Consider the following 54,619-nt stretch of genomic DNA (forward strand, 5'->3'; position numbering starts at 1 on the left):
TTTCTTGATTCTGAGATTCTGATCGGCAGCTAAACAAGAGTGCTAGACTGAGTAACAATACTACAAAACGCATGAGATTATTTTTATACTAATTTACAAATTATACCCCAGCAGATCAATAGTTTTCAAACCAGTCAAAGGTGTCATTGATTATACGGTCCTTGTTGGCATTGACGTAATCCAGATAGGCTTGAGCTACCGGAGAGAGTTTCTTAGCAGAGCGCCAAACCAGATTCCAATTGGTTTTTACGGGAAGTCCTTTGTAAGGAATGATCTGCAGATCGCCATTGCTCAGGTCATTTTTGATTCCTATTAGTGGCATTATGGAATAACCAATTCCCGAGATCACGGCTTGTTTAAGCGCCTCGTTGGATTGCAGACTGAATTTCTTGTAGGTGGGGAGTTTGTTTTTACTGATGAATTCTTCCATGGCAGCACGTGTAGCCGATCCCTTTTCTCTGTAGATCAGCGGCAGTTCAGTAAGTACTTTTTTACCACTAGGCCTGCCGTCGGATTCGTAGCGCCTTCCACCGACCAAGAACAATTTGTTTTGCATCAATTCTACCCGCTCTAGTTTGATCTGATCCGGAATCACAGAAACCATGGCAAAATCAACCTCATTGTTTTCCAAACTGTCTACTACTGTGGCCTTGTTGGTTACATTCATATTCAGATCTACCGCGGGGTTTTGCTGCATAAATTCAGAAAGAAAATAGGGCATCAAATACTTGGCCGTAGAAACAATAGAGATCTTCAACTTTCCTGAGATCTGTCCTTGAAAGGCTTGGCTTTTGTAGTTGATCTGCTCTACCTGTTCCAAAATGGTCTGTGCCGCTTCTGCGATTTCTTGGCCAAAATCGGTCACATAAAGTTGACGTCCTACGATTTCTGTAAGCGGAATTGAGAACTGATCTTGAAACTTTTTGAGCTGAATACTCACTGCAGGCTGGGTCAAATAGAGCGCCTCAGAAGCCTTGGTAATGCTCTTTAATTCAGCGATTTTCAAGAAAATCTGCAATTGATGCAAAGTGTAATTCATAAGATTGATTTATGTAAAGCATTATAAAGATAAATAAAAATATATAATTATTTCACAGGATATTTGCAGCAAAATAAAATGAAAAAGTCATGAACAACCTCTTAATGCCTTCTAATCAAAGTGTTAGTATAAGCACGCTAAAAGACAAGTCAAAAAGACTCTGGCTTATGCTTAAAAAGCAAATGCCCGTAGTTTTTGGATTGACAGCCTTTGGTTTGTTGCTCAATGCTTCTGCAGCAACTGGGGGACTATTCATGACAGAACTAGTCACCGTTGGCTTCATTTTAAGTTGTGTTATGATCATAGCACAAACAGAACGTCAAGCCTTTCGCGCAGAACTGCGCGCCATTAATAAAAATTCAAGAAAATAAATCAGAAACTATGGAAACTCTAACGCCAGTATTACAAAAATTCAGACTCATTGACGGAACATTCTCCGCACAAGAAGCACAAGATCTAATCAACGCTTTGCTCAATGAAAAGATCAACTTCCACAAATTGCAACGCCTGACAGCTTGTGAAGGTGATCTTTGTGCAGACACGCGTTTTCCTGACGGACGCATTCAAGAATTGGAAGCAGAAAAGCGCAACGCTCGTGAATTCATCAATCTTAAAGAGTCAACACAAAAACGTTTCCGCATCAACGGAACCATAGAACTAGAATTAATTGAGGATTAATCTTTAAGAGTTAGCCACACAGAGATTATGGACTTGCATCTGCTGATCGACAATCTAACCAATCCCGCGCTTTTATTTTTCTTTCTAGGGATCATTGCAGTACAACTTAAAAGCGATTTGGCCATACCGTCGAACTCTGCAAAATTCATATCGCTCTATTTGTTATTCTCAATAGGGTTTAAGGGTGGGCAAGAGCTCGCACACAGCGATTGGAGTGCCGAAATAGGCTACTCACTCTTGTTTGGTGTTGTTCTTGCCACCGTTATTCCACTAATCGCATTTTTCATATTAAGACAGCGTTTTGATGTTTCAAATTCAGGAGCAATCGCTGCCTCCTACGGCTCGGTAAGTGCCGTGACCTTTGTAACGGCCATTTCTTTTTTAGAGATGGAACACATTGCATTTGGTGGGCATATGGTGGCAGTGATGGCCCTGATGGAAGCACCATCTATTGTTGTGGGCGTCTTGTTGATCGCGCTTTTTAGTGCTACTCGAGGCAAGCCTAAAGTAGGGGAGCACGTCAAGCATGCGGTGACCAACGGTTCTGTGCTGCTCATTATGGGAAGTTTGGTCATCGGGCTTTTGGCCAGTGATGAACAAGCGCAGGGAATTAAACCTTTTACCACAGACATCTTTAAAGGATTTCTGGCGGTGTTCTTATTGGATATGGGGATCACCTCAGGTAAAAAACTCAAGAGCTTTTTAAAGAAAGGAAAGTTCGCAGTGCTGTTTTCAATCGTTGTACCTATTGTCAATGGTTTGACTGCGGCTTACATCAGTTCTTTCTTTACAGACAATATCGGGAACCAGTTCCTGTTCAGTATACTTGCCGGCAGTGCCTCTTATATTGCGGTACCGGCGGCAATGCAACTGGCAGCACCAAAGGCCAATCCAAGTTTGTACTTGCCCATGGCTTTGGGAGTGACCTTTCCGTTCAATATTACACTGGGGATGCCGCTGTATTTGATCTTCATTACTTGGATCAATTAAGGACATGCCTTAGGGTGATCATCACATGAGAAGAAAAACCGCAGCGTATAACTGCGGTTTTTTTTATATTAAATGGAAATGCTGACTGATTTTTACCATCCCGTATTAATTATGGCTCTGCTGTTTTGTGCATGCAGCTATTTGCCATTGATCCCATCGAGACATTGGTTCTTCAGGTTCTTCGATTTTATTCGGTTGCAGCTCTTAGCGCTTTTAGGGCTGATGGTTGTTTTGCTGATCATTTTAATGGCTCAAGAATGGAGTAGGGCGAGCTTGGCTTGTCTCGCTGTAGTTTTGACCACCATGAGTTATCAGCTTGGGATCGTAGCCCCATATTTTTCAAAGGGTTCAAAGCAGCAAGGTGATCCTTCTGTGAGCTTACTCAGCATCAATGTGATGCAAGAGAATACTTCCTATCAAAAGGTATTGGATTTGATCGCTCAAGAAGATCCGGATATTGTTTTGCTAATGGAGACTGACATGCGGTGGGAAACGGCCATGAACTCTTTAGAAGCAGCCTATCCCAACAACCTAAAGATCCCCAAGGATAATAAATACGGAATGCATTGTTATACGCGGCTTAAAATGAAACAGGGAGTGGCTAAGGCTCTGATCGCTGATGATCATCCTTCGGTACGATTGGAGTTAGAAGATACTCAGGGAACTGCTTTTTGCTTTTGGGGCATTCATCCGCCTCCGCCAAGTCCAACAGAGAAACCTACGGCAAAACAAAAGGATGCCGAACTGCTCAAGCTAGCGCGTATTGTGGCCGAATCAAGTTGCCCTACCGTTGTAGCTGGAGACTTTAATGTGGTGTGCTGGTCCCGAATCTCAAAACGATTTGCGGAGCTTTCCAAACTCAAAGATGCCCGTATTGGTCGAGGCTTTTTCAGCACGTTTCCCGCGCAATGGCCGCTATTGCGATTTCCTTTGGATTTGATCTTTCACTCCCAAACCATTCAAATTAAAACCTTAAAAGTGTTACCTTCAGTAGATTCCGATCATCTGCCCCTGTTTTCAAGTTTTTGTATTCAGCCTCAAGCTCAAGAATCGCGTGAGCAACTCGATCCGCAAGAAAAAGAAGAGGTTGCAGCGACTGTAACCGAAGGTAAAATCGCTGCCAGTAAAGAAAATTAGGCATTGAGCCGCCATAGAATTCACTATCTTTAAAATAAAAACTTGCTAGCCTATTGGTATTGCACCTCGTAAAATCTAGAAAGCTTCGCATCACACTCCTTTATTTGTGCAGCCTTGTGTTGTTTGTGGTCTTTTGGGTTTTTGATCGATACAAACCAATTATCGATCTCAAAATAGAGCAATTCGAACGCAAATATGCCTTTGTGCCTTATTCGCTTTATTATGAGTTTGCTGTATTGAAATACGGAATACTGGCCGTAGCCATTTTGATTCCGATTATATTATCAGCGATGCTATTGATACAACGCAAGTAGCCAAGACTATGCTTCTATGAAAAAGAAATTACTACTGTTTTTTGCCCTTGCATGCAGTATGAGTTTTGCACAGACTCAGCAAGATCATACCATCTATGGCACTGTCTCTTTAAATCTGGGGAATTATGTAGGTTTTGATGCAGAACTAGACTACATCTACAAAGAAAAGTATTCGTTTAGATTGGGATATTCTGGTAACATTCGTGAACCCAAATCAGCCCCTGATGACTACAGTACTGGCTTAGCCGGGGTGTTATTGTTAGGGTTAACTAGTCCTTTTGATCAGTTTGAAAATGTTTATGCCGGAGCCGGAAGGGTTTGGAATTTGAATCCTGCGGGCACAATAAGGATCAATGCTACGGTGGGTTTGGGATTTACCATTTTGCGTGAACCCGGGAATTGGCAACCTGTCTCCAACGGCTTCCTCTCGGAGAATTACACTTGGGAGTACAACCGATATAACACGGTGAGCGTAGTGATCAGTCCAAAAATTGAATTCCCCATAACAAGGGTTTTTGGTTTGGTGGTCGCTCCCACACTGCAGATCAATAAGGATCGTACTTTTATTGGCATAGGCATTGGAAACATGATCGGTCTGCTCAGAAAAAGAGATACTCCGGCATCAGATCAGGAACAATAAACCTAAGTTTTACTATTTTTAGATAGATAACTTTAGACATTGGGCTAATGCTCAAAGTTTGTCTGGATGATAGACTCTGTTTTAGTTATGGTTTGATTATAAAGAAAATAATCTAATGAATTTACAGCCCACACTTGCAGATGAGTTGGTTGAGATTCGGCCCTTACTGGCGAAGGATCGAGAGGCTTTATATTTCGTTGCAAAAGACCCGAATATCTGGGAGCAACATCCTGTTGATCGGTACAAACGCGAGTTGTTTGACATGTTTTTTGACGAATCTTTAAAGTCTGGAGGCTGTCTGGTTATCTTGGATAAAAAGACCCAACAAATCATAGGGAGTTCTCGTTATAAATTGCTTGCTGATTTTCCTCATGGTATTGAGATTGGTTGGTCTTTTTTGGCCCGAACTTATTGGGGTGGTCTTTATAACGGTGCGATTAAGAGACTCTTGATGGATTATGCCTTGCTCCATTTTGAACATGTGGTTTACTTCATAGATAGCAAAAATATACGCTCACAAAAAGCAGTTGAAAAAATAGGTGGTAAAAAAGCGAGTACTGCAAGCTTGGGTGCTTTGCCGTCTACAAGTAGTGAGAATATGATCTATGTAGCCTCCCGCTCTTAATTTTTCAAGAATGATAAAAAAAGTAGTTTTTATAATTAGCCTGATAAGTCTGCTTTTGGCCTGTGAGCAAAAAGATAAACAAACAGACCGCTTAGCTGTCGCTCAGGATTACTATGAAATGTTGAACACCAATGATCTCGCAGCTCTTCCCCGGCTTATGACAGACAGTATCACCACCCGTGAACCCAAGTATGATTATCAGCAGACCTTTGCCAGAAGCGGTTATGTAGATTGGATGAAATGGGATGCCATGTTTAAGCCCAATTATGAGGTGCTAAAAATGGAGGAGGTAGACAGTACTGTGGTGGTTGAGGTTGCCAAAAGCTGTAAGCGAATTGAGTTTCTACACGGAGAACCCATAATCACAAGACAAGTGTTGTACTTTGACGAGCAACGCATCAGCATAGTAGAAACGAAAGATGAAATTGTTTTTAAAGATTCCGTTTGGGTTGCTAATAGACAAAAGCTTTTAGACTTTATGCAAGACAGTTTTCCAGAATTTGAATCTTTTATTTTTGATCAAACCGAAGAAGGCGCCCAGCGCTACCTTCAGGCTATTGTTTGGTATGAAGATGTAAAAGGTGTAAATGCTAACTTTAAATAAAGATTCAACGAATAGTCTAGTGATGAATCCTATCTTTAAAACTGATACCTTTTTGCTTCGCGAGATCACTGCGGATGATCTCCCACATATTTACCACGGGCTTTCGCACCCCGAGGTCATTCCTTTTTACGGTGTGTCCTTTGACAGCCTAGAGGCTACCCGAGAACAGATGGATTGGTATGCCAAACCCGAGCAACAATGGTGGGCCATTTGCAGTTTGGATGGTGATGAATTTTACGGAGCTGCCGGACTCAATGATATTGATCTTCAAGTTGGAACTGCAGAGATCGGGCTTTGGTTACTGCCAGATTATTGGGGGCAAGGCATTTTGAAACAGGCGCTTCCGTTTGTTGCCGATTACGGACTCTCCAAACTGGGTCTGAATCGTATTGAAGGCTTTGTAGATGGCGGAAATACGAATTGCAAACGCGCCATGGCCAAGCTGGATTTCATCCACGAGAAAACCTTAGAAAATGCTGAAGAAAAGGACGGCCGTATGATAGATGTGGAGGTTTATGTAAAAACACGAAAATGATGCTGAAAAAAACCTGAGAAAGAGACGGTCCCGCGGTTGATCTGAGGTAAATACATAATTACGGTAATCATTCAATTCTTCTATCTTTAAGCCTAGATTAAAGTCAATTGATGAACATAATGAATTCAAGATTATTAGCGCTGTGTTGTAGCTGTACACTTCTTGTTTTAGGAGTTAGCTGCAAGTCTGAGAAGCAGCAACAAACTTTAACTGACACAGCGACAAATTCTGAGGTTCAGATTGTAGGAGCCATGCGCAATGTGATGTGGAAAGGCGAGCTGGGACCTGCGATAGTTTTAGATAGCCTTAATGACAAAGCCGGTTTATACGGGATAGGGCCACTGAGCTATTTACAAGGCGAATTATTGATCAACGATGGGAAGAGTTATATTTCTCGGGTCCTTACTGATTCTACCATGCAAGTGGTAAATACCTTTGATGCGTCAGCCCCATTTTTTGTTTATGGGCAGGTTCAGCAGTGGAATAAAATTGAGGTGCCTGATCAGGTCAAGGATTTAAAATCACTAGAAGCTTTTTTAGTTCAGCAAACACAGGAGCGAGAAACGCCATTTGTTTTTAAAATTAAAGGGCAGGCTGAAAGCGCAAGTATTCATATCCAAAATTTACCAGAGGGTACTAAAGTAAGTTCTCCGGCGGAGGCACATCAGGGACAGACTAATTATGAGCTCGCTGATACTGCCGTGGAGATCGTGGGCTTCTTCTCTAAAAAGCATCAAGGGGTATTCACCCACCACGATACTTTTATGCATCTGCACTTAATCACTTCAGATGAAACTCAAATGGGACATTTAGACGCCATAAGCTTAGGTGATTTTGAGCTTTATCTACCTCAATTTTAAAAGGGGATGTAACATTTTCAGATTTCTGCATCTAAAGCGCAAATCAAACTCAGAAATCATGAAAAGAATTGCACTTATAATCGCTTTAATCTTTAGTTCTATCAGCCTGGCACAACAAGAGGCCATCAAAATAGAAGTTCAAGGTTCGGGAGATCCTATCTTACTCATTCCAGGTTTTACCGTTCCCGGTAGCAGTTGGGAGAGCACCGTGGCCCATTTATCTCAAAATTTTGAATGCCATATTGTGACCTTAGCAGGTTTTGGCGGTCTGGAGCCCATAGACTTTCCTTGGTTGCCGCAGGTCAATGATTCCTTAGAGCACTATATTCAAACCAATGAGCTTAATGGGCTTACCATTATCGGTCATAGCTTGGGAGGAGCCGTTGGGACTTGGTTGGCGAGTAGACCTGATAATTCTGTCGAACAGCTGATTTTAGTGGATGCACTTCCTGCTGCAGGGGCCTTGATGATCCCGAATTACGATCCAGACGTATTGGTTTACGACAGTCCCTACAACAACCAACAGCTCGCTATGAGTGACACCGAGTTCGCGCAAATGGCGGCGATGATGGCTAGCGGAATGAGTCTTAATGCTGAGACTCAACAGCAGATCAAAAACTGGATCTTGGAGGCAGATAGAAAAACTTATGTTTACGGCTATACGGATTATCTCAAATTAGATCTGCGTGAAGATCTAAAGAACATTCGTGCAGAGGTTACTATAATTGCTGCAGATCAGCCTTACGGCAAACAGGTCATTACACAGACCTATGAAGGGCAATACGCCAATTTATCTGCCTATGATTTGCGGATTGCAGAAAATTCTGCTCACTTTGTGATGTTTGATCAACCCGAGTGGTTCCAAAACCAGCTCGAAGACTTACTCAGCCGCGGCGAATGAATCTAGAAAAAGACTTTGACCAGATCTTCCACAATTACTCAGATAAGGTGTACCGCCTTTGTTTGGGGTACGCCGCTGGTGATATTGCTCTTGCCCAAGACTGGCAGCAAGAGACCTTCATCAAGGTGTGGAAGCACAGAAAGTCTTTTAAAGGCGAATCCAATATCAGTACGTGGATCTATCGCATCGCTGCCAATACCTGTCTGGGTGATCTCAGAAGCCTTAAAAAGCAATTGCCTCTAAAGGAAGAAGCTCTAGCTCAGCTCCGCAGTGATGAAACAGAGACTCAAGAAGATCAAATTTGGCAGATGTATCAATGCATTGATCAACTCACGCCACAAAACAAAACCATGATACTCTTGGAGCTCGAGGCAGTTCCGCAAGCGGAAATAGGACAGACCATGGGCCTCAAACACGGCGCCGTGAGAACGCGCCTGAACCGTATCAGACAATCACTTTTAAAATGTCTTACCAATGGAAAAAGATAAACTCTCACAGCTTTGGGAAGCGCAGCACGAACAGACGCTTCAACTCAATCCAGACTCGCTTAAAAAACTGGCTTCCAGGCAGCGCAAAGGACAGTATCTAACCCTTTTAATTATTGGCATGACCTTTTTGATCGTCGGCGTATACGCGCTGATCTACGCCTTAGGCTCTTGGAATAATTTTAGTTTGGGTTTACTGCTGATGCTGGGTAGTCTGGGCGCTCGAATCGGTTTTGAACTCTTCTCCTTATATAAAAAAGAGGCGCAGCTCATCGCTATGGATCCATTGCGTTTCCAAGAATACTTAAAGCGGCATTACCGATTGAGGCTGCGCGTAAATTATTGGATCACGCCGCTCTGCTTTGGGATCTACTTGATTGGCTTTGTTCTGTTATTGCCTTATTTCAAGCAGGCGTTTTCATCTGGTTTTTACAACTACCTGCTGATCTCCGGATTTGGTTCTATTTTACTAGTTGGGATCATCATAGCGCGCTCGGTGATCAAGGAACAACGGTTTTTAAAAAGCCTTCTTTAGTCACAGGTTTGTGCGAAGTGTTCAGGTTTTCTAGGTGTTTTGGCGTATTTTCGTGCCACTACCTAGAATCTATCGGCCCTGTGAAGCCCGAACTAAACAATTAAAGCTGCTATGAAAAGCAATCTTACTGATTTGAGTACACTGGATCTTTTTCTATCCGGTCTTTCAACAGAAGAGTACACCCAACTAAAACCCAACCTACTTGAAGAGTCCCTTAAAGCCATGCCACTGTTGAGCTGGGACCTCTTTATGAGCGCTTACCAAAAGCAATTGACCCAAGCGCAAAAACGCGCTGAGGTTGATAAAGTGTTTGCCTTTGCCAAGAAATTCAAATGGCAAGCCGATCTTGACTTAGCCTTTGCGGAGAACGATTACGAGGCCTTGATCATTACAGACAAGGATCAGAATATTATTTGGGTCAATGATGGCTTTACGGTAATGACGGGATATGAAAAATCCTATGCTATAAGTAAGACTCCGCGCTTTTTGCAAGGAGCCAGCACTTCCGTAGCTACCAAGAATCGCATTCGTAAGAAACTAAAAGCGAACAAACCTTTCTCCGAGGTGATCGTAAACCACAGAAAGGATCGTTCCCCGTATAAATGCGAAGTGAAGATCATTCCGTTGGTCAGTGAAACCACCACGCACTATATCGCCTTTGAAAAGGCGGTTGTTTAAACAATGGAATGAAACCGCAAAAGACTTACTTAAAAGGTAAATCTGTATTTATTATTTCCTTGCTGGTGATTGTCATCACCGTGTTGACGGTATACTTTTCTGGGCTCCACTATCACAGAAGCCTAACGACCAACCTGTATATGTCTTTAGGCATCATAGCGACAGCTTTAGTGCTTTTTATGACCTACGGGCTTTATTTTGGGGTTGGACTCTTAGACAACTTTCCAAAGTTTAAGCATTTTCAAAGAGGAGATATCCTTGGCACGACCACTCCAGATATAGATTTACCAGACATTGAGGTGGGAGAGGGTATAGGCGGAATTATCGCCTCCATTGTCTTTTGGATCCTTATGACCATTGCCATTGTTGTTTTGCTTATTGTTTTGGAAGCGATCTTTTGGTTTTCGCTCTTTGTGTTGCTTGCCATGTTGTATTGGGTGTTCTTTAGAGCCTTGCGCTTGGTGTTTAGCAAGTCCAAAGAAACTCAAGGCGATCTCGGGATCTCCGCGGTCTACGCTTTAGGATATACAGTCTTGTATGTAGGTTGGATCTTTGCTGTAGTATATCTCGTAGAGCTATTTCGTTAGCGGAGCGCTTTGGATCAGTTTTTAGTTATCTTTAGTTGCCGATGCTTTTAAGATTCACACTTTTTAGGTGTATTCTTATTTAAATTCGATTCATAATTCCATGAAAAATACCTTAGAAGAATTAATCACCAAACTCGATCTTAAACCGCATCCGGAAGGTGGTTATTACAAAGAGACCTACCGTAGTACGGGAACTATTTCCGCCTCGAATCTCCCAGCTGAATATGCAGGAGAACGCAATTTTTCAACCAGTATCTACTTTCTCTTGACTTCAGAGAATTTTTCTTCCTTCCATCGAATCAATCAAGACGAGATCTGGCATTTTTATGATGGGTCGCCTTTGCTCTTGCACATCATAACTCCAGAAGGCGCTTACAGCAAGCATCGTATAGGGATTGATCTGAGTAAGGGAGAAGTTCCTCAATATGTGGTTCCTGGTGGTTGTTGGTTTGCCGCTGAGGTGATGGCCCCTGACAGTTTTTCCTTTATTGGTTGTACGGTTTCTCCCGGTTTTAGTTTTGCTGATTTTCAGCTGGCCAACCGCAGCGATTTAACCCATCAGTTTCCCCAGCATGCGGCTGCCGTTGAACGGCTGACGCGAGAGTAAGCCTGTGTCAAGTAGACTTCCGATTATTTGACTAGTTTTAAGGTATCAACTGCTAAACCATCTCAATGGATCGAATCCACAGTCAAAAACACAGCCTTGAATCTTTTTGGTATGTCTTATCAAGGATGCTTGAAAGATCATCTTTTTATGGCCTTAGAGCTATACTCGTACTTTATATGGTGGATGAAGCAACGCTGGCCTTAGATCAGTCAGAAGCTTTTTCTTTTTATGGCCTCTTCATTAGTGTATTTGTCTTTTCTCAGATCCTAGGAGCGCTCTTGGGAGATTTCGTTTTAGGAAATAAAAAGACTGTGATCGTTGGAGGGGTTTTACAAGCCTTAGGCGCATTCTGCCTCTGTTTTCCATCTATGGCAGGGCTTTATGCAGGAATGGTTTTGGTCGTGCTGGGAGGTGGTCTGTATACACCAAATCTTATCGCCAACTTCGGTAAATCATATCTGAATAGATTAAAATTGTTGGACTCGGGTTTTACGCTCCTATACTTGGCCGTAAATTTGGGATCATTCCTGGGAATTTTAGCTCTGGGAATTTTAGCAGATAGCCAAGGATATGCCATCGCCTTTGGACTTTCGGGCATGTTGGCGCTGATGGCGATCGTTCCAATTGTCCTCACTAAAGAACCCGATCTAAATGCATTGAAAAAGCCTAGTTTTTCGCTTAACAGACGGATACTAAACATCTTGATAGCCTTTATTGTTGTGGGTGCTTTCTGGGGGCTTTACGAGCTTTCAAGCCTTTGTTTCTATGATATTCAGGCGCAGTTTGGAGATATGGAAGGCTTAGGGCTTGGTCATAGTGAGTGGCAATCCATGAGTACCTATATTTTGTTACCACTAACATTTTTGGCCGTTTTAGCGTGGAGTTATTTTTATACAAGTCAACTCTTTAAAATGGCGCTTGGTTTCATTTTTGGAGTTCTGGCTTTTGTTGTTTTCTTGCAAATCCCGCAAGTGGCTACAGAGCAACACGGAATACTATTTATTGTGAGTTTGATCCTTTTAGGACTAGCGGAGGTGTTTACTGCTCCTGTGGTGCATTCCGTTTTAACTCAATACACCAATCCTAAATACCTAGCAATAATGATCAGCTTGTCGTTTCTGCCAACGCGAATGGTGTCATCAGCTTTTGCCTTGTTAAACGATTTGATCTACGATGAGCCTATCCTCGGAGTGCAATTAGCCTTGGGCGGGATGAGTCTAATGGCGCTGCTTTTAGTAGGAACGTTTGTAATCAAGCGCTTTGTGAAGATAAATTAGAGGAACTTGGTAGGAAACCTGCACCTTATGATAGGCCGATTAGGATGTGGAGTTTGAGTGAATAGTTGTGTTAAAATATATCGAGGCAATAAATTAGACAGTATGGAAATTGAGATAAAAACACTTCTTAATTTTTGGGAAAAGAGACGAGTGATATTTACAGTGGCTATTGCCGTTGTGCTTTGTTTTGGTTGGCTGATGCGTGGCGATGTTCCTAATGGTATTGGTCCTGAATCTCCGTGGATTCCCGCATTAATATGGTTAATCGGCGCCAATGTATTTTATTGTCTTGGTTGGGGATTTGAACTCCTCTTTGTTTATTACTTGCGTTCATCTCGTACTGCCAAGCGTGTTTATTTTACCGAGGACAGCAGAAACGTTATGTTTTGGCTGGGTCTTGTGTTCTCACTAATATGGACCTGGTTCAACGTGCCATATATTTATCAAGCATTCCTACCATAGTCTTAAAGCATTTAACCAAATTGCAATGAACCTCACCAACGATCAAATCTATAAGCTCATTGGCCTTGCAATATCCGTCGTGATTCTAATTGTTCTGTATCGCTATGGCAAAGGAGGTGGCGATGATGATACCCTAGATTGGGATATGGATGATTTTGATATTAACTGAGACCTTTACCCTAAGCAAGACTGCATGAAAAGAGCTATAATCATAGGAGCGACCTCTGGAATAGGTAACGAACTTGCTAAACTTCTTGTTCAGCACGATTATTTGGTTGGAATCACTGGTAGACGTGTAGCAGAACTCGAAAAGCTAAAGCGGGAAAACTCCGGAGCTTATTTTATAAGTTCTTTTGACTGTACCACAGCGAACAATGCTGAAAAATTAACGGAATTGACCAACCAAATGGGAGGGCTTGACCTTTTGATTTTGAGCTCCGGAACTGGAGATCTCAATGAAAACCTCGACTTTGAAATTGAGCATAACACAAACCTGCTCAATGTAAATGCCTTCACTCAAATAGTAGATTGGGCTTTCAATTATTTTCAAGCGCATGGCAAGGGCCATTTGGTCGCAATAAGTTCTATTGCGGGAATTCGCGGTAGCAGGCTAGCACCGGCATATAATGCGTCTAAGGCTTATCAGATAAACTACTTGGAAGGCTTAAGGCAAAAGGCTACTAAATCCAAGAAACCCATCTTCATCACTGATATAAGGCCAGGCTTTGTGGATACCGACATGGCCAAAGGGGACGGACAGTTTTGGGTTGCATCTAAAGAAAAAGCGGCTCGTCAAATCTTTGGGATAATAAAAAGGAAAAAGGGCATTGGCTATGTCACCAAACGGTGGTGGATTGTCGCTAAGATATTGCGATTGATTCCGAGTTGGGTTTATAGGAGGATGTGATTATTATTTTTGGCGCCTGCCGCCTTCGACGTCACCGCGCTATCCGTTATATCTTTCCGCTGCGCAGAAAGGATGCCACTGCTATCGCTGGCGCGGGGGATTTCCACACGAATCGTTCAACCTTGGCTTATCTTTTCGGTATCTTTAATTTGCTTTTTATAACCACATGAATAATACCAAAATATTAGCTAGAACCTTTTTCGTCTTGAGTCATCTCGGCTTGTTTTTCATGTTTTTATATGAGGACGAATTACAAGATAATGACTTTCCGTTTTTAGCTGTTTTTTGGGGTTTAGGTATTCTTAGTCTTGGTTTTAATGTCTATTTGGCAGATCAATTGAACATTAATAAATGGGTTTTGATTCTATTCACAATAAGCGGCCTGGTTTGGGCCTTTCCACCAGCGTTAGCCACCTATTTTGGAATTCCTTTTTTGATATGCTATTTTATTATAGGAATCTTTATTCATAGTAGAGGTAGTAGGAAGATCGAGAGTGATAGCTGAGGATTGATATATTAAAGAATGTGACTGTGGATAAACATAGAACTGAGTACATTATTTCTGGGAGTCACTCAGAAAAGCTTTTTGCTGCTGTAGATTGGTATATTCAAAACAAGCTTGGAGGAGATTTAGTTGAAAGTATTGAAGGTCTTGATCAAAAATATTTGGATTATAGACTTTCTGAAGGCATAATCACTTTACATTGGGAACATTATTTAGGAATATCAGTACATGCTGAATCATCAGAGGAATTAATAAAGTATTTAGACCAAATTAAGGCTGAGTTTTCGTCTATTTGATTTGAAACAGAAATTTTAGTCTGTGGCTATTATAGGTGTATAACTTGAATTATAACCAAACAAAGGTTCAGAAATATGATTTGTTCCGAACGCCTGGCTTACAATTTAAAAACTTTTTAAAAAATTAAAATGATTTTACCCCATCGTGCACGTTTTATCAAAAAGTACTTTTTTGAGTTTTCCTTTGACGAAAACGATGAAATTGTTGAACCCGATTACGAGAAGTTTAAAACACTAAATTCTGCCGAACAGTATTTTTTAGCAACCATTTACAATTGGGATGATGGTGTAGAAGTATTGGAATGGATCGTCAAAAGTGAAATTTGTGATAAAGGAACGGCGGCGAGAATATTTTGGTCTGCTGAACCCGATTATTATTTTGATTATACGAATGATACCATTGATGAATGGGGCAAGGAGGTATTTCATTTACTTAAAGCAATTTTAGAGCGCTTTAAAAACCAAGACTTTGTTTCATCTAAATGGAAATTCATTCCATTAGAAGAAGGATATAAAGTTGATTGGCCAAATGCTAGAGGAGAATGGGAGCTGCCTTTAGATTTGAAAAATGGTGTTAAGGGTAAAAGGCCGATTGTGATTGGGTGAATTATGGAAGCTGATTCTAAATTAAAGTTAGGTATTGCTCTTGAAACTCTTGGTAAAGAACCAATCAATGGACTGAGACATATGCCAGAAAACCAAACTAATGGTTGGTACATATGGTGTGGAACCGAGTTTTCAGAGGCAGAAGACTTTTTCAAACCACTTCATGTTGAACACTTAAAGGAAGTATTACCTAGTGTTTTAAAATTCTTAGATCTTGCTCCTGGACATAGATTCCTAATCGACAATAACGGATATGAAGATGTTTGGTTTGACGAGAACTTAATTTAAAGTGGGTGACCAGAGATTTTACGAATTGAACCAACTATTGAAGTAAATATGGCAACAAACAAAAGGATTACTCGCTCTTCGGCCTCCGTAGCCTTCGGCGAAGGAGGCACGCTCGTGATCCTCGTTTTGGTTTGTTGCTAAAAGAAAAGACCCGCAAAGTTTAAGCAAATATACTTGCTACACTTTTTGGGTCTTTTCTTTTGTCGGGATGAGAGGATTCGAACCTCCGATCTCTGGTCCCCCAGACCAGCACTTTAACCGGACTAAGCTACATCCCGAGTAGCGCGCAAAGGCGCTTGTGTTTCATCTATTGATGGTCAGCGAAATTAGGCAATTTCCCTGAATTGTGTCTTCCTTTTTTAAGAGAGTGAGCTTAGTTTTTGGCTTCCAAGTGTTTGGCCAATTGCTCCACGTATTCCAAAGCAGTTTTCTCCGCGTTTTTAGGATCTATGATCTTAGAAGTAACTGCTGCAACCAATTGGTCGTTCTCATCCGCAGTTAAGTTAAAGGCCAGGGTTTCTACTACGTAGTCTACACGTGTTCTGGTGGTGGTAGATAAAGGAATGTAACCACCAAAGTTCTCGTAATATGGACCGACAGCATATGGTGTGCGGTAGTAACGGTAAAAGCCTCTGTAATAACCAGGGTAATCAAAGGCTGTACCTGCGTAAACACCATTGGTAGTCGTTTCTACGGTAGTTTGTTTGTCTTTTACCGCAGTGATCACAATGCCGTCATAGCCTTCACTATTCATTATAGATCGTACCATTTTCAAGCGTTCTTCACTCATCTCATATTCTGCATGGATCTTTGGGAACTTGGTAAAGCTTTCCGTGGCTTTCATACCGCGTCTGCGCATCTCATCAGCAAAGGCAGTCTCAAAAGCAATACGCGCATCGGTATTGTTGGTTCTGGCAATGACCAAAATATTCCTTTGTTTAAAGTCATCCACGTTGTCTTGAGGCGCTTTCCAGGTGTTGATCACATCAATACTTCCGCAGCTTTGTAGCCCTAAGAAAACGAGTAATAATAGCACTAATGGTTTGATAGTCTTCATGGTTATCTAGTTTGGTTCCTGTGTTGCAAAAATAATTCTAAAATGCGTACGATAAAGTAATTCCATATCTAAATGAGAGTAAACGGAAGCGCGCCCGTTCCTCCGTAGTTGAAAATCGAAAGTCGCTGTCTAAAAAGTCAAAGATGGCGTATTCGCTCAAGGTTTCATTTAAATTATCATAGAAGGATTCGGGCAGATCTCGAGTGTTCCGGATAGAGTAGTTGTGGTACCCCGTTCCAGGACCAGCAATCAAAAAGTCAATGGCAAATCGTTTGTTGATAGCCCATTTGTAGCCGACCATGAGTCCCCAAGAGGTAAGTTTTAGCCGCCCGTCAAACCGAATGTCCAGCGGGGTTCCATCGTCATCAATAAAAATACCATTGATCTCCGAGCTGTAGTTAGTGTGTTTTAAATAGGCGCCAAAATAGAATCCATCCATTCTATATTGACGCGTCTTTTTAATATAGTAGCGCACTTCTGGAATGATCTTAAAGCCCGAATAGGTCAAATCATTGGTGGTCAACCTGGAGGTGCGCAATCCCGAGAATCGGATCAATCCTTCTTCGCTCTTTAAACCAAAACCCAGACTGGCCGCCCAGTGATCTCCCAAACTGCGCTCATAGCGTATTTGCAGTGATCCGTTGATCAGATCACTCAGATTGAGTCCAATCTCATTGCGATAATTAACTTCTGTATCAGACTCTTGAGCCATACTGGTCCCAAATAATAGAACTGTTAATAGGAGAAGCCAGCTGTTTTTCATCTGCGTTTAGGTTGGATTAATTGCGTTAGTAGTCTTAAATGTACGGGAATTCCTTGTAATTTTATAAAGCGATTTAAGCAAGCCTTTATGCGTAAAAAACACTGTGAAATCTGTTCTAAAGACTTTGACACTATGTACCGAGTCCAATACAAACAACCCAAAGCTTGGGTGTTTTTATGTGAAAGCTGTTTGCTAAAAGTGAAGAAAGATAATCCGCTCTATAAATACGGCGGTACGTGGAAGCGATAGTTCAATCCATATTACTCAATTCATGGAGTTAAATATATTTCAAATAGATGCCTTTACAGATCAGGTTTTTGGTGGCAACCCTGCAGCGGTCGTTCCCTTAAAGGAATGGCTGGATGAAAAGACTATGCTCAAAATTGCCCAGGAGAATAATCTGGCAGAAACGGCTTATTTCGTGCAACGTGAAGATCATTTTGAAATTCGCTGGTTTATGCCGCATGCCGAGATTGACCTCTGCGGTCACGCTACATTGGCATCGGCCTTTGTGATCTTTCAGTTCATTGATCCTTCTTTGGATGTAGTTCAATTTAATTCACAGAGTGGTCCTTTAAGTGCAAAGCGTTTAGCCAATGGGAGTATTCAATTGGATTTTCCAACTCGTAAACCTGAGCCTATTACCATTCCGCAGGAAGTTTTTGAGTCCTTCAATCACAAACCCTTAGAAGCACATGCCAGTCGTGATTTGATTTTACTGTTTGAATCTGAAGATCAAATCCGAAGTATTGAATATGAGCTTAACAGTTTAAAGCATTTACCGTATTTAGGTATAGTTCCCACGGCCAAAGGAGATTCCGTAGATTTTGTTTCTCGGGTATTTGATGCTGTGGCCAGCATGCCGGAGGATCCTGTTACGGGATCAACCCACGCCAGTTTAATTCCTTTTTGGAGCGAGAGACTCGGAAAAAAGACCCTTTTGGCGCATCAATTATCAGAACGTGGAGGCGTGTTGTACTGCGAGCATAAAGGAGATCGCGTGCACATTGCAGGACATGCAGTATTGTATTTAAAAGGAAAGATCTTCATCTGATTTCTTTTTTGCCATTACCCCTTGCCACAATTAAGAATTTGAATAAATTTGCATTCCTCTTACGGGGTGTAGCGTAGCCCGGTTATCGCGCCTGCTTTGGGAGCAGGAGGTCGCAGGTTCGAATCCTGCCACCCCGACAAAAGAAAAAGCCTGAAAAGTGTAGAGAATTTATTCTCTTAAACTTTGAAGGCTTTTTCTTTTGCAACAAACTAAAACCAGGATCACGAGCCGCAGGCGAGTAATCCTTTTGTTTGTTGCTGTCTTTACACGAACCACAGTTTATTCTCTTAAACTTTGAAGGCTTTTTCTTTTGCAACAAACTAAAACCAGGATCACGAGCCGCAGGCGAGTAATCCTTTTGTTTGTTGCTTTTATTTACGACTTTACTATACCGATCAAGTTCAACAGTGCCTTCCGCTTTCGCGGCTAACTCCTTCAAACATCCACTGGATGTTTGGTTTTGCGAGGCAAAACAACACTCGTTAATGTTTGTTGCAGTCGGTCGCAGGTCCTTCCCCTTCGGGGATGCCTCCATCAAATGTCCACCGGACATTTGGTTTTGCGAGGCAAAACAACACTCGTTAATGTTTGTTGCTTTCTTAATACGAACCAAAGTTTATTCTCTTAAACTTTGAAGGCTTTCTCTAGCAACATCCCCAAATCAGGATCATTTGCGAAGCAAAAAGAATCCTTCAAAATTTACCTTTACCAAGCGATGACAACAAAAAAAAGCGCCCGAAGGCGCTTTAAATTTTTCTTTCCCAAAGCTTATTGCTTCCGCAAGTAAATGGTTCCAAAGTCGGTTCGGATATCCAGCTTGGTACCGCCACCGTTTAGCTCAGCATTGATCATTTTTTGATTGTCGCTGTACTCTTCTTGAATGATCTTAAAATCGAGATTACTCAAGATCTCTTGTCCAACGATACTGGCGCTAACCTTAGCTTTTGCGGGCATGGTGATGTCAATATCGCCATCATTACTAATAATAGAGAACAGATCATCAGGGCGCTTTTTGTCAAAGACCACCTTCACATCACCTCCTAAGGTGTTAACAAGAGCAGGTCCGCTAACATCGGTCAACTCAATGGCCTTGTATTGGCTAGAAACCATGAGTTCTCCTGCGTAATCGTTGATTTTTAAGGCTTCCGCAGAAAAGATCAAACGGCTGGGGTTGCTGTTGTTTTTACATTTCCCGGCATCTAGAACAAGTTTTACGCTATTCGGTACTAAGATCTCATAAGACGTACTGCTCACAAAGAGCACGTTGGATTGTCCGTCCGCAGCTTTATCCGTAATGGTCAAACGACTCCCAAACTTTTGAATGTCAAAATTCATGTCAATGGCCGTGTGGTCTTCTTTGGTGCTTCCCAGAGGAGTAAGCCCTTTTGATTTCTCTTTTTTGTCTTTATCAAAGGTGCTGAAATACAAATAACTGATCGAGTCCGTGCTCGTGGTATTTACGCGAGCTTGGCCGTTTAGCACATAGCTGTTGCCTCTATTGACATAAAAGACATTCTCTGGAGTATTGCTTTTTATGACCACTTGATCCCCATCGTAGCCCGATATTTGAATCTTAGAGGATGTACAAATTTCCAAAGTGCCTTTTTTAAAGTCGATGGACTTTTCCTGCGCAGAAAGGCTTACTGCGGCCAGAAGCATTACTAAAGTGATGAACGTTTTTTTCATGATGAATGTTTATTGATTATTAAAAGCAGCCACCGCCAGAGAGGCCGTATTGCGCACTGCGGCTTCCTGGTTGCGGTCTGCTACGATTTGTTCTAACGGATCTGTAGCTCGTGTTTCTTTGAGCTCCGCGAGAGTTTTTATAAGTTTTATTTGTACTAAGGCTTCAGTCTCACTGCTTAAAGCGCCGAGTAGGGCCGTGCGAACTTCTTCCTGCTGACCAAAGGCCTTAAGAGCGGTAATAGCCTCTATCTTAACATTGGTCTGAGTCTCCTCACTCAGTAAAGAGATCAGTACTTTTTGAAAGTTCTCATCGGCAGTGCGATCTTGACTTTCTTGATAGGCCGCCAAGGCTTCCAATTGTTCACTCGGATATTCCATCGCGGCAATTTGATCCAACATTTCTTGCTGTGCTGGGTCAATTCCGGAGTCATTATTTAAAAAAGGAATGCTCAACATTCCCAGTACCAAAACGGCTGCCACCGCATACCACCATTTGGTTTTTGGTTTTTTAGCAGATGAGTGGAACTCTTTTTTAAGACGTGCTTCAAAGAACACATCTTGTGATTCGGGCCACTGCTTAAGTTTTCCTTCTGATTTTAATCGTTCTAATTGCTTCTCTAAGGACATGTCTTTAATTTTTTTTCGATGGCTGCTTTTAAAGCCAATTTTGCTCGTCTATACTGATTGCGTACTGTACTTTCTTTGAGTTCTAAATGCTGAGCGATCTCTTTGTGAGAATACCCCTCAATAGCGTACAAGACCACAACCAACCGATGCTGTTCTTTTAGTTCATCCAAAGCTTCTTGCATCAGCTTTAAGGGCAGCTCATCGGTCTGATCTTCTTCTGGAGTAAAGGCTACTGTGGTGTCCTCTTCCTCTTGCCAGTCAAAGCGCTGTTCTTTGCGCAATACATCCAAAGACATATTGGTTGCAATTCGGTAGAGCCAAGCTCCTAAATTGCTGTTCAAGTCCAGATCATCAATCTTTTGAAAGCCCTTGATAAACGCTTCCTGAACCACATCTTGCGCCAAGCTAGGCCGCTTTAATATGCGTATCGCGGCAGTATACAGCAACCCTTTGTAGGTGTTAAATACCTCGAGCTGAGCTGCGTAAGAATTGGCTTGGCAGGCCTTGATTAGTTGTGGTGTGTTAGACAATCTGTGATGCTTTGTTGTTTAGTAAACGGGCCGTTTTTAAAAATGTCGCAAAAAAAATTCGAAAAATTTATTTTTCAGGAAATCCGTACATCGAATAAATTTTGGGTTGTAAGTAATTTCTGTATTTTTGTGAGATCAACTATTGCAACTAGACCGCCTTTAAATTGAAAAAGGATGTACTTTTTGTCTTGGTTCAATTTTTACTCTTTGTTTGTTATTTATTGAACTGGGGCCTTTTGGATATAGAAGCACCTCTTGTGCTACGATATGCCGCTAGTGCAGGTGTAGCCTTAGGTATCATCATTGTTATCCTCGGAATTCTCAACCTGAGTGATAATTTAAGTCCTTTTCCTTCACCAAAGAAGAACAGTGTTTTGATCCAAAATGGCATCTATAAATACGTTCGTCATCCTATCTATCTCGGAATTTTGGTAGGCATGTATTCTTATGCGCTCTACGCGGCATCTGCTGAAAAACTACTCATTACCCTACTGATCAATTTTGTCTTTTATTGGAAATCCAGCTATGAAGAAGAGCTTCTAGTACAACGCTATAGTAGTTACTCCAATTACCAGCAAATGACTGGAAGATTCTGGCCTAAATTCGGTTCCAAAAGAACACAATAAGGTTATCAACATTCTTGATAACTTTTACTGTAAGGATTGCCTTTATTCTACTACTTTTACTGTATCAAATCAGAATGAAATGTCAGATACTATAGAACGCGTTAAATGTTTGATCATAGGCTCGGGACCTGCAGGGTACACCGCTGCCATTTATGCTTCTCGTGCCAATATGTTCCCAGTCTTGTACCAAGGAATGCAGCCGGGTGGGCAACTTACTACTACCAATGATGTAGAGAATTTTCCAGGCTATCCTGACGGAATTACCGGCCCGGAAATGATGATAGAACTGCAAAAGCAAGCCCAACGCTTTGGTACAGATGTACGAGACGGTTGGGTAACTAAAGTAGATTTTAGCGGACCAGTACATAAAATTTGGGTCAATGAGACTACAGAGATCCATGCAGATACCATCATTATCAGCACGGGAGCTTCTGCAAAATACCTAGGGCTAGAATCTGAACAAAAATATTTGAATCTCGGTGGAGGCGTATCGGCTTGTGCCGTTTGTGACGGATTCTTTTACCGCAATCAAGAAGTAGTGATCGTAGGAGCAGGGGACTCTGCTTGTGAAGAAGCGCACTACCTTTCTAAGTTGTGTAAAAAAGTAACCATGTTGGTGCGTCGTGATGAATTCCGCGCATCTAAGATCATGGAAGCGCGTGTGCGCAATACAGAGAATATTGAAATTCTCTTCAATACAGAAACCGATGAAGTCCTAGGAGACGGTCAAGTAGTTACAGGAGTTCGTGTAAAGAACAATATTACTGGCGCTACCGATGAGATCTCAGCAACAGGATTCTTCGTGGCGATCGGTCACAAACCCAACACAGACATCTTTAAAGGTTGGTTAGACATGGACGAGACTGGATACATCATTAACAAGGCAGGAACAGCGCATACCAATGTGCCTGGAGTCTTTGTTTCTGGAGATGCTGCAGACCATGTGTACCGCCAGGCGATCACTGCTGCAGGAACTGGATGTATGGCAGCCTTGGACGCAGAACGTTATTTAGCCGCTGTTGAAAGTGAATCCACAGTAGCTTCTTAATCGCTACTCGAATGAAAAGATAAAAGCCGCTTTTGAGCGGCTTTTTTTATTGCTGTGGTCCGTGGTTATAACTGTAAGAACGCTGCAGCATCCAATCGTCGCCTTCTTTTATCCAAAGGTGAGAGAATAGTGCAATAGACCCTTTTTGTTCGGGTCCATCATTCATACTGAAATAGAATTTGTGTTCTCCTTTCTGCAGCAAGCCGTACAGGGTTCCATCATTTTGATATAAAGGAAAGATCTCCGTAGAACCCGCAACTAGTTCCCGCCGACTTTTTCGGCCTGGGAAGTTGCAAATGTTTTGATCCACAGATTCAATAAATACCTGTTTGCCTTTGGTGATCCCGCCTTGATCGTGATAGAATTCAAAATCTTCACTGATAAGGCCTTGAAGCACTTCATTTTGACATTGATTAAAGGCGAGTTCAAACAGCAGGCTGTCTTTAGCCATGACCATTTTGTAATGTTCGTCTTGAGGGTCTAGCTGCGCAAAACTTAAGGCAGGGACTAGCAGGCAAACAAGGAGTTTGATTGTTTTCATAGTTGTTGATTGATGAATTTAAATTGAAAGACCGCCACAATTGTGGCGGTCCACTTCAACGTATGAATGAGCGTTATGGAGTTAGATCGCTCATTTCCGTTAGGACTACATCTTGCGAATTGCGCTTGATTTTCCGTCCTTTTTGTTCACGGTCATTGGGTCTCCGTAGTATTTGATGTCACCACCGCTGCTGGCTTTGGCATCAAGGCTTTCCGTTACGTTAACCACTATATCTGCACCGCTCGATACTTCAGCGCGTACTTTGGTCGCTTCTAGATTACGAGCATTGAGATCACTACCGCTAGAGGCGTCTGCTGTAAAGTATTTAGCGCGTCCGCTTATTTTGATATCAGCTCCAGAACTTGTTTTGGCTGTCACTTCACGTGCATCGATCTCTAATTCAAGATCGGCTCCGCTACTGCTGCTGATCTCTAATTGATCGGCTCTGATGATGTCGCTGGCAAGCACATCGGCACCGCTACTGGCTTCTACCACATTTAGGCTCGTATAGGTCACATAGACCTTTTTAGCGCTCGCGCGGTTGATGTTCTTGGTGGTTCTGATTTTAAGTACTCCATTGACTACTTCGGTTTCGATGAATTCGTGCAGGTTAGAATCTGCTTCTACCACTACTTTGTTCTCCGATCCCTCTTCCAGGAATACGTCCAGGCCGCTGGAACCTCTTACCCCATTGAAGTCATCGCTAAGGTTACGGGTTTTGGTGACTACATTGCCGTTGCCGCTTTCTGCATTGACCACAAGGTCAAAGTTGCAGGAAGTCATTACAAAGGCGCTTAAGATTGCTAAAATTGAAAGTCGCATACGTTTAAAGATTTAGTTGTTATTGATTTGATGAATTATTGATACTGTCATTAACCACTCCAGTTTGTGTTGCTGTAGTGTCCGTTACGGTCGATTGCGTTTGGGTCGTACCCTCGGTAGACGGCTCCACATCGTCTACCCAGGTGTCGCTTTTGCCCCAATCGTCGTCGTCCCAATCGTCACTGCTCCAGTCGTCATCGTCCCAACCGCTGGTGGTTCTATCTCCACGGTAGTTAGACTCTTTTCCGTCTGGACAGTTCAGACAAACCGTCTTTCCTTTTTCAATGCGTAGGAAGTACTCTTCATCGCCTCGAGTCAGGATATCGTCATAGTAAGAACTGTTAGAGTGGAAGGTTCTGGTGTTCTTGTCGGCAAAGAGAACGGACCCTTCTGGCAAGTACAGTATAACCTCTACTTCTTGATCACGGAACTTATCGGCCACATCGACTAAGAAATATCCGTCTAAATACAAGGTGTTTCCTTTCAGTTCATAATTATAGTTGATACGGTTGGCATATTCTCTAGAGCGCTGATAATCTGTAGAGTTAGCAGATTTTTCAATGCTGATTCTACCTTCTGGTTTGCTGGTTGATCTTACGATCAATCTAACGTCGTTGCTATAAAGGACACGGTTGCCGTCATCATCTCTTTTGATCTCAAATCCGCCGCTTCTGTTGGCTCGGTATTCAAAATTCTCATTAGAGACCATCTTAACACGTAAGGTGTCATTGGCGGTCACCGCTATTGGGTTCACTTGTTTCACGCTGCCTTCATTAGAGATCTCGGTCACCTCACGGATCGCAAAGATTCCCATCATGATCACTGCGGCAATCCAAGCGATACCTAAAGTGATCTTGGCTGGTGTTCCAATTGATTTGATGTTCGGAATCAAGATCTTCAATCCAAGTAGGAACAGTACAAAGAATGGAATACCCACCGCTAGAAGTACGGAGATAGAGATCAACCAAATTGGAGCACCAGAGGTGTTCACCACGGTGATATAATCGGTCAGATCGCTTCCCCAAAAGCTCACAGAGCCTAAAGAGAACATACTTACAATAAGGCTCACCAAGGTAGAGATCGCCGTGATCAGTAAAATGATTCCAATGAACTTGAAAATGATCTTAAAAAAGACGCTGAATACGCTCCCAACTCCGTCAAAAAAGCTAGAGGCTCCAGATTTGGCGCGTTTTCTTGCACCGTCTAAATCGACATCTTTTACCTTATCGGCGACGCGTTCGTACTCGTCCTTAATCTTTTTTTCAATGTTCTCTATTGTGACCGCGTCACCCTGCATGGTCAATTTGTCTGCAGTGCTTTCTGCGGCTGGAACCAAGATCCAGAATAAAATATATACTACAAGGAAGAATCCACTAGAGAATACAGTGAGTAAGATCCATAATAGACGCACCCAGATCGTATCGATCCCTAAATAGTGTCCCAATCCGGCAGCCACACCAGAAATGAATTTGTTGTCTACATCTCTAAAGAGCTGTTTGTAGTTTGCGCGTTTTTGGTACTCTTGCTTGCGTTGTTGCTTCGGAGGTGCATCGTCAAAGATCTCCTCGTCCACCATATAATCTTCAGGTTGGCCCATAACGGCAATAACCTCGTCTAATTCTTTGATAGAGATCACCTGAGAGATCGAATCTCTTTTCTCTGCAAATAGTTCGGCAATTCGGGCTTCGATATCACGGATGATCTCATCCTGTCCCTGAGGATCGGTAAAGGATTTTTTGATGGCATCCAGATAGCGATTCAGCTTGGCAAAGGCATCCTCGTCAATGTGGAAAAAGGTTCCGCCCAAATTTATATTGATTGTCTTTTTCATTTTGTTGATTTTACGCTAATTACTGTATTGACTGCCTGTTGCAGTTCGTCCCAGGTGTTGTTTAGTTCTTTTAGGAACAGCTTACCAGTTTCGGTTAGTTCATAATATTTTCGAGGCGGTCCGCTCGTGGATTCTTCCCAGCGATAGGATAGCAATCCGGCATTCTTTAGCCGTGTCAGCAGAGGGTAAATAGTCCCTTCAACTACCAGCATTTTAGCCTCTTTCAATGCGTCCAGGATATCTGAAGTATAGGCCTCTCCGTCTCTTAAGATGGACAGGATGCAAAACTCCAGTACGCCTTTTCTCATTTGTGCTTTTGTGTTCTCAATTTTCATGTTCTTTTCGTTTAATGAGAATTAACTATTCTCGGTTCCGAAGCGGATGGTCGTTGCAACGCAATCGATCTGTGCCGACTGCTCAACAACCGCTTCGATGGTCTTGGCTTGGTCTGCTAGAGGAAGTGCGGGACTCCCCGGACTCATTAGGTTTAGCACTGCGGCCATGACCATATTAACTAGATTGCTCATTTTTTGATGATGTGTTTTGTTCGTTTGATGATGATGAAGGCTCCGTAAAATCAACCTCAGGTTCTGAGGCCGAGTCTGTAGCCGTGGGTTCTTCAGAAGCTGGACCGCCAGCGGTTGCAGGGGTGAATTCAGCTTCTTCTGTTTTGATGAATCGTATACATAGGGGATAGCGGTAAAGCTCTCCGTTATTTGCTTTCATTGCGGCGGTAATCACGGCGTAGATCTCAAAAATAAAGATACAGAAGGCCAAGAGTACAGCTAGAAAGATCACCGTCAGGTATCCGCCTAATTCGTTTGCGTTTACCGAACGACTTCTGTAGTAGGCGTCGTCTAGGTGTTCTAGGATGCTGATGAAATCACCAGCGTGAAAGAACACGAACGGAAGACATAGAGCGGCGATGATAACGCCATAGAGTAATAGACTTAGCTGAAAGTTTATAGCCTCCCGTCCGTGGTGATCAATAAAAGCTTTTTCTCTGTTAGTGGTCCATAAGATAAGCGGACCAATAAAGTTCCCGAATGGGAAAAAGTACTTTAAAAAGGTCGCTAGGTGGATCGCCATTCCCAACGATTTGTCATTTTTTGATAAGCCAGTATTGTCCATTGCTTGTTATTTTCTTATGCAAATATATGTTTAAAAAACAGTACTTTGTTACGCATAGTACCTAATATTAACATTTTTTTAACAAAAAGTAATACTCGTTTCCATCCGTTGAGAAGTTGTATCTTAGCGCTCAAATCCCTTGCTATGGCGCTAACTCCCGGAAAGATCAACACCTTTACAGCCTTTAAATTACCCTCAGCCTTTTTAACGGGGGTTCGATTAAAATCGATTTCACAAGAGCGCTGTACAACGACGGTAAAACATCGTTGGATCAATCAAAACCCTTTCAATTCTATGTTTTGGGCCGTACAAGGAATGGCTGCGGAGCTCGCAACAGGAGCTTTGGTAATGGATGAGATCAAAGCCCAAGGCAAACCCATTTCTATGTTAGTGGCCAACAACAAGGCCAGCTTTAGTAAAAAGGCGCGTGGACGTATTACCTTTATATGTAATGATGGTTTGGCCATTAGAGCTGCCATTCAAAAGACCATTGAAACTGGGGAAGGCCAAACTTGCTGGATGCATGCAGAAGGGACCAACAGCGATGGAGTAGTGGTTTCCAGTTTTGATTTTGAGTGGACGGTTAAGCTTCGCTCTTAAGTAGTACCTCAGACTTAACACCTAATTAATACTATTAGGTGTAACATTCTTGCTGTCGCCACACTAATTGAATAAAACCAAACATTCAATATGACAGCACACGAAATTGATTATCACATTTACGGAGAGGAAATGCAATACGTCGAGATAGAGCTCGACCCTAATGAAGGTGTTATTGCAGAGGCCGGGAGTTTAATGATGATGGAAACGGAGATCGATATGCAAACCATCTTTGGAGATGGTTCCAAGCAAGATCAAAGTTTTATGGGCAAACTCTGGGGAGCTGGTAAGCGCCTTTTAACCGGAGAGAGTCTCTTTATGACGGCTTATTACAATACCGCCTTTGATAAACGTAAAGTCAGCTTTGCATCACCCTATCCCGGGAAGATCATTGCTATAGATCTGGCCAAGCAGGGCGGGAAGTTCGTTTGCCAAAAGGACGCGTTTTTATGCGCGGCCAAGGGAGTATCTGTGGGTATAGAGTTTTCTAAAAAATTAGGTCGCGGTCTATTTGGTGGTGAAGGCTTCATTATGCAGAAGTTAGAAGGTGACGGGATGGCTTTTGTTCATGCCGGCGGAACCACTGCAGTTAAGGAACTCGCTCCAGGAGAAAAACTCAAGGTAGATACGGGTTGTATCATTGGTTTTGATCAAACCGTGAATTATGACATTGAGTTTGTTGGAGGTATTAAGAATACCATTTTTGGTGGAGAAGGAATGTTCTTTGCAAGCTTAACAGGTCCAGGGACCGTTTATATTCAATCCTTACCCTTTAGCCGCTTGGCTGGGCGCGTGCTTGCAGCGGCTCCAAGAGGAGGCGGAAAGGACAAAGGTGAAGGAAGTATCTTAGGCGGTTTAGGTGATCTGCTGGATGGAGATCGTAGTTTCTAAGCCTCGTGAATTGTTATTTTAGTCTTAAAAAATACCCTTTTGGTTGTTAAAACTGCAAGTGGATAGAAATTCCATATTGGATTTTTTATTATCTTGAGGTCAAGATTAAACAAAACGCCTATTGCAACATCATTACGCTTTTTTACCCTAACTTAATTAAATTAAACTATGGCAAGAGCGATGTTTGATTACACCAAAGCGGTACTGGCTAAGGTCAGTTTTGATCCGCAGTTGTTCTGCAAGGAGTTGAATAAAGCAATGAATAGATTGCTCCCCCATGAGATAGAGGAACTCCGAATCTGGGTAAATTCACTGATCAAGCAGAACCCCGAATTAAATCAATGTCTTATTTATTTAAACCCATAAAAAAAGCCTCCACTAGGAGGCTTTTTTATTGCTTCATATACTGCGGTAAAGTTCTATAATTACTTTTTGTTCGGTAGTGGACTGATGATCTGTACATCCTGATAGGCGATTGCGCCACGTACCACACCAGAGATCACGTCAAACATAGCATCAATGATCTGGATCTTGAGTTCGCTTTTAGGATAGATCAGACTCACTTCTCGCGCAGGAGCAGGATCGTTAAAGTGATGCAGGTTGGCTTTTTGTCTTTCCCCCAGATCTAAGGTGTGTAAATAAGGCAGTAGCGTCATTCCCATACCTTCTTCAGAGAGTTTTATCAAAGTTTCAAAGCTGCCGCTTTCAATTTGGAAACGGTCATCCAGACTGGTTTTGGCCGATTTACACAAATTGATCACTCCGTCTCTAAAACAGTGCCCGTCTTCTAACAGTAAAATATCATCTATGTCCAGATCGCCAATGGCAATGGTCTGGTTGTTGGCCAGTCGGTGTTGCCCAGGTACGTAAGCCACAAAAGGCTCGTAGTAAAGTACCCGTTCTTTTATATTTTCTTGGAGTAGCGGCGTGGCTGCAATTCCAGCGTCTAAATGGCCTTCGTCCAGTTTTTGGATGAGATCGTCTGTATTGAGCTCTTCGATCTTTAAGAGCACCTTGGGAAACTTATTGGTAAAGTTTCTCAGAAACATAGGTAAGAGCGTGGGCATAACCGTAGGGATAATACCCAGTTTGAACTCTCCGCCAATAAAACCTTTCTGTTGATCCACGATGTCTTGGATCCTGTCAGCCTCATTGACAATATTCTTAGCCTGCTGCACGATCTTTTTACCGATCTCCGTAAGCGCAATCGGTTTTTTGGTACGATCAAAGATCAATACATCCAGCTGATCTTCTAATTTTTGGATCTGCATACTCAGTGTGGGCTGCGTAACAAAGGTCTTTTCTGCGGCCTTGGTGAAATTCTGGTGTTCCGCCACGGCAAGGACGTATTTGAGCTGGGTAATGGTCATAGTGCTGCTTTGAGGCAAAGATACAAACAATAGTTAAAACTTATGGAAGCTTGAGCTTTGTTAGAAAGGGTCTATAAATAAAAACTCCCGCCATGGGCAGGAGTTCATTCACAAACTAAGGGAATGTTGTATTACATACGTATTTCTAATTCAAGGTTTTCTTTGGCTACTTCAAATTTCGCATCGGCCCAAGTTGGTGGGCCCATAGACATATTGTTGTTGGAAACTCCGTAATCTTCTAGAGGCATTCCATTGGCTTGAAAGTTCATTTGATCGTCGTTGTTACGATCGTGAAAGCACATTACGGCGTAGGTTCCTGGGGTTACTCCTTCAAAAGTAACGATGGCTTTTCCGTCTACGATTTGGCTTACTTGTCCGGCTAAAGGCGCTTTCATAAAGGTAGACTCATTGTGAAGCCCAAAGATCACTTTTCCTTCTGTGCTCTGTACAGGCACGGTAACGGTGATACTAATTCCTTCTTCTGATTGTGCAAAGGCTGAGTGGATGGCTCCCATGAGCATTAAGGTTAGTGTGAAGACGATGTTTTTGACTGACATGGTGTGTGTTTTTATTGTTAGACAGGTCAAAGATGCGATAGTGGCATCGGTCTTCATAAAACAAAACACCGAACTGTAAAAAAATCAGGCTGAACTGTTACAACAATCCTCTGGCCTTAATTTCCAGATACTTATTTATCGTGTTGATGGTCAGATTCTCCGGAGCGGTAAGTATGGCTTGGATCCCGTATTTCTTGAGCTCGTTGGCAATAAGCTTCTTTTCATAGACAAACTTTTCCGCGATGGTCTTCTGGAAGATCTCACGAGTAGTTTCTGCCGGTTCTTGGGTCATGGCTGCCAATTCGGTATTCTCAAAAAAGATCACTACCAACAAATGCGTTTTGGCTATGGCTTGCAAGTAGGGCAGTTGCCTGTGCAGCGCATCTAAGGTTTCAAAGTTGGTATAGAGCAACAGTAAGCTTCGCGATTTGATGCGTCTTTTAATATCTACATACAGCCTTGAAAAATCACTTTCTGCAAAGTCTGTGTTGATGTTGTAAAGCGTTTCCAAGATCAGATTCATTTGGGAACGACGCTGTTTGGCGACAATCTGGTTCTCTACCTTTCGTGAAAAACTGAACATCCCGGCCTTGTCTTGTTTTTTAAGCACGATGTTAGAGATCACCAAGGTGGCATTAATGGCGTAGTCCAACAAACTCAGTTGGTTGAAAGGCATTTTCATCACCCTTCCCGTATCAATGACAGAATAAACCGGTTGGGATTTTTCATCCTGATACTGGTTGACCATCAAGGCGTTTTTCTTGGCGGTAGCCTTCCAGTTGATATTGCGCACGTCATCTCCGGCTACATAATCCTTGATCTGTTCAAACTCTAGCGTATTCCCAATCTTACGGATCTTTTTGAGTCCAAACATCTTTAGTTTATTGGTAAAGGCAACGAATTCATACTTTTTGAGCTGAAGGAATGACGGATAGTTCGGCACCATGGCGTCATAGTCATACTGCTGTCGGCGCCAAGCCAATCCCAAAATGGTTGAGGTGAACACATTCAGATTCCCAAAGTGATACTCGCCACGTTCTGTGGGCCGTACTTGATAGGTAATGAGCTTTTCCTTACCGCTACCGATCTGTGTGAGCAGTTCAAAATCACGGATCTGCCATTGTTTGGGCAATTCGTCTATGATCCTGAGATGCGCAGTAAAGCGAAAGCTGTTGCGCAATTTAATCTTAACGTCATTGTCGTCTCCGTTAGAGAGCTTTTCCGGCAGTTCGCGTTGGGCTTCTATTCCCAATTTATTTCGATACAATAAAAGTATATCCAAAACCGTCAAAACAAGCAGTATGGTCAGCAATAGGCGAGCCACTCCGTAGAGATCCTCAGAAAAGAAGGACAATACAAAGAGCAGCACTATGCTGATCAACACCGCAAAGAAGCGGTTTCTCAGGTAGAGACTTTTAATGAATCGTTTCACTTAGCGCGGAATTTCTTGTGATTCAATGATCTGTGCAATGACGCGGTCTGCGGTGAAACCTTCCATCTCGCGTTCTGGCGTTACAATAACGCGGTGGCGCAGGACTGGAACAGTGACCGTTTTGATATCGTCTGGAGTCACAAAGTCACGTCCTTCAATTGCAGCCTTGGCTTTAGCACTGTTCATAATGGCAATGGAAGCACGTGGCGAGGCTCCCAAATACAGGTTGGGGTTGGTACGGGTCTGGTTGACCAATTCCGCAATGTATTTGATCAGGTTGTCTTCTATCAAGATCTTTTTGACCGTTTGCTGATAGTCGATGATCTTTTCTGCCGAGAGTACCGCTTGAATGTCTTGAAACGGATCGTGATCTTCTCTGTGATGCTCATTTTTTAGAATGAGGATCTCTTCCTCTAAAGCGGGATAGTCCACATTGATCTTAAAGAGGAAACGGTCCAATTGCGCTTCTGGCAAGGCGTAGGTTCCTTCTTGTTCAATAGGGTTCTGCGTGGCAAATACCAAAAAGGGTTGTTCCATATTGTTTTGAACCCCGTCAATGGTTATTTGACGTTCTGCCATTACTTCAAATAATGCCGCCTGTGTTTTTGCTGGCGCCCGGTTGATCTCGTCAATAAGGACAATATTAGAGAATATAGGACCTGCCTTAAATTCAAATTCTTGGTCCTTTACATTGAAAATGGAGGTTCCCAAAATATCACTCGGCATGAGATCTGGAGTAAATTGAATTCTATTGAAATCCACATTTAAGGACTTCGCCAACAACTTTGCAGTGACCGTTTTGGCTACTCCTGGAACCCCTTCGATCAAAGAATGCCCATTGGCCAATAAAGAGATGACCAGAAGCTCTACCATTTGTTCTTGGCCTACAATAATCTTCCCAATCTCTGATTTGATCTGAGCCACAGCCTCACTTAATTCGCTGAGGTCGATTCGGGCGTTGAAGGACATATCTCCGGTTGGAGCAGCTTCGGGCGCCTGATTTTCTGCTTGTGGCGTTTCCGGGTATTGCGGCTGCGATTGTTGCTCGTCTTGCGGCTGTTTAGGATCTTCCATAATTGTTATTTATAAAATTTTTCTAAGGCTTTATTGAGTCTGATCAGATCTGACTCGCTGTGTATACTTTTTCCTTTTAAGGCGTTGATCAATTGGATCAGTTCTTGAGTTTCTTCTTTGGGATTCCCGCTTTTACTGGCTAATCGAACTATAAAATCCTCATTCAAGTTTTCTGTATTCAAATAGTAATCTGAACGAATGCGCTCTAAGAAATAGGTGATCCGCTTGGCAATGATATTACTGAAGTTCTTGTACTGAAAATGCAGATTCCCTATGGTGGCAGTAAAATCCTTGCTGTCATTGCGCAGGGGTTCCACCAGCGGTATCATGCGTTGCTCGCGTTTGGCGCGTACCAGCACAAACAGCAGTAAACCGCCAATGACCAAATAATAGGCCCAGCGCAATCCTTTTTGATTCAAAACATAGCGCAAGGGGCTGCCAATAAATACTCTTCCAGACTTTAGGTGCTCATCCCAATAGATCTTTGAGGGTTCCAGATAGGACAAAACAGCTGCGGTGTAGTTAGAAGCGCCGTCTAACATATAGTAGTTGCTAAAGGCCTGGGGTAGAGTATGTAAATAAATGCTGCCTTCACCTACAGGTACACGGACATAATTTAAAAGATCTTCTTCTCGCTCTTCAGTGACCAAATTCTTATTGAGCACATCCATGGCACCGAGCACGGTAGTCTGCAAGGTGTCTATTTCTGAAAAGTGAACCGGGATTATTGTTTTTTGAAAAAGTGGAGGTTCGTCCAAGGCCAAGCCTGGGTTGTAGAGTTGTGGCCGGGCTTCTGCTTCTCTAAAGCTGTATTCTCTAGAGATGTCCAGCTTCAAGGTATCTAACAATACTTCTCCAAAGGCATTGCTGGAAAGGAAAACCGTGTTTCCGGCTTCAGCAAATTTTAAAAGCCGATCTACTTGGTTTCCATCCAAACGCAGGTAGGCATTCACAAAGAAATAGAGTTCGCCGGTTCCGTAGTCTTCACGTTGCAAGAATTCAAAAGGATCCTCAGTAACCCGCTTCACAGGAGCATCAAAGAAGTCCCCGAGTTCTTCATAGGCTATGTGCCCGCCCAATGGAGTTTTGGCCGTAGTGGTGTAATTGGGTGACCAGTCCAAGGGTTTTGGGCGCATGATCTCCACGACCATCAATACTATAAGGGCAACCCCAAAGGCGATCAATATGCGTTTGGATCTTTTATCCATAGCGGTTGATGGTTTTTTGAAGTTGCTCAAAGCGCTCTGCCGCCTGATTGAATCGTTGTTTGTCTATGGGGAACTCCCCGTACCAAACATAGTCGTAGAGTCTGCTTACGGTCTTGAATTCATTTTTGAGTTGATCGGATTCTAATTCGCGCAGGTAATCGTTATTCGTCTTTTCAAAATGCCACTCAATCAAGCGTTTGCCAGAGAGGTCTTTTAATGCCTTTAAGAACATATAGCGAACGGCCAATCGGTAATCGCCCTGCTGCAAGGCTTCATCAATAAGCGCTTGCAAATCGATTTGTGCCAAGTCTTCTTCTTGGGCTAGAATAGGAGCCAAGGCGGTATTGTTTCCGCCAAAGAAAGCTGTGGCTTGTTGCCCCAATAACAATCGAACCATCAAATAAAGTCCTCCAGCTATCATAATGACGTAGAGTAGGGTTTCCACAATTTTATAGGTCTCCGGGCTCATTTCAACTCCAAAGACCTCTGCCAACCAATCTAAGAAACCACCAATGACACGCGCAATGACATTTTCTCCGCTACCAGCACTTTCTTCATAATCAAAACTGCTGCCATCGTATTTATCGTCTAAGTCGGATTCAAACTGTCGCCCTTCAATAGGAGTATCATCATAATTGATCTCAGCAGGTTGCTCTTGCGAGAACCCCATCAGTGGTAACAACCAAAGCAGTATGTAAAACAATCCTTTAGTCCCCAAGCCCGATCTGTTCAATTTTAGTGCGTAAAAAGGTATTGGTCTTTGCCTCTTGCAAGGATAGATACAAGCCAGCGTTCATGAATTGACTGATGGCTTGCGCATAGATAGAGACCAAGGTAGCGATAGACACAAAAAGCGTCCATATGATGGTGACTATGCTGTCGGTCATTTTCACACTCTGTTGGTCTACAGCGTGGTAAAAGATCACTCCGGCAATGATTGCGGGGATACTCAGAATAAAAAGTCGCAGCATACCAATGATCAATCCCAACACAAAATTGATCCCGACGCTTTTCCAAAAGCTTGCCATTACCAAATTCCAACCAATTCCTAAGGCTTCACTAGCGCTTAGATCGTCGTGAAACATAGCCATACAAGAGACTCCGGCCCATGCAGTAAGCATAAAGAACATGGCGTAACCGAATAGGAACCCTAAGACAGGGATAAAATTCACCAACACAAAAAGAATGAACCAGCCGATGAAGATCAAAATGAGCAGCAACATAAAAACTGCTAGGTTTCCGCCTTTATTTTTTAAAAGTTGCCATACGTCTCTGCCGTCTATGGGTTCGTCATTATCCCGTTTGAAATACAAGGACATGTAAGCAGAGCTCAAGCCGTAATTCACCGCACCCACAATTAAAAGCATGATCATATAACACAAAACTCCTAAACCTGCCATGGCAGCATAACTGTCTGTGTCTTGAGGCTCGTTGTAGAGTCCTATGCCGCTAATGACCCCAAAATAACCCGAGACCATCAAATAGCTCAAGCCAATAAAGGCCAGCATAAACCAACCGTTGTAAAGTAAAAAGATATTGCTGAAGTCCTTCCAATTGAACTTTACAAAGTCAAAGAAATAGGAAATGAGCTGGCCAAAATCCAGCTTTTGTCTGAACTCTACCTTATCGTGCTGCATGGGCTCTGTGGAGTTGGATCGGATAAATAATATAATAGAAAATGATCAGTGCGAATGAACCGCCAATGATCAACAACGCCATCCAAATGGGCATGTCGTTGTACCGTGTTATAAAACCTTCTATAAAGCCGGCAATAATGAAAAACGGAAAAGTGCTCACTACGATCTTTAAGCCGTCTTTGGCTGCTCGAACAAAGGACAATCGCCTGGAAAAGGTCTTGGGGAAAAGGATTCCATTACCCATGACCATTCCGGCACAGCCAGCTACAACGATCACAGAAAGCTCAATAGCTCCGTGGAGCATAATATTTTTAGAGGCTTGCCAAAACACTTCGTTATTCGCAAACATTGTAAAAAAGGCACCGACCATAACTCCGTTGGAGAATAATACGTAGGCAGAACCTACTGAGGTAATAACTCCAAAGGCAAAGGCCAAAATAGACACGCGAATATTGTTTACAGTAATGGCCAGAAAAGTTCCCCATTCGCTACCGGTGCCGTAAATGGCCGTCGGGTTTCCGTTTTCAATATTGTTCAAGGTCTCGTTGACATAACCGTCTCCTAAAATCAGCCTTACAAAGGTGTCGTCATACAAACTGCTTATCGCGCCTATGAATATCGCAGCGGCAAAAACCAAAAAGGCGTAGAGCAGGGTGCGTTGATGCTGATAGAAAAAGAGCGGAAACTCCTCCTTCCAGAAACTGATGACCCGGTTCTTGTCTTCCTTCTTGTTCTTATAGATCTGCTGATGCGCTTGAGAGGTCAGCGAATTGAGGTACTGCAGCGTTTTAGAATCGGGAAAATAGGTCTGGGCATAAGCCAGATCATTGGTCAAATGAATGTAGTGATCAGCGAGCGTATCAGGGTTGATCTGCGACTTAAGTGCTATTGCTTTTTCAAAAGCGATCCATTTTTCTTTATTTTGCTTAACAAAAGCCGCCTCGCGCATTCAGTAATTTTTTCTTAAAGATAAGCACTTGCAAGCAAATGGCAAACTTACAAATTAGTACTACCCAGAACGTAAATTTAGGCTATACCATAGCCAGTGCTGGGGAGCGCATTCTGGCCTTATTGGTGGATCTGGTGATCTTTATTTTGTACTTCTACATTCTGAGTAAGGCCACTGCTGTTTTTGACCGAATGTTCAATGATGATTGGTCGGTATTTGGATTGCAATCCCTTTTGCTACTGCCCATTATGTTTTATTCCCTCTATATGCACATTCTCTTTGATGGGCGTACGGTAGGGAAGATGTGTTTGCAAATTCGCGTGGTCAAATTAGACGGATCACCGGTACATTGGTCTAATTATATGGTCCGCTGGATGATGCGTATCGTCGATCTTTGGGTTTTTCCAGCAATTGGACTTTTGACCCTTATTTTTAGTGAAAGACAACAGCGCATAGGCGATTCTGCCGCAGGAACGGTAGTGATCTCCACCAAGAAACGCTACAACATCAGCAGTACTATTTTAGAAGAGATCGAGCAGGAGTACACGCCTAAATTCGCCACGGTAACTCAACTCTCTGACAAGGACGCCCGACTCATCAAAGAAACTTATCGCATAGCCGTCCGCTCTAACGACTACAAGACACTCAATCTGCTTCGCGTCAAGGTTGAAAGCCTTATCGGAAGCAATTCAGACCTGTACGATCGTCAATACATTGACACGGTACTTAAGGACTACAATTACTACACGCAAAGTCTATGAGTTTGCTGCTTTGGGTCGATCTGTTAGGGACCATCGCTTTTGCTATTTCTGGGGTGCTTACTGCCATGAAAAAAGGCTTGGATCCTTTCGGGATCTTTATCATTGCCTTTGTGACCTCTGTTGGAGGAGGAACGGTCCGAGATCTGTTGATGGACGCGCCCGTTTTCTGGATGTATGATCTGATGTATATCTACACCATTGCAGGGGCCGCGGTCTTTGCGATCATTTTTAGATCACGCCTGAGCTATCTCAGAAGATCCTTGTTCCTCTTTGATACCATTGGAATCGCCTTGTACACCATGGTGGGTATTCAAAAGGGAATTGGGGCAGAGTTTCACCCTGTGATCTGTATCATTCTAGGAACCTTAAGTGCCTGCTTTGGTGGTGTGATTCGTGATATTCTGTGCAACGAGATCCCCATTATTTTTAGAAAAGAAATTTACGCGACGGCTTGTATAGCCGGAGGTGTGGTCTATTTTGCCGCCAGTTATGGGAACTTCCCGTCTTGGTTGCAATTTGGGCTGGCTGCAGGGGTTGTAATTGCTGTAAGACTTATTGCAGTGGTCTTTAAGCTGAGATTGCCCAGTTTCTATCCGCAGTCCTCTTGAGAATTAATCCAAAAGTTCTATACTGATATACACATTGTTGAGCGGCCATTCGCCTTCATCTGCTGGGAGATTGGCAATGGTGTCTACCACGTCCATCCCCTGAGTGACCTGTCCAAAAATGGTGTATTTGTTGTTGAGGTGTCCTGTACTTTTCTCCGGACCTAAAAAGATAAAGAACTCATAAGCTGCCGATTTGTTATCTGGATTCTCTCGATACCATTTGGCGCCAGAAATCGTGCCTCTGCGGTGACGACGACCGCTTTCTAACTCTGCAGAAAGTCTGTACTTCCCGAGTTTAGCGCGCTTGCGATTGGTGTCTGCGTTGTCACTGTTTCCCGCCTGAATGATAAAGTTCGGAACCACGCGGTGAAAGTAGGTATTGTCAAAGTAGCCCTCTTTGACCAAATACACAAAATTGGCTCGGTGTATCGGAGTATCTTTAAAGAGTTGTAATTCTATGTCTCCGTACTTGGTTTTTATTCGAGCGCGTGTTTCTGGATTTACTTTGCCATAAGACAATAGAACGCTGTCTGCAATGGCTTCCGTGAGAAAAGGAAGGGCTTGCGTACGCTCTTCTTTTTTTTCTGCTTCAGGCTCCTTTTTTACTACGGCTTCTGTCTTTTTTGTCTCTGCGGATGGCGTGTCGGCAGGGCTTTGTTTTTTAGTATCTTCACAAGCCGTAACAAAAAATAGCAGGCAAAAAAGCAACAGGAATCGCATAGTATGGATTTTTCTCAATTCGCATCAAAAATATCAAAAGTTCAGCAGATGTCACTCCCCGGAGAGGTGGCTCAATTAGAAATGGCCCCTCTAGAACGATTGCAAGAACTCAAGCGGAAAGCAGTTGAGGCGCAAACTGCGCGCAGGGCAGGTGTGATGGTGCTTTTTTATCCAGATCTGAAATTACAAACGCGTTTCGCGCTTATCTTGAGAAAGACCTATAAGGGTGTACATTCGGCTCAGATCGGTTTTCCAGGAGGAAGTTATGAAGATACTGACGCTGATCTGATGCAAACAGCCTTAAGAGAAACGGAGGAGGAGATCGGGGTTCCCACCAGTGATATAGTGGTTCTGAAAGAATTGACGCATGTCTATATTCCGCCGAGTAATTTTTATGTGCATCCCTATTTGGGTATTGCCCAGCAGACGCCAAACTTTGTCCTTCAAGAATCCGAAGTTGATGCTTTAGTAGAAGTTGATCTGCCGCAATTCCTATCTGATGATCCCTTGACCACACGCGTGCTTACTACCTCTTACGCCCACCAGATCAAGGTGCCGGCTTTTGAGCTCAACGGCCATATAGTCTGGGGTGCGACGGCTATGATGCTCAATGAGGTAAGAGAGCTGTTAAAGCAGCTTTAAGACCTGAGTCAATTTCGTATCTTTGGCGGGCTAAAGAAAACTACATGGGGCTTTTTAAGCGAAATCCATTCGGACATATTCTATTTATCAAACGTTGGTTGATCCGCATTTTGGGCGCCATGACCCACCGCAGATTCAAAGGCTTTAACGAGCTGCAGATAGAAGGTTCGGAGATCATCAAAGAGCTGCCAGAAAATAACGTACTATTCGTTTCCAATCACCAAACCTATTTTGCAGACGTAGTGGCTATGTTCCATGTGTTCAATGCGAGTTTGAGTGGGCGTGTGGATAGTATTAAGAATATTGGCTACTTATGGCAACCCAAGTTAAACCTCTACTTTGTGGCAGCCAAAGAGACCATGAGTGCTGGGCTCTTGCCTAAGATCTTAGCGTATACAGGTTCTGTGAGTATTGAGCGTACCTGGCGTGAAAAGGGGAAAGAGATCAATCGTCAAGTAAAGATGAGTGATGTCAACAATATTGCTGTGGCCTTAGAAGACGGTTGGGTAATCACCTTTCCGCAGGGAACAACAAAGCCTTGGAAGCCTATTCGTCGCGGTACAGCGCACATCATCAAACAGAATAAGCCATTAGTAGTTCCTATTGTCATTGATGGATTTAGACGTTCTTTTGATCGTAAAGGACTGCGCATCAAAAAGCGCAATATCTTGCAATCTATGGTGATCAAAGAACCGTTAGAGATCGATTATGAGAATGATTCGGTGGATTCTATAGTAGAGAAGCTACAGTATGCCATTGAACAGCATCCATCGTTCTTAAAGGTAATTCCACAAGAGGAGTTGGCTCAGGCAGAAGAGCTCAATAAAAAGCGTCGTTACCGCCAGGATTAGTTCTAGACCTCCATCTTTTTTAATTCTACATAATTGCGCTTAAGTCTGCGCAGCATTAAGCCGTATACTAAATAGTAGATCAAGGCAATAAAGCCAATGAAAAGTATACCCACAATGATCTGAGAGATAAAGAACACACTTGTGAAACTTGCCAAATCAACTTCTGCATAGCCTTCTGGGAAGGTTGCTTTTAAAAGTCCGTATAGTTGTTCTTTGTTGAAGTAGTAGTAAATATTGACCGCAAACAAAGTGAGTACAGAAGTACCAATGTTGTAATAGACAAAGTAGCGCACGGTGCGGCGGGTCTTTAAAATCTTACGCATCAATTCCTTGAGCGTATCGGTGCTATTTATGGCTTGGTAATTTCTGTAGAAGAGGTAAATGAAGCCAGCAAAAATGGTGTAGTGAATCACATTGACCAAAGTAAAGGCACGGCTAAGGCCCATGCCTTGATTGATGGTCTTACTCGATTCAGGAATCAAGAAATTAAGACCGATCCAAATGGCGATCTCGATCACAGAAGCGATCAGGATCCATTTGACGACAGAAGAGGACTTCTTCAAGATCATTGGATAGATATCGTCAAAACTCAGCTTCGGTAGCTCTTGCTCCCGTGCTTGCCATTGCTTTTTTAAAAGTTCGAGTTGATCCATAATTCCTACGGATTTAAAATTTTACGCAACTTTTCCTTTATTCTGTTCATCTTTACTCTAGCATTAACTTCTGAAATACCCATGGTTTCAGAGATTTCACGATAGGATTTGTCTTCCAGATACAAGAACACCAAGGCCTTGTCAATGTCATTCAAATCCTTTACTGCCGCGTACATCAGCTTCAATTGTTCCTCGATGGTATCATCGTACTTCTCCGACGCGATTTTAAAACTAACTCCTTCAAACTCCTGAGTCGCTACACCCTTCTTGCTCTTACGATAAAGTGTAATTGCCGTGTTCAGGGCCACACGATACATCCAAGTACTGAACTTGGCATCCCCGCGAAACTTAGGATAAGCCTTCCACAATTGTATAGTGATCTCTTGAAATAGGTCGTTGTGCGCATCCTGATTACGGGTGTACAGTCGACATATTTTATGAACCACGTTTTGATGCTCCTCGAGCTGTTTTACAAAACTATGTTTCAGGTTTTGATCCAAAGGTTGATTGTTAGTGTTAGAGGTTATTTTGCAGTTTACAATTGATCTGTTGTCAGCTGCAGTTTAACTTCATTGGTTTGTTCGATTTCCGCCCGATTTGTTACAGGAATTCTGATAAAATTGCGCGTATTTAATGGTAACTAGTTCTGAACCTGTACTTTAATTGGCCCTCCAGGGTTGAGCCAAGTTCCGCCGAGTTCATCAATGTTTACGTCTAATTCATCAGAAGTGTCTATGCTTTTCACATTGATATTCACTTCTTCTGAGGTGTCTACGCCGCGCAAATTCACATAGAGTTCATCATAAGTGTTGATGTCCTTAATGCTGACTTCAACCAAGCCGTTCTCATTAAGCGGAACCAGACCGTATTGCGAATGCGGTTTGAGATCGTTTAAGCCGTTATCGGCATAGGCCTTGGGCATCAAATCCAGTTTCATGGCAGTGTTAACGGTAAGGCAGACTGCAATTACAGTCAGGACTACTTTAGTATAGGTATCTGCTTTCATAATTTAAGTTTTGTAGGATGAATCAATTATTGTTCCGTAAAAGTCACCAGGGTCAAGGATTCTGATTTTCCCCGGAGCGGATGTGCTCCCAGATCTTTGGGTGTAATACCTTCCGGTAATTTAACCAACAATTGAGCAAAATCTTCACTGGCCAAAATATCAACACCCAAAGCATTACAGCTGCTTTGAATGCGCGCCGCAGTGTTGAGTACATCGCCAGAAAAAGCGATCTCTCGCTTTATTTGGCCCAATTCACCACTCATGACATTTCCGCAGTGATACCCAACTTTAAACTCAGGAACCAAACCGTATTTAGCTTGGTATTTAGAGGCTTTACTGTTGATCAGTTCTTTCATTAGATAATAACAATGTAGCGCGTTGGAATTTTTTAGCCCGCGTTTCATTTTCCAACTCAAAACCACTTCGTCCCCTACATATTGGTATACCTCGCCGTAGGTACGCACCACAGCGGGAGCAATATCCCTAAAGAAATCTTTGAGAAAATTAAAGTAACGTGCTTCCCCAAGCTGTTCGGCAATTCCCGTAGCATTGCGAATGTCTGCAAACATAAAAATGCGGCGCTCCTGTTTGGGTCTGAAGTACTTACCAAGCAGATAATCGGGGAAAACTCCAGGGCCAAAACGATCATTGACCATTAGAATGATAAGCGTAACCAAGACAATGAACAGCCAGATCAGGTAATTCTTTACAAACATCCAACTCGAGAAAAAGAAGAAGGTCTCTTCTAAAACATCCTCATCATAAACGGGGAGGTCCAAGTTCTGACCTTGTAAATAGATGTTTCCTGCAGCACTAACCAGAAATGCAGTTATGGTGTAGATCACCAGTATGATCAAAAATGCATTGATAAAGGAGAATCTGCGCAAGGCACGTTCCATTAAATGAATGGTGACTAAGCCTCCGATAATCCCAGCTGAGGTAGAGATGATCAAATTAGCGATGAAATTGGATAGAAAATCATATTCTGAGGTCAGTACCCGATTGCTGGCCAGAATACTGTATTCATAAAAGAACATCACATTGCTGATCAGCACCCAGGCAACGGTTACCCAGAAAGCCCTTCTGAGGTAGGCCCATACCTGCCTTTTTGAAGACCTAATCATTTTTCCCGCCATATGAATTAGCAGTTCTTGTATTTGTCGTGTAATCCTGCGCCTGCTGTAATCATTGGGCGGCACTTTTCTAAGCGATTCAAACGCGTTTTCTCTTGTTTTGCACTTCCGATATGATCGGCGTATTCGCGTTGCTTCCCGGGGGTTAGTCCTTCAAAGGCTGATTTTAATTCGGCATCTTGATCAAAAGCCGTTTGCAATGCTACAGGAATGACCAAAGCTTTAGTTTTACGCTGCGGCTTGATCTCTTTGCCTTGTTTTTGATTCTCAATGGCCTCTAAGGCGTAAGCATGGACCATGTCAAAATCAACTTCATCTATAGAATTCCAGTTGAGCTGTCGCATACCTCGGGTCTTACCTTCTTGGGCATTGCGTAAAACTCCTTTGGGGTCACTTAAAAAGGATCCATTGAAAAACCACAGTCCAAAGTGATTTTTAAAGGCGCCTATGCCCATAACATTCTTACCACCAACGGTATAAGTGGGAATGCCCCATTTGACCGTTTCAACGGCCTCGGTCTTTTGTAACAGACTGCGAAGTTTGGTGAGTTCCTGCTCCCAATGCTTGTTTTTGGTTATATAGGCGTCAATCTTTTCTGCATCGGTCATAGTATTAATTGTTTAGTTAGTTGTCAGTTTTAGGACCTTATAAAACTGATCGTCTGACGGTATCCGTCTGCCATTACTTGTACAAAGTAAACTCCTTTTGGCAGATCTGCCACAGACAAACGTACTTGGCCCTGTCCTTGTGATTCTGGCTCAATATTGAGTCGTTTACCACTGATGTCATATACTGTATACGTATTAACTACCACGTTTGGATTGTGCGCAATGGTCACAAATTCTGAGGCTGGATTCGGGAAGGCGCGCAATTGCAGATCCAAACTGTTCTCTTCTACAGATAAGAATGCATCGTAAAGCGTTTGCAACGAATCAATTGGCTCTTCTCCAAAAGGCATTTCTTCAATATTCAAACGCAGGTAAGGATTCCCTGGAGTATCATCTGGACGGTAGACCTGCAAAAAGGCAGAGGTAGATGAAGTTCCTCTATCCAAGCAACGCGCATCAGCGCCGGCAAAGTTCGCTCCCTGCATGGCGGCCATAAGCTTGTCTGCCAAGGTTCCAGTGGTGCTCACAAAATTCGCCTCCATATTCTCCAAAACAGTCGCGTTCAATAAAATATTCCCTTGTACAGAGTAGGTAGGGCCTTGAATGTCATCCTTGTAATCATCTGCACTAGAACCTGTATAACCTGCTGTACGCGGAGCTCCTGTATCTGGATTGAAATCTGCTATGCCGTATTGACGATAGGTTGGATCGTCAAAAGGTCCACCGCTGCCACAAGGAAAGCTATCGTTAGCAAAAAGCCAGGAGATGATTTCTGCCGGAGAGGCCCCAGCTTCCATTTGTTCGATCCCGTTTGCTAAGTTGGCATTCGGGATACAGACATAAGCCTGAGAGTTGATTCCTCCACGGCCGGGAATAATGGCGCTGATAATGTCAATTAGTCCTCCCAGATCTCCAACACCATCCACGCAGGATGCTCCTGCCGCTCCCACTTCACCCGTGGCAGGATCCACGGCTACAATAGAAAAGGTGTCTTGCGCTTTGGTCTGAAACAGCGCAAAGCACAGGGTTAATAGTAGTGTAATTTTTCGCATTTCTTTTTCAAATTGGTTACCCTTAAAGATACCACTTTTTCAGTTGAGCCTTCCTTTTTTACAGTTCAGTCCAAAATTTTAGTGCTCCCCATTTCGCTGCTGCATCTTTGAACCATCAATCAAAAAATGAAAATCAGCGCTCATGCGAAAATTCACCAAATCACTCGTCTTATTTTTAATCTCTTGTTTAGGATTTTTAATCCAGGCCTTTGGGCAAACTACAGTGAACGGTTCAGTTACTGACCCTAGTGGAAACCCAGTAGAAGGAGCCAATGTCTTTTTAGTGGGAACCTATGATGGCGCCTCTACGGCTGCGGATGGAAGCTTCAGCTTTGAATCCGAAGAAACAGGGGTGCAAACGCTGTCTATCTCTTATATAGGCTTTGAAACCTTGGAGTACGCTGCAGAAGTTACCGCAATGAACAATTTGCAACTCAAACTCCGAGAAGACCTCAATGCATTAGAAACCGTTGTGCTTTCTGCAGGAACCTTTGAAGCCGGAGACAACAGCAAGGTTTCTGTTTTAAAGCCCTTGGATGTGGTTACTACCGCGAGTGCCTTGGGCGATTTTGTAGGAGCGCTACAGACCTTACCGGGAACCACTACCGTTTCTGAAGACGGGCGTCTTTTTGTGCGTGGAGGAGATGCTGGGGAAACCCAGATCTTTATAGATGGGATACGCGTTTTTACGCCCTATACACCAACAACGAATAATATTCCAACCCGCGGCCGTTATTCGCCCTTTCTCTTTGACGGGATCACTTTTTCTACTGGAGGATATTCTGCGGAATACGGGCAGGGCTTGTCTTCTGTGCTTTTGCTCAATACCATTGATGAGCCTGTTCAGAATAAAACCGACATAGCCATTATGACCGTGGGCGGTTCTTTGGGACATACCAAACTTTGGGATAAGAGTTCGGTGAGTTTTAATGCTTCTTACATCAATCTGGCGCCTTATTTGGTGGTTTATCCGGATCGAAACGATTGGGACGAACCTTTTGAAACCTTTGCAGGAGAGGCAGTGTATCGTCACAAGATAGGAGACGGGCTTTTGAAAGTTTACACGGCTTTTGACAGTTCAAACTTTAGCTTGACGCAAGAGGATATCAATCTGGAGGAAGGCTTATTCTTCCGATTAAAAAATAGAAACTGGTATACCAACAGTTCTTATTACAAACGTTTTGATAACGGATGGAAGTTGGACTTGGGCGGAAGTTTTACCATTGCCAATACCGATGTGACCATTATTGATAACAATATTGACAATACGGAATACTCTGTTCACGCTAAAGCCAAGGTGAGAAAGCGATTCAACAGTCGATTTAAATTGGCTTTTGGAGCCGAGCAGTTTTGGACCGATTTTGATGAGAATTTCAACAATCCGGACGTCAATGTGGATTACGGCTTCAACAATAACATCAGTGCGGCATTTGCAGAGAGTGATATCATTTTCTCAAAGAAGTTCGCGGTAAAGGTCGGACTGCGAGGTGAGTACACCCAAGCCAACGACCGATTCAGTATTGCGCCGCGAGTTTCGTCAGCCTATAAAACGGGGAAACACAGTCAGCTGTCTTTGGCATACGGAAACTTTTATCAGCAGGTTGGAAATGACTTTTTAAAGTTCTCTCCGGGATTGGATCCGCAGATGACACAACACTATATCTTAAACTATCAGTTCAGTCATGAAGGGAAGATCTTTAGAGCAGAGCTGTATCGCAAAGACTATAATGATCTGGTCACCTTTGACACCGAAATGGCCGGTTTTGAGAGCCAATTTGGAAATGCTGGAGACGGTTATGCACAAGGCTTTGATCTCTTTTGGAGAGACAATACGTCCATAAAGAATCTGGACTATTGGGTGAGTTATTCCTATTTGGATACCGAGCGTCAGTACCAGAACTTTCCAACGGCAGCCACACCTAATTTTGCCAATACCCACAACCTTTCTGTGGTGACCAAACTTTGGGTAGATAAACTCAAGAGTCAATTGGGTTGGAGCTATCAATACGGCAGCGGAAGAACCTACACGGATCTCAACAGACCTGGATTTTTACAAGAAAAGACTAAGGATTTTCACAGTCTGAGTTTCAATTGGGCTTATCTAATTGACCAACAGAAGATCTTGTACTTCTCCGTGAACAATATGCTGGGCTTTAGAAATGTGAATGGGTACCAGTATGCCAACACGCCCAATGCCAACGGTCAATTTGACCGTAGAGCTTTGCGCCCAGCAGCAGATCAGTTCTTCTTTGTAGGCTTCTTTTGGACCATCTCAGATGACGGAACGGACAACCAATTGGACAATCTTTAGGCCATAATTACACTTCATCAGCAAAAAACAACAGTTGGGTCTACTAAAGTGTGAAATGCACTAACAAGCCCAGATATTTACGACATATTAATCACAACAGTCATGCAAACACTCGTATTTACTTTCGCTTTAATGATCTCTGTGGCCTTTGGAGTCACAGCACAAACTCCTTACCAAAAGGGCATGCAAAAAGCACTGACCACTTGGGGAGAGGATAAACCCATGGAGGCCTCAAATATTTTTGAGCGCATCGCTAATGCAGAAACCGACCAATGGTTGCCGGCCTATTACATAGCTTTGATCAATACTATTGAGAGCTATGAAGAAATGGATTTAGACAAAAGAACTGCCATGCTCAACAAAGCTCAGGAGTATTTGAACCTGGCTAAAGGCGTAAGCCCAAACAATCCAGAATTGTTGGTGGTAGAGGCACAATGGTATACCTCTTGGGTAGCCTTTGATGGAGAAAAGTACGGCATGCAGTATGCGCCTAAAGTTGCAGCCATCTATCAAAAGGCGGCAAAGATCGATCCTAATAACCCTCGAGTAGCCATGGGGAAACTCGAATGGGATATGGGAGCAGCGCGCTTTTTTGGGCAAGATCCTGCAGAATTCTGTGAAGATTTGCAAAAAGCTATACTTTTATATGACCACTTTCAGGCCAGTGAAGAGTTCTATCCGCAGCACGGAAAAGACTACGGCCTTAAAGTAATTGACAGTACTTGTAATAATTAATTATGACTCGATTCTTTAAAGAAGTAATCCGCGGTTTTGGATTTGGAATAATCATCTTCATCGTGCTGATGATCATCAGCTATATGTTGGGATGGCGCATAGAATCCTTTACTGAACTATTGACAGAATTTACCATCAATCAAATTTATTCTGTGGTCTTGTTTGTGCTCAACGGGTACATCATCAGCCACTTTGTCAAGAAGTATGGAAAACAATTCTTTAAAGCTAAGAATCTGATTCAATCGATCCTTTCCAGCTTAGGTGCGACCATTGCAGCCATAGCGGTGATCCGATTGTTCATCCATACTGTTTTAGAAGGTAAAGCCATCAGGGACTTTTTAGCTTCTGAAAGGCCGGAGTACTACATGGTGGCCCTTTTGATCACCGTGGTGATGCTCACCATTTATTACACCTTTTACTATTACAAGTTTACGCGTGATACGCAAGTTAAGGAGCAAAAGAAGATCGCGGGGTCTGCTGCAGCTAGTTTTGACGCTTTGAAAAATCAGTTGGATCCGCACTTTTTGTTCAACAGTTTGAACGTGCTCACCAGTCTGATTGAAGAGAATCCCAAAGCGGCCACTAAGTTCACGACCTCACTTTCTAAGGTATACCGATACGTCTTGGAGCAAAAGAACAAAGACCTGGTTACCCTGCAGGAAGAATTAGACTTTGCGCAGCTTTATATTTCGCTACTCAAGATGCGTTTTGAAGAAGCGATTGAATACAATCCGCCGCAAAGCCTAAAAAACCCAGATGCCAAAGTAGTGCCTTTGAGTTTGCAACTGTTGTTAGAGAACGCGGTGAAACACAATATGGTGACGCCCTCTAAACGCTTGGTGATCACTATTTATGAGCAAGACGGCGCCTTGGTGGTCAAGAACAACATCCAGCCTAAACAGGTGGTCAAAAAGAGTAGTGGCGTAGGATTGCAAAACATCAGACAGCGATATCAACTGCTTACAGACCGACCGGTATTGATCTCAGAAGTCAACAAAGAGTTTGTAGTGGCCATACCATTACTTACTAAACAAAAAGCAACAAAAATGAACATACAACAAGAATATATCAGTGAAAAAAGGTACCTGCGCGCACAGGAGCGTGTAGACAAGATCAAAGGGTTTTACGTGCACTTTGCCATCTATTTGATCTTTGTACCGGTCTTTATTTATTTGAATTTAATGTCTACGGATTTCCCTTGGGCCTTGTTTCCTATAGGTGGATGGGGACTGGGAGTCGTAGGTCATGCCATGGAGGTATTCAGTTACAATCCCCTATTGGGTAAGAACTGGGAAGAGCGCAAGATTCGGGAGTTTATGGACAAAGATGATCTTTAATACAATTCAGCAGTAAAAAACGACCGTTCGGTCCTAAAGAATTGTAGTGGCGATAGTCCTTAAATATCTTTGAGTATCAAATTTAAAAATCATGAGTAACAGTCCTAAAAATCAAAACAAATACATCCGCGCAAAAGAACGTGTAGAAGAACTCAAAAAGTTCTATACCAGTCTCATGTGGTACGTGATCATCATTCCATTTTTAGCATGGATTAATTACTCCACCAACGGCTTTAGTTACGTTTGGTTTCTATGGGCCGCATTTGGATGGGGAATCGGATTGGTTTTCCACGCAATCAAAGCCTTTAGGTTGAGCCCAATGTTCAATCGCGATTGGGAGGAGCGCAAGATCCGCCAGTTTATGAGAGAGGAAGAGTTCCATGAGAATGGAGGGCAACAAGAGGAGGAGTCTTGGGACGATAAGATCAACTGGGACACCGACAAGAATTACAATTCCGGCCAACGCTGGGAATAAGCATATAGCATTTATCAATCATGGAAAAATATACAAACTCAAAATACGGTCGCGCTAAGAAAAAGGTAGAGAATATCAAAGGTTTCTACAACCACCTAATTGTTTACCTTATTGTCAATACGGCCATCATCCTAATTCGCGTATTGGTGTTCAATGAAGGGAACATCGGTTTTGAGATCCCGCATTGGTCTATCATTACCACGCCACTTTTCTGGGGAATTGGTCTGTTCTTCCACGGAGTATGGGTCTTTAGCGATAGACTCGGCTTCATCAGAAACTGGGAAGAACGCAAGATCCGCGAGTTCATGCGCGAGGAAGAGGAAGAAGAACAAAACTTAAACTACTAATTGACCATTAATCTACTATGCAAGTAATAATCATTGAAGACGAGAAGCCATCAGCACGCCGTTTAAAGCGTATGCTTGAAGCACAAGATGTTGAAGTTTTGACGCTCTTGCATTCTGTTGAAGAATCCATAGCCTGGTTTTCGGAGAATTCGCATCCAGAAGTGATCTTTTTAGACATTCAGTTAAGCGACGGACTCTCCTTTGAGATCTTTGATAAAATTGAAATCACCAGTGCAATCATCTTCACCACTGCCTATGATGAATACGCCTTGCAAGCCTTTAAATTGAACAGTATTGATTACTTGCTAAAGCCTATTGATGAGGACGAATTGATCGCGGCCATAAACCAATATAAGAGTCAGCAAAAGCAAACCTCAAATGTGCAGCTCAACTTTGAGGACATCAAAAAACTTTTGACCAATCCGGTGGAGCGGGAGTACAAAAAACGCTTTACCGTCAAGATAGGGCAGCATTTGCGTATGATTCCGGTAGATGAGATCGAATGCTTTTACAGTGAGAACAAAGGTACTTATGCCCATACTTTTGAAGGGCGTGATTATTTACTCGACACTACCTTGGAACAGTTGGAGGATGAGTTGGAGCCGGCTACATTTTTCCGCATCAACAGAAAGTTTTACATCAACATCAATGCGATCAAAGACATCATTTCTTATACCAATTCGCGTTTGCAGATCAAGCTGGAGAGTTATAAGGATCAGGATGTTATCGTTGCAAGAGAACGTGTAAAGGACTTCAAACTGTGGTTGGAATAAGTCTGTAAATCCCTGATATCGAAACTTTAAACAAAATTATTCCCAAATGTTAAAAAAACTAACATTTGATAGTTTTTGTTAAATTTCTGTTATCAAATTCATAGATTTTTTAATACTTTAGGGCACGTTTAGAATAACAAATACGCTAAATCAAAATTCTATGAAAAAATGTACCCTGGTTGTACTCCTCGGGTTGTTTGGGATTCTTATGCCCCAATCATTTGCTCAGGATGCAACATCAACCATTTCTAACTACTTAAGCCAACAAAAAGAGAATCACGGATTGACGTCTCAAGACATTCAGTTCGAGATCACAAGCCAAAGCACCAGTAAGGTGAGCGGAATTACCCACGTGTACTACCGCCAGCTTGTAAACGGAATTCCTGTTTACGGTTCTGAATCTTCTGCACACATCAAAGCAGACGGTACCCTACTAAAAATGAACAACGGCTTTGTTGCACAATCCATTGACAAATCAAGTGGAATGACCAGCCCAGGTCTTACAGCTGCCGGAGCAATCACTGCTGCTGCTAATGCTTTGGGTTACACACCTACAAAATCATTCTCTGTTGTAGAAGATCTTTCTCAAGGATCTCCTAAAATGCTCATGAGTGAAGGTGGTATCTCTCTATTGGAGATTCCAGTTGCCCTAACTTATCAGAAATCAGAAGAAGGAGACATCACTCTTGCTTGGGACCTTTCTATTTTAGAGATCGGTCAGCAAAACTGGTGGTCTGTTCGTGTAGATGCCAGCACCGGTCAAATCATCGACCGTGTGAACTGGATGGTAAGCTGTGAGTTTGAACACGATCACAGTGAGCACGAGAACGTATTGAACTTCAACAAAAACCTCAAGCCAGCTGTAGACAAATCTGCTGCTGCTGATGCTGCAGGTGGATGTGTTGAGTGTTACGAAGTATTTGCATTGCCTTTAGAAAGCCCGTTCTTCGGAGATCGTACTTTTGAGGTGAATCCTGCAGATCCTGTAGCTTCTCCATTCGGATGGCACGATACTAACGGTGCTGCTGGAGCGGAGTTCACTACAACACGTGGTAACAACGCAAACGCTTATGAAGACGGAGACAATGTTGGATACCAGCCTGACGGCGGCTCTGACTTATTCTTCGGAGGTGTAGGATTTGAGTGGGATATCGCTTACTCTCCTGCAAACCAATATGAAGCTGCCGCAGTAACCAATCTTTTCTACTGGACTAACATCATTCACGATGTGTTGTACCAGTATGGATTTGACGCTGCTGGAGGTAACTTCCAAGAAAACAACTACGGTGGTGGTGGAATCGGAGGAGACTCTGTAGATTCTGAAGCCCAAGACGGTTCTGGAACTTGTAACGCAAACTTCGGAACTCCACCAGACGGAGGAAACCCACGTATGCAGATGTATACTTGTGGATCTCGTGACGGTGACTATGACAACCTTGTAATTATCCACGAATACGGACACGGTATCTCTAACCGTTTGACGGGTGGACCAGGAGCTGCTGGATGTTTAGGTAACTCTGAGCAGATGGGAGAAGGATGGTCTGACTGGTACGGTCTTGTAATGACTATGGAGCCAGGAGATGCTGGTGTAGATCCACGTGGAGTAGGTACTTACCTATTTAATGAAGGTCCTGATGGAGCTGGGATTCGTCCTTTCCCATACAGTACTGATATGAACATCAACCCACAGACGTATGACTTTATTCAGTCATCTGCTGTTCCTCACGGAGTAGGATCTGTTTGGGCTATGATGCTTTGGGAAATGACCTGGGGCTTGATTGACGCTAACGGATGGGATGCTGATATTTACAACTTTACAGGAGATGCTTCTTTAGATGCTGGTAACGTTATGGCTATTGCCTTAGTTACTGAAGCGATGAAGCTTCAACCATGTAGCCCTGGTTTTGTAGACGGTCGTGACGCTATTCTAGCGGCAGACGTTGCTATTTACGGAGGAGCTAACGAGTGTATCATTTGGGATGCCTTCGCTAAGCGTGGATTGGGTATCAATGCAGTTCAAGGTTCTTCTTTCAGTGTAGCTGATGGAACTGAGAACTTTGACACTCCTTCTGGAGAAGCTAACTTTACTGCTCCTTCAGACGTTTGTTCTACAGAAGAGGCCTTTGAAGTAACTGGAGCTGGTAGCCCAATTGGTGGTGTTTACAGCGGACCTGGTGTTACAGACAACGGAGACGGTCTTACTTATACTTTCGATCCAGCTGTTGCTGGTGTTGGAATCCACACCATTACTTATGAGATCGCTGATTCAGCTTGTGCTACGGCTTCTGTAGCTACGGATGATATCGAAGTATTGGCAACTCCAGATTCTCCACTGACAACTGGTGTTACTGACGTATGTATCGGAGACGAGGTAACTGTAACTGCTACACTTTCAGATCCTGCTAACAACATTCGTTGGTTTGACGCTGAGGTAGGAGGAGCTTTCTTATTTGAAGGTACTGACTACACATTCACTCCAACAGGTTCTGTTGATCTATGGGCTGAAGAGACTGCTGATGACTTCTTGTCTAAATTGGTAATTTCTGAAGTAACTCTAGAAACTCCAGACCGTTTTGAGATCCAAAACGTAGGTGTTCAAACGGACTACACCGGATACCGCGTAGTAGTAAGTGAAGAGCCATTCTCAAACATCAACACGGTGAACCCTGTGGTTCAGACATTAGGTGTTATGGATGAAGATGAGGCCATTGCTTGGAACGATACTGCAGGTGACGCTGACTACTGGGGAAGTAACCTCTGGTGGGATAATGATGCTCCTGATTCAGGATGGATCCTTATTCTTGATCCTTCTGGAAACGTAGTAGACTCTGCCTTCTGGAACGTAGACAGTGCAACTCTTGCAACCTTTGATATTAACGTAGCTGGATTCAATATTACAGCTGCTGATCTTGACTGGGTTGGTTCAGGTGCTGATCTTACTGCAAACTGTAACGACTCTTTCCAACGTAATGGAGATTCAGACAGTGCTTTAGACTGGCCAAACACGTGTTTGGAAGCTTCTTATGGTGTAGCTAACGAGAACATCGGAATCGGATTTGCCGGTTGTGTCGCTCCTCGTACACTTACACAAGTAGTTGCTGAGGACATTGCTCCAGAGATCACCTGTCCTGGTGATGAGGTATATGTAATTGAGGATGGACTACCTTACGTGGTGCCAGATTACTCACTTTCTGCTACCTTCTCTGACAACTGTCCAGAAGATCCAACAATTACGCAAGATCCAGCGGTTGGTGCTGAGTTAGGCCCAGGCGACTATACTGTAACACTTACTGCGACAGATGCTGCAGGAAACTCTAGCGACTGTACCTTTACGCTAACTGTAGAAGGTGTATTGAGTGTTGACGAATTTGGAATTGACAATGTGATTACACTATATCCGAACCCAAGTCAAGGAGAATTGACGCTTCGTAACCGCAGCACAGCTGTAGTGGAAGATGTAAACCTTTACGATGTGAACGGACGTTTGATCAAGAGACTAAACGTACAAGGTGTTGGAGCTGAAATTCAGTTCAACCTTAACGATATAGCTTCAGGACTATACTTTGTTCAGATCATTACTGATCAAGGACAAACGGTTAAACGTGTTGTGAAGCAAT

Annotated in this window: 69 protein-coding genes and 2 tRNA genes (2 of these 71 cut by a window edge); 42 read left to right on the forward strand and 29 right to left on the reverse strand. The window is 42.9% G+C overall.

The window, feature by feature from the left end; all coding sequences use genetic code 11:
- On the reverse strand, positions 1-73 hold the beginning of the coding sequence (locus POW22_RS12975; protein ID WP_272833180.1) for a PQQ-dependent sugar dehydrogenase. The gene continues 1,052 nt to the left of window position 1, outside the view; the window shows 73 of its 1,125 coding nt (coding positions 1-73); its start codon is at positions 71-73; its stop codon lies beyond the left edge, outside the window.
- Positions 74-115: 42 nt separating this feature from the next.
- Positions 116-1,039: a LysR substrate-binding domain-containing protein gene (locus tag POW22_RS12980; RefSeq protein ID WP_272833181.1), complete on the reverse strand. Its 924-nt coding sequence runs from the start codon at positions 1,037-1,039 to the stop codon at positions 116-118.
- Between the two features lie 89 nt (positions 1,040-1,128).
- Here POW22_RS12980 and POW22_RS12985 point away from each other — a divergent pair, with 89 nt between their 5' ends.
- The 23 genes from POW22_RS12985 to POW22_RS13095 all read left to right on the forward strand — a co-directional run bounded on the left by POW22_RS12985 (position 1,129) and on the right by POW22_RS13095 (position 15,556).
- Positions 1,129-1,410: a hypothetical protein gene (locus tag POW22_RS12985; protein WP_272833182.1), complete on the forward strand. Its 282-nt coding sequence runs from the start codon at positions 1,129-1,131 to the stop codon at positions 1,408-1,410.
- Positions 1,411-1,420: 10 nt separating this feature from the next.
- Positions 1,421-1,717 (forward strand): hypothetical protein, encoded by a 297-nt coding sequence (locus POW22_RS12990; protein WP_272833183.1) that lies wholly within the window; start codon positions 1,421-1,423, stop codon positions 1,715-1,717.
- A 27-nt stretch (positions 1,718-1,744) separates the two neighbouring features.
- Entirely contained in the window at positions 1,745-2,707 is a 963-nt protein-coding gene (locus POW22_RS12995; RefSeq protein ID WP_272833184.1) for a sodium-dependent bicarbonate transport family permease, read from the forward strand.
- Positions 2,708-2,818: 111 nt separating this feature from the next.
- Positions 2,819-3,844, forward strand: coding sequence for an endonuclease/exonuclease/phosphatase family protein (locus POW22_RS13000; protein ID WP_272833185.1), 1,026 nt, complete (start codon positions 2,819-2,821; stop codon positions 3,842-3,844).
- A 59-nt stretch (positions 3,845-3,903) separates the two neighbouring features.
- Positions 3,904-4,158 (forward strand): hypothetical protein, encoded by a 255-nt coding sequence (locus POW22_RS13005; protein ID WP_272833186.1) that lies wholly within the window; start codon positions 3,904-3,906, stop codon positions 4,156-4,158.
- A 16-nt stretch (positions 4,159-4,174) separates the two neighbouring features.
- Positions 4,175-4,798 carry a hypothetical protein gene (locus tag POW22_RS13010; protein WP_272833187.1) on the forward strand — a complete coding sequence of 208 codons (624 nt, stop codon included), beginning with the start codon at positions 4,175-4,177 and terminating at the stop codon, positions 4,796-4,798.
- 115 nt (positions 4,799-4,913) lie between these two features.
- Positions 4,914-5,423: a GNAT family N-acetyltransferase gene (locus tag POW22_RS13015; RefSeq protein ID WP_272833188.1), complete on the forward strand. Its 510-nt coding sequence runs from the start codon at positions 4,914-4,916 to the stop codon at positions 5,421-5,423.
- A gap of 10 nt (positions 5,424-5,433) precedes the next feature.
- Positions 5,434-6,027, forward strand: a complete 594-nt coding sequence (locus POW22_RS13020; protein ID WP_272833189.1) for a hypothetical protein — start codon at positions 5,434-5,436, stop codon at positions 6,025-6,027.
- Positions 6,028-6,049: 22 nt separating this feature from the next.
- The gene (locus POW22_RS13025; protein WP_272833190.1) at positions 6,050-6,562 is read left to right on the forward strand and encodes a GNAT family N-acetyltransferase; all 513 of its coding nucleotides are present in this window, start codon (positions 6,050-6,052) and stop codon (positions 6,560-6,562) included.
- A 119-nt stretch (positions 6,563-6,681) separates the two neighbouring features.
- Positions 6,682-7,422 (forward strand): acetolactate decarboxylase, encoded by a 741-nt coding sequence (locus POW22_RS13030; RefSeq protein ID WP_272833191.1) that lies wholly within the window; start codon positions 6,682-6,684, stop codon positions 7,420-7,422.
- A 58-nt stretch (positions 7,423-7,480) separates the two neighbouring features.
- Positions 7,481-8,323, forward strand: coding sequence for an alpha/beta fold hydrolase (locus POW22_RS13035; protein ID WP_272833192.1), 843 nt, complete (start codon positions 7,481-7,483; stop codon positions 8,321-8,323).
- Positions 8,320-8,811: an RNA polymerase sigma factor gene (locus POW22_RS13040; RefSeq protein ID WP_272833193.1), complete on the forward strand. Its 492-nt coding sequence runs from the start codon at positions 8,320-8,322 to the stop codon at positions 8,809-8,811. Before POW22_RS13035 ends, POW22_RS13040 begins: the two co-directional genes overlap by 4 nt.
- A complete protein-coding gene (locus tag POW22_RS13045) occupies positions 8,798-9,343 on the forward strand; it encodes a hypothetical protein (RefSeq protein ID WP_272833194.1) in 546 nt (181 codons plus the stop codon). The genes POW22_RS13040 and POW22_RS13045 overlap by 14 nt, the downstream gene beginning before the upstream one ends.
- 111 nt (positions 9,344-9,454) lie before the next feature.
- On the forward strand, positions 9,455-10,021 hold the full coding sequence (locus POW22_RS13050) for a PAS domain-containing protein (protein ID WP_272833195.1): 567 nt from the start codon (positions 9,455-9,457) through the stop codon (positions 10,019-10,021).
- An 8-nt stretch (positions 10,022-10,029) separates the two neighbouring features.
- Positions 10,030-10,608, forward strand: coding sequence for a hypothetical protein (locus POW22_RS13055; RefSeq protein ID WP_272833196.1), 579 nt, complete (start codon positions 10,030-10,032; stop codon positions 10,606-10,608).
- 100 nt (positions 10,609-10,708) lie between these two features.
- Positions 10,709-11,215, forward strand: a complete 507-nt coding sequence (locus POW22_RS13060; RefSeq protein WP_272833197.1) for a cupin domain-containing protein — start codon at positions 10,709-10,711, stop codon at positions 11,213-11,215.
- A gap of 65 nt (positions 11,216-11,280) precedes the next feature.
- A complete protein-coding gene (locus tag POW22_RS13065; protein WP_272833198.1) occupies positions 11,281-12,492 on the forward strand; it encodes an MFS transporter in 1,212 nt (403 codons plus the stop codon).
- A 102-nt stretch (positions 12,493-12,594) separates the two neighbouring features.
- A complete protein-coding gene (locus POW22_RS13070; protein WP_272833199.1) occupies positions 12,595-12,954 on the forward strand; it encodes a hypothetical protein in 360 nt (119 codons plus the stop codon).
- A gap of 25 nt (positions 12,955-12,979) precedes the next feature.
- Complete coding sequence (locus POW22_RS13075; RefSeq protein ID WP_272833200.1) at positions 12,980-13,123, forward strand: hypothetical protein; 144 nt, start codon at positions 12,980-12,982, stop codon at positions 13,121-13,123.
- A 24-nt stretch (positions 13,124-13,147) separates the two neighbouring features.
- Entirely contained in the window at positions 13,148-13,861 is a 714-nt protein-coding gene (locus tag POW22_RS13080; protein ID WP_272833201.1) for an SDR family NAD(P)-dependent oxidoreductase, read from the forward strand.
- Positions 13,862-14,392: 531 nt separating this feature from the next.
- Positions 14,393-14,662 carry a hypothetical protein gene (locus POW22_RS13085; RefSeq protein WP_272833202.1) on the forward strand — a complete coding sequence of 90 codons (270 nt, stop codon included), beginning with the start codon at positions 14,393-14,395 and terminating at the stop codon, positions 14,660-14,662.
- A 129-nt stretch (positions 14,663-14,791) separates the two neighbouring features.
- Entirely contained in the window at positions 14,792-15,268 is a 477-nt protein-coding gene (locus POW22_RS13090; RefSeq protein WP_272833203.1) for a DUF4274 domain-containing protein, read from the forward strand.
- A gap of 3 nt (positions 15,269-15,271) precedes the next feature.
- Complete coding sequence (locus POW22_RS13095) at positions 15,272-15,556, forward strand: immunity protein Imm33 domain-containing protein (protein WP_272833204.1); 285 nt, start codon at positions 15,272-15,274, stop codon at positions 15,554-15,556.
- Positions 15,557-15,759: 203 nt separating this feature from the next.
- Here POW22_RS13095 and POW22_RS13100 read toward each other — a convergent pair.
- The 3 genes from POW22_RS13100 to POW22_RS13110 all read right to left on the reverse strand — a co-directional run bounded on the left by POW22_RS13100 (position 15,760) and on the right by POW22_RS13110 (position 17,376).
- A tRNA-Pro gene (locus POW22_RS13100) sits at positions 15,760-15,834 on the reverse strand.
- Positions 15,835-15,929: 95 nt separating this feature from the next.
- The gene (locus POW22_RS13105; protein ID WP_272833205.1) at positions 15,930-16,613 is read right to left on the reverse strand and encodes a hypothetical protein; all 684 of its coding nucleotides are present in this window, start codon (positions 16,611-16,613) and stop codon (positions 15,930-15,932) included.
- A gap of 37 nt (positions 16,614-16,650) precedes the next feature.
- On the reverse strand, positions 16,651-17,376 hold the full coding sequence (locus tag POW22_RS13110; RefSeq protein ID WP_272833206.1) for a DUF3575 domain-containing protein: 726 nt from the start codon (positions 17,374-17,376) through the stop codon (positions 16,651-16,653).
- Positions 17,377-17,463: 87 nt separating this feature from the next.
- Here POW22_RS13110 and POW22_RS13115 point away from each other — a divergent pair, with 87 nt between their 5' ends.
- The 3 genes from POW22_RS13115 to POW22_RS13125 all read left to right on the forward strand — a co-directional run bounded on the left by POW22_RS13115 (position 17,464) and on the right by POW22_RS13125 (position 18,567).
- Entirely contained in the window at positions 17,464-17,625 is a 162-nt protein-coding gene (locus POW22_RS13115; protein WP_272833207.1) for a hypothetical protein, read from the forward strand.
- A gap of 22 nt (positions 17,626-17,647) precedes the next feature.
- A complete protein-coding gene (locus POW22_RS13120) occupies positions 17,648-18,430 on the forward strand; it encodes a PhzF family phenazine biosynthesis protein (protein WP_272833208.1) in 783 nt (260 codons plus the stop codon).
- Positions 18,431-18,492: 62 nt separating this feature from the next.
- Positions 18,493-18,567, forward strand: a tRNA-Pro gene (locus POW22_RS13125).
- Between the two features lie 631 nt (positions 18,568-19,198).
- Here POW22_RS13125 and POW22_RS13130 read toward each other — a convergent pair.
- From POW22_RS13130 to POW22_RS13140, 3 genes are read right to left on the reverse strand one after another with little or no spacing between them, the layout of a single operon-like run.
- Positions 19,199-20,116, reverse strand: coding sequence for a DUF4097 family beta strand repeat-containing protein (locus tag POW22_RS13130; protein WP_272833209.1), 918 nt, complete (start codon positions 20,114-20,116; stop codon positions 19,199-19,201).
- A 9-nt stretch (positions 20,117-20,125) separates the two neighbouring features.
- Entirely contained in the window at positions 20,126-20,743 is a 618-nt protein-coding gene (locus tag POW22_RS13135; RefSeq protein ID WP_272833210.1) for a HEAT repeat domain-containing protein, read from the reverse strand.
- Entirely contained in the window at positions 20,734-21,273 is a 540-nt protein-coding gene (locus POW22_RS13140; RefSeq protein WP_272833211.1) for an RNA polymerase sigma factor, read from the reverse strand. The genes POW22_RS13135 and POW22_RS13140 overlap by 10 nt, the downstream gene beginning before the upstream one ends.
- Positions 21,274-21,437: 164 nt before the next feature.
- Between POW22_RS13140 and POW22_RS13145 the strand changes: the two genes are divergently transcribed.
- The gene (locus tag POW22_RS13145) at positions 21,438-21,899 is read left to right on the forward strand and encodes a methyltransferase family protein (RefSeq protein ID WP_272833212.1); all 462 of its coding nucleotides are present in this window, start codon (positions 21,438-21,440) and stop codon (positions 21,897-21,899) included.
- A 79-nt stretch (positions 21,900-21,978) separates the two neighbouring features.
- On the forward strand, positions 21,979-22,947 hold the full coding sequence (gene trxB / locus POW22_RS13150; RefSeq protein ID WP_272833213.1) for a thioredoxin-disulfide reductase: 969 nt from the start codon (positions 21,979-21,981) through the stop codon (positions 22,945-22,947).
- A 46-nt stretch (positions 22,948-22,993) separates the two neighbouring features.
- On the opposite strand, the gene POW22_RS13155 is transcribed toward trxB, so the two are convergent.
- From POW22_RS13155 to POW22_RS13180, 6 genes are all read right to left on the reverse strand, one after another.
- Positions 22,994-23,488 carry a nuclear transport factor 2 family protein gene (locus tag POW22_RS13155; protein ID WP_272833214.1) on the reverse strand — a complete coding sequence of 165 codons (495 nt, stop codon included), beginning with the start codon at positions 23,486-23,488 and terminating at the stop codon, positions 22,994-22,996.
- A 105-nt stretch (positions 23,489-23,593) separates the two neighbouring features.
- Positions 23,594-24,310 carry a head GIN domain-containing protein gene (locus tag POW22_RS13160; protein ID WP_272833215.1) on the reverse strand — a complete coding sequence of 239 codons (717 nt, stop codon included), beginning with the start codon at positions 24,308-24,310 and terminating at the stop codon, positions 23,594-23,596.
- Between the two features lie 19 nt (positions 24,311-24,329).
- Entirely contained in the window at positions 24,330-26,141 is a 1,812-nt protein-coding gene (locus POW22_RS13165; protein ID WP_272833216.1) for a PspC domain-containing protein, read from the reverse strand.
- On the reverse strand, positions 26,138-26,476 hold the full coding sequence (locus tag POW22_RS13170; RefSeq protein WP_272833217.1) for a PadR family transcriptional regulator: 339 nt from the start codon (positions 26,474-26,476) through the stop codon (positions 26,138-26,140). Before POW22_RS13170 ends, POW22_RS13165 begins: the two co-directional genes overlap by 4 nt.
- Positions 26,477-26,497: 21 nt before the next feature.
- Complete coding sequence (locus POW22_RS13175) at positions 26,498-26,668, reverse strand: hypothetical protein (protein ID WP_272833218.1); 171 nt, start codon at positions 26,666-26,668, stop codon at positions 26,498-26,500.
- Entirely contained in the window at positions 26,652-27,272 is a 621-nt protein-coding gene (locus POW22_RS13180) for a DUF4870 domain-containing protein (protein ID WP_272833219.1), read from the reverse strand. Before POW22_RS13180 ends, POW22_RS13175 begins: the two co-directional genes overlap by 17 nt.
- Before the next feature lie 144 nt (positions 27,273-27,416).
- Between POW22_RS13180 and POW22_RS13185 the strand changes: the two genes are divergently transcribed.
- From POW22_RS13185 to POW22_RS13195, 3 genes are all read left to right on the forward strand, one after another.
- Positions 27,417-27,872 carry a DUF4442 domain-containing protein gene (locus tag POW22_RS13185; protein WP_272833220.1) on the forward strand — a complete coding sequence of 152 codons (456 nt, stop codon included), beginning with the start codon at positions 27,417-27,419 and terminating at the stop codon, positions 27,870-27,872.
- Between the two features lie 90 nt (positions 27,873-27,962).
- Positions 27,963-28,763, forward strand: a complete 801-nt coding sequence (locus POW22_RS13190; RefSeq protein ID WP_272833221.1) for a TIGR00266 family protein — start codon at positions 27,963-27,965, stop codon at positions 28,761-28,763.
- A gap of 168 nt (positions 28,764-28,931) precedes the next feature.
- Positions 28,932-29,129, forward strand: coding sequence for a hypothetical protein (locus tag POW22_RS13195; RefSeq protein ID WP_272833222.1), 198 nt, complete (start codon positions 28,932-28,934; stop codon positions 29,127-29,129).
- A gap of 59 nt (positions 29,130-29,188) precedes the next feature.
- Here POW22_RS13195 and POW22_RS13200 read toward each other — a convergent pair whose 3' ends face one another.
- The 8 genes from POW22_RS13200 to POW22_RS13235 form a co-directional block, all read right to left on the reverse strand.
- The gene (locus POW22_RS13200; RefSeq protein ID WP_272833223.1) at positions 29,189-30,133 is read right to left on the reverse strand and encodes a LysR substrate-binding domain-containing protein; all 945 of its coding nucleotides are present in this window, start codon (positions 30,131-30,133) and stop codon (positions 29,189-29,191) included.
- A 131-nt stretch (positions 30,134-30,264) separates the two neighbouring features.
- A complete protein-coding gene (locus tag POW22_RS13205; RefSeq protein WP_272833224.1) occupies positions 30,265-30,690 on the reverse strand; it encodes a DUF2141 domain-containing protein in 426 nt (141 codons plus the stop codon).
- A gap of 97 nt (positions 30,691-30,787) precedes the next feature.
- Positions 30,788-32,122 carry a DUF58 domain-containing protein gene (locus POW22_RS13210; RefSeq protein ID WP_272833225.1) on the reverse strand — a complete coding sequence of 445 codons (1,335 nt, stop codon included), beginning with the start codon at positions 32,120-32,122 and terminating at the stop codon, positions 30,788-30,790.
- Positions 32,123-33,196 carry an AAA family ATPase gene (locus tag POW22_RS13215; protein WP_419181002.1) on the reverse strand — a complete coding sequence of 358 codons (1,074 nt, stop codon included), beginning with the start codon at positions 33,194-33,196 and terminating at the stop codon, positions 32,123-32,125.
- A gap of 5 nt (positions 33,197-33,201) precedes the next feature.
- Entirely contained in the window at positions 33,202-34,404 is a 1,203-nt protein-coding gene (locus POW22_RS13220) for a DUF4350 domain-containing protein (protein ID WP_272833226.1), read from the reverse strand.
- Complete coding sequence (locus POW22_RS13225) at positions 34,397-35,137, reverse strand: DUF4129 domain-containing protein (protein WP_272833227.1); 741 nt, start codon at positions 35,135-35,137, stop codon at positions 34,397-34,399. The genes POW22_RS13220 and POW22_RS13225 overlap by 8 nt, the downstream gene beginning before the upstream one ends.
- Positions 35,112-36,041 carry a hypothetical protein gene (locus POW22_RS13230; protein WP_272833228.1) on the reverse strand — a complete coding sequence of 310 codons (930 nt, stop codon included), beginning with the start codon at positions 36,039-36,041 and terminating at the stop codon, positions 35,112-35,114. Before POW22_RS13230 ends, POW22_RS13225 begins: the two co-directional genes overlap by 26 nt.
- Positions 36,028-36,990, reverse strand: coding sequence for a stage II sporulation protein M (locus POW22_RS13235; protein WP_272833229.1), 963 nt, complete (start codon positions 36,988-36,990; stop codon positions 36,028-36,030). Before POW22_RS13235 ends, POW22_RS13230 begins: the two co-directional genes overlap by 14 nt.
- Before the next feature lie 38 nt (positions 36,991-37,028).
- Between POW22_RS13235 and POW22_RS13240 the strand changes: the two genes are divergently transcribed.
- Entirely contained in the window at positions 37,029-37,751 is a 723-nt protein-coding gene (locus POW22_RS13240; RefSeq protein WP_272833230.1) for an RDD family protein, read from the forward strand.
- Entirely contained in the window at positions 37,748-38,359 is a 612-nt protein-coding gene (locus tag POW22_RS13245) for a trimeric intracellular cation channel family protein (protein ID WP_272833231.1), read from the forward strand. Before POW22_RS13240 ends, POW22_RS13245 begins: the two co-directional genes overlap by 4 nt.
- 3 nt (positions 38,360-38,362) lie before the next feature.
- On the opposite strand, the gene POW22_RS13250 is transcribed toward POW22_RS13245, so the two are convergent.
- A complete protein-coding gene (locus tag POW22_RS13250) occupies positions 38,363-39,079 on the reverse strand; it encodes a peptidylprolyl isomerase (protein WP_272833232.1) in 717 nt (238 codons plus the stop codon).
- Between the two features lie 48 nt (positions 39,080-39,127).
- Between POW22_RS13250 and POW22_RS13255 the strand changes: the two genes are divergently transcribed.
- Together POW22_RS13255 and POW22_RS13260 are read left to right on the forward strand one after the other, a co-directional pair.
- On the forward strand, positions 39,128-39,721 hold the full coding sequence (locus POW22_RS13255) for an NUDIX hydrolase (RefSeq protein ID WP_336407718.1): 594 nt from the start codon (positions 39,128-39,130) through the stop codon (positions 39,719-39,721).
- 44 nt (positions 39,722-39,765) lie between these two features.
- Entirely contained in the window at positions 39,766-40,572 is an 807-nt protein-coding gene (locus POW22_RS13260; RefSeq protein WP_272833234.1) for a lysophospholipid acyltransferase family protein, read from the forward strand.
- Between the two features lie 2 nt (positions 40,573-40,574).
- Here the strand turns inward: POW22_RS13260 and POW22_RS13265 are convergent, their stop codons facing one another.
- The 6 genes from POW22_RS13265 to POW22_RS13290 form a co-directional block, all read right to left on the reverse strand.
- Positions 40,575-41,225 carry a hypothetical protein gene (locus tag POW22_RS13265; RefSeq protein WP_272833235.1) on the reverse strand — a complete coding sequence of 217 codons (651 nt, stop codon included), beginning with the start codon at positions 41,223-41,225 and terminating at the stop codon, positions 40,575-40,577.
- A gap of 5 nt (positions 41,226-41,230) precedes the next feature.
- Entirely contained in the window at positions 41,231-41,725 is a 495-nt protein-coding gene (locus POW22_RS13270) for an RNA polymerase sigma factor (protein ID WP_272833236.1), read from the reverse strand.
- Positions 41,726-41,865: 140 nt separating this feature from the next.
- Entirely contained in the window at positions 41,866-42,231 is a 366-nt protein-coding gene (locus POW22_RS13275; protein WP_272833237.1) for a hypothetical protein, read from the reverse strand.
- A gap of 26 nt (positions 42,232-42,257) precedes the next feature.
- A complete protein-coding gene (locus POW22_RS13280; protein ID WP_272833238.1) occupies positions 42,258-43,367 on the reverse strand; it encodes an adenylate/guanylate cyclase domain-containing protein in 1,110 nt (369 codons plus the stop codon).
- A gap of 5 nt (positions 43,368-43,372) precedes the next feature.
- A complete protein-coding gene (locus POW22_RS13285; RefSeq protein ID WP_272833239.1) occupies positions 43,373-43,972 on the reverse strand; it encodes a YdeI/OmpD-associated family protein in 600 nt (199 codons plus the stop codon).
- A 29-nt stretch (positions 43,973-44,001) separates the two neighbouring features.
- Positions 44,002-45,024, reverse strand: coding sequence for a DUF1028 domain-containing protein (locus POW22_RS13290; RefSeq protein WP_272833240.1), 1,023 nt, complete (start codon positions 45,022-45,024; stop codon positions 44,002-44,004).
- A 142-nt stretch (positions 45,025-45,166) separates the two neighbouring features.
- On the opposite strand from POW22_RS13290, the gene POW22_RS13295 reads away from it, so the two are divergent.
- From POW22_RS13295 to POW22_RS13325, 7 genes are all read left to right on the forward strand, one after another.
- Positions 45,167-47,335, forward strand: coding sequence for a TonB-dependent receptor (locus POW22_RS13295; RefSeq protein WP_272833241.1), 2,169 nt, complete (start codon positions 45,167-45,169; stop codon positions 47,333-47,335).
- Between the two features lie 102 nt (positions 47,336-47,437).
- Complete coding sequence (locus POW22_RS13300; protein WP_272833242.1) at positions 47,438-48,070, forward strand: hypothetical protein; 633 nt, start codon at positions 47,438-47,440, stop codon at positions 48,068-48,070.
- 2 nt (positions 48,071-48,072) lie between these two features.
- Positions 48,073-49,407, forward strand: coding sequence for a 2TM domain-containing protein (locus tag POW22_RS13305; RefSeq protein WP_272833243.1), 1,335 nt, complete (start codon positions 48,073-48,075; stop codon positions 49,405-49,407).
- A gap of 91 nt (positions 49,408-49,498) precedes the next feature.
- A complete protein-coding gene (locus POW22_RS13310) occupies positions 49,499-49,882 on the forward strand; it encodes a 2TM domain-containing protein (RefSeq protein WP_336407719.1) in 384 nt (127 codons plus the stop codon).
- Positions 49,883-49,902: 20 nt separating this feature from the next.
- Entirely contained in the window at positions 49,903-50,229 is a 327-nt protein-coding gene (locus POW22_RS13315) for a 2TM domain-containing protein (RefSeq protein WP_272833244.1), read from the forward strand.
- A gap of 17 nt (positions 50,230-50,246) precedes the next feature.
- Positions 50,247-51,002, forward strand: coding sequence for a LytR/AlgR family response regulator transcription factor (locus POW22_RS13320; protein ID WP_272833245.1), 756 nt, complete (start codon positions 50,247-50,249; stop codon positions 51,000-51,002).
- 160 nt (positions 51,003-51,162) lie between these two features.
- A protein-coding gene (locus POW22_RS13325; protein WP_272833246.1) for a M36 family metallopeptidase crosses the window boundary here: on the forward strand, positions 51,163-54,619 show its 5' portion. 2 nt of this gene lie beyond the right edge of the window; only the first 3,457 of its 3,459 coding nucleotides appear in the window; it begins with the start codon at positions 51,163-51,165; its stop codon straddles the right edge of the window (only 1 of its three bases is visible, at position 54,619).

The sequence above is a fragment of the Gilvibacter sediminis genome, from assembly GCF_028561565.1.
Lineage (GTDB): Bacteria > Bacteroidota > Bacteroidia > Flavobacteriales > Flavobacteriaceae > Gilvibacter > Gilvibacter sediminis.

Coding starts and splice junctions, on each gene's coding strand:
- POW22_RS12980 (WP_272833181.1), bottom strand. CDS start 1,039: ATGAATTACACTTTGCATCAATTGCAGATTTTCTTGAAAATCGCTGAA.
- POW22_RS12985 (WP_272833182.1), top strand. CDS start 1,129: ATGAACAACCTCTTAATGCCTTCTAATCAAAGTGTTAGTATAAGCACG.
- POW22_RS12990 (WP_272833183.1), top strand. CDS start 1,421: ATGGAAACTCTAACGCCAGTATTACAAAAATTCAGACTCATTGACGGA.
- POW22_RS12995 (WP_272833184.1), top strand. CDS start 1,745: ATGGACTTGCATCTGCTGATCGACAATCTAACCAATCCCGCGCTTTTA.
- POW22_RS13000 (WP_272833185.1), top strand. CDS start 2,819: ATGGCTCTGCTGTTTTGTGCATGCAGCTATTTGCCATTGATCCCATCG.
- POW22_RS13010 (WP_272833187.1), top strand. CDS start 4,175: ATGAAAAAGAAATTACTACTGTTTTTTGCCCTTGCATGCAGTATGAGT.
- POW22_RS13015 (WP_272833188.1), top strand. CDS start 4,914: ATGAATTTACAGCCCACACTTGCAGATGAGTTGGTTGAGATTCGGCCC.
- POW22_RS13020 (WP_272833189.1), top strand. CDS start 5,434: ATGATAAAAAAAGTAGTTTTTATAATTAGCCTGATAAGTCTGCTTTTG.
- POW22_RS13025 (WP_272833190.1), top strand. CDS start 6,050: ATGAATCCTATCTTTAAAACTGATACCTTTTTGCTTCGCGAGATCACT.
- POW22_RS13030 (WP_272833191.1), top strand. CDS start 6,682: ATGAATTCAAGATTATTAGCGCTGTGTTGTAGCTGTACACTTCTTGTT.
- POW22_RS13035 (WP_272833192.1), top strand. CDS start 7,481: ATGAAAAGAATTGCACTTATAATCGCTTTAATCTTTAGTTCTATCAGC.
- POW22_RS13040 (WP_272833193.1), top strand. CDS start 8,320: ATGAATCTAGAAAAAGACTTTGACCAGATCTTCCACAATTACTCAGAT.
- POW22_RS13045 (WP_272833194.1), top strand. CDS start 8,798: ATGGAAAAAGATAAACTCTCACAGCTTTGGGAAGCGCAGCACGAACAG.
- POW22_RS13050 (WP_272833195.1), top strand. CDS start 9,455: ATGAAAAGCAATCTTACTGATTTGAGTACACTGGATCTTTTTCTATCC.
- POW22_RS13055 (WP_272833196.1), top strand. CDS start 10,030: ATGAAACCGCAAAAGACTTACTTAAAAGGTAAATCTGTATTTATTATT.
- POW22_RS13060 (WP_272833197.1), top strand. CDS start 10,709: ATGAAAAATACCTTAGAAGAATTAATCACCAAACTCGATCTTAAACCG.
- POW22_RS13065 (WP_272833198.1), top strand. CDS start 11,281: ATGGATCGAATCCACAGTCAAAAACACAGCCTTGAATCTTTTTGGTAT.
- POW22_RS13070 (WP_272833199.1), top strand. CDS start 12,595: ATGGAAATTGAGATAAAAACACTTCTTAATTTTTGGGAAAAGAGACGA.
- POW22_RS13075 (WP_272833200.1), top strand. CDS start 12,980: ATGAACCTCACCAACGATCAAATCTATAAGCTCATTGGCCTTGCAATA.
- POW22_RS13080 (WP_272833201.1), top strand. CDS start 13,148: ATGAAAAGAGCTATAATCATAGGAGCGACCTCTGGAATAGGTAACGAA.
- POW22_RS13090 (WP_272833203.1), top strand. CDS start 14,792: ATGATTTTACCCCATCGTGCACGTTTTATCAAAAAGTACTTTTTTGAG.
- POW22_RS13095 (WP_272833204.1), top strand. CDS start 15,272: ATGGAAGCTGATTCTAAATTAAAGTTAGGTATTGCTCTTGAAACTCTT.
- POW22_RS13105 (WP_272833205.1), bottom strand. CDS start 16,613: ATGAAGACTATCAAACCATTAGTGCTATTATTACTCGTTTTCTTAGGG.
- POW22_RS13110 (WP_272833206.1), bottom strand. CDS start 17,376: ATGAAAAACAGCTGGCTTCTCCTATTAACAGTTCTATTATTTGGGACC.
- POW22_RS13115 (WP_272833207.1), top strand. CDS start 17,464: ATGCGTAAAAAACACTGTGAAATCTGTTCTAAAGACTTTGACACTATG.
- POW22_RS13120 (WP_272833208.1), top strand. CDS start 17,648: ATGGAGTTAAATATATTTCAAATAGATGCCTTTACAGATCAGGTTTTT.
- POW22_RS13130 (WP_272833209.1), bottom strand. CDS start 20,116: ATGAAAAAAACGTTCATCACTTTAGTAATGCTTCTGGCCGCAGTAAGC.
- POW22_RS13135 (WP_272833210.1), bottom strand. CDS start 20,743: ATGTCCTTAGAGAAGCAATTAGAACGATTAAAATCAGAAGGAAAACTT.
- trxB (WP_272833213.1), top strand. CDS start 21,979: ATGTCAGATACTATAGAACGCGTTAAATGTTTGATCATAGGCTCGGGA.
- POW22_RS13155 (WP_272833214.1), bottom strand. CDS start 23,488: ATGAAAACAATCAAACTCCTTGTTTGCCTGCTAGTCCCTGCCTTAAGT.
- POW22_RS13160 (WP_272833215.1), bottom strand. CDS start 24,310: ATGCGACTTTCAATTTTAGCAATCTTAAGCGCCTTTGTAATGACTTCC.
- POW22_RS13165 (WP_272833216.1), bottom strand. CDS start 26,141: ATGAAAAAGACAATCAATATAAATTTGGGCGGAACCTTTTTCCACATT.
- POW22_RS13170 (WP_272833217.1), bottom strand. CDS start 26,476: ATGAAAATTGAGAACACAAAAGCACAAATGAGAAAAGGCGTACTGGAG.
- POW22_RS13175 (WP_272833218.1), bottom strand. CDS start 26,668: ATGAGCAATCTAGTTAATATGGTCATGGCCGCAGTGCTAAACCTAATG.
- POW22_RS13180 (WP_272833219.1), bottom strand. CDS start 27,272: ATGGACAATACTGGCTTATCAAAAAATGACAAATCGTTGGGAATGGCG.
- POW22_RS13185 (WP_272833220.1), top strand. CDS start 27,417: ATGGCGCTAACTCCCGGAAAGATCAACACCTTTACAGCCTTTAAATTA.
- POW22_RS13190 (WP_272833221.1), top strand. CDS start 27,963: ATGACAGCACACGAAATTGATTATCACATTTACGGAGAGGAAATGCAA.
- POW22_RS13195 (WP_272833222.1), top strand. CDS start 28,932: ATGGCAAGAGCGATGTTTGATTACACCAAAGCGGTACTGGCTAAGGTC.
- POW22_RS13200 (WP_272833223.1), bottom strand. CDS start 30,133: ATGACCATTACCCAGCTCAAATACGTCCTTGCCGTGGCGGAACACCAG.
- POW22_RS13205 (WP_272833224.1), bottom strand. CDS start 30,690: ATGTCAGTCAAAAACATCGTCTTCACACTAACCTTAATGCTCATGGGA.
- POW22_RS13215 (WP_419181002.1), bottom strand. CDS start 33,196: ATGGAAGATCCTAAACAGCCGCAAGACGAGCAACAATCGCAGCCGCAA.
- POW22_RS13220 (WP_272833226.1), bottom strand. CDS start 34,404: ATGGATAAAAGATCCAAACGCATATTGATCGCCTTTGGGGTTGCCCTT.
- POW22_RS13230 (WP_272833228.1), bottom strand. CDS start 36,041: ATGCAGCACGATAAGGTAGAGTTCAGACAAAAGCTGGATTTTGGCCAG.
- POW22_RS13235 (WP_272833229.1), bottom strand. CDS start 36,990: ATGCGCGAGGCGGCTTTTGTTAAGCAAAATAAAGAAAAATGGATCGCT.
- POW22_RS13240 (WP_272833230.1), top strand. CDS start 37,029: ATGGCAAACTTACAAATTAGTACTACCCAGAACGTAAATTTAGGCTAT.
- POW22_RS13245 (WP_272833231.1), top strand. CDS start 37,748: ATGAGTTTGCTGCTTTGGGTCGATCTGTTAGGGACCATCGCTTTTGCT.
- POW22_RS13250 (WP_272833232.1), bottom strand. CDS start 39,079: ATGCGATTCCTGTTGCTTTTTTGCCTGCTATTTTTTGTTACGGCTTGT.
- POW22_RS13255 (WP_336407718.1), top strand. CDS start 39,128: ATGTCACTCCCCGGAGAGGTGGCTCAATTAGAAATGGCCCCTCTAGAA.
- POW22_RS13260 (WP_272833234.1), top strand. CDS start 39,766: ATGGGGCTTTTTAAGCGAAATCCATTCGGACATATTCTATTTATCAAA.
- POW22_RS13265 (WP_272833235.1), bottom strand. CDS start 41,225: ATGGATCAACTCGAACTTTTAAAAAAGCAATGGCAAGCACGGGAGCAA.
- POW22_RS13275 (WP_272833237.1), bottom strand. CDS start 42,231: ATGAAAGCAGATACCTATACTAAAGTAGTCCTGACTGTAATTGCAGTC.
- POW22_RS13280 (WP_272833238.1), bottom strand. CDS start 43,367: ATGGCGGGAAAAATGATTAGGTCTTCAAAAAGGCAGGTATGGGCCTAC.
- POW22_RS13285 (WP_272833239.1), bottom strand. CDS start 43,972: ATGACCGATGCAGAAAAGATTGACGCCTATATAACCAAAAACAAGCAT.
- POW22_RS13290 (WP_272833240.1), bottom strand. CDS start 45,024: ATGCGAAAAATTACACTACTATTAACCCTGTGCTTTGCGCTGTTTCAG.
- POW22_RS13295 (WP_272833241.1), top strand. CDS start 45,167: ATGCGAAAATTCACCAAATCACTCGTCTTATTTTTAATCTCTTGTTTA.
- POW22_RS13300 (WP_272833242.1), top strand. CDS start 47,438: ATGCAAACACTCGTATTTACTTTCGCTTTAATGATCTCTGTGGCCTTT.
- POW22_RS13305 (WP_272833243.1), top strand. CDS start 48,073: ATGACTCGATTCTTTAAAGAAGTAATCCGCGGTTTTGGATTTGGAATA.
- POW22_RS13310 (WP_336407719.1), top strand. CDS start 49,499: ATGAGTAACAGTCCTAAAAATCAAAACAAATACATCCGCGCAAAAGAA.
- POW22_RS13315 (WP_272833244.1), top strand. CDS start 49,903: ATGGAAAAATATACAAACTCAAAATACGGTCGCGCTAAGAAAAAGGTA.
- POW22_RS13320 (WP_272833245.1), top strand. CDS start 50,247: ATGCAAGTAATAATCATTGAAGACGAGAAGCCATCAGCACGCCGTTTA.